Raw genomic sequence first — 56,511 nt, 5'->3', positions numbered from 1 at the left:
TAGCGCGGTTCCTCGCCGGGGCGGTAGGGGGACCGGGGCAGGGCGACCTCCAGGGTGATGTGCATCTTTCCGCCCTCGAAGACCTGCTCGGCCAGCGGCTCGGACTTCACCAGACCGCGCAGCAGGCAGGGGTACTCGGGCGCGTAGCGGGCGAGCAGGGCGAGGGTGGGGCGGGAGACACGAGCCAGGCCGATGAGGCGTTCGGAGTTCTCGTCGAGTACGTCCTCGGCGGTGCCCGCGAAGCGGGTGGTGCCGGTCAGCGCCGACGCCAGGGCGTCCTTCTTCTCGACCACCGTCCTGCTCGTGGTGATCGTGTTGCGGAGGGTCCGCATCAGGTCGGGGGCGGCATCGGCGTAGATCTCCGCGGTGTCGGCGAAGCGGGAGATGTCCTTCTTGATCGCGGGCATGTGCGGATTGATGCGGTGGAGATAGCGCTCCACGCGGACGAGGTTCCGGCCGATCTCCTCGCCCCGCCCGTCGAGCGCGGTGGCGAACGCCGACAGCGTGGCGTTGAGCTTGCCGGGCTGGACGGCGCGGAGCAGCGGCAGCAGATCGTCCATCAGCTTCTGCAGTTCGATGCCGGCGCGGGTCCGGTCCTGGGTGATGACGTCCCCTGCGCGGATGGGCCGTTCGGCGCTGTCCTCGGGGGCGACCAGGTCGACGTACTTCTCGCCGAACAGCGTCTTGGGCAGCAGCCGGGCGTGGACGTCGGCGGGGATGCGGTCCACGTGCTCGGGCTTGAGGTCGATCTCCAGCGTCGCCTTCTCGCCGTCGGCCGTCACGTCCCGGACCTCGCCGACGATCAGGCCGCGCAGCTTCACATCGGCCGGGGCCTCCAGCTGGTTTCCGGTGGTGTCCGCGTGGAGGGTGATGGGCACGGCGGAGGTGAAGGCCTTCTCGTAGACGGCGACGGTCAGGGCGAGCAGCAGCCCGATGACGGTGAGGAAGACGAGGCCGTAGAGGCGCAGGCGGGGCGCGGCCGGGGCGATGCGCACCGGCGCGGGTACCGGCGCCTGGGGGCGCGGGGTCGGGTTACGTGTCAGCGTCGGCATCGGCTATCCCGCGATCCGTACGGTCGTGGTGGCTCCCCAGATCGCCAGGCTGAGGAAGAAGTCGAGGATGTTGATGGCGACGATGGAGGTGCGCACGGCCCGGCCGACCGCGATGCCGACGCCGGCGGGACCGCCCTTGGCGTAGTAGCCGTAGTAGCAGTGGACGAGGATGATCACGACGGCGAAGACGATCACCTTGCCGAAGGACCACAACACGTCGACGGGCGGCAGATACTGCTGGAAGTAGTGGTCGTAGGTGCCGGGCGACTGCCCGTAGTAGCCGGTGGTGATGGTGCGGGCGGCGAAGTAGGAGGAGAGCAGCCCGACCACGTACAGCGGGATCACCGCGACGAACCCGGCGATCATCCTGGTGGTGACCAGAAAGGGCAGCGAGGGGACGCCCATCACCTCCAGCGCGTCGACCTCCTCGCTGATCCGCATCGCACCGAGCTGGGCGGTGAATCCGGCTCCGACCGTGGCGGAGAGGGCGAGGCCGGAGACGAGCGGCGCGATCTCGCGGGTGTTGAAGTAGGCGGACAGGAACGCCACGAAGTTGGACGTGCCGAGCTGGTTGAGCGCCGCGTACCCCTGGAGCCCCACTTCGGTGCCGGTGAAGAAGGACAGGAACGCGATCACGCCGACGGTGCCGCCGATGACCGCCAAGGCACCGCGGCCGAAGCTCACTTCGGCCAGCAGGCGCAGGACTTCCTTCTTGTAGCGGCGCATCGTACGGCCGGTCCAGGCGAGCGAACGGCCGTAGAAGGTGAGCTGGCCGCCGAGCTCCTCGAGGGAGCGGAGCGGAGGCCCGAGGAATCGTTCCGAGACCGGCATCGGCTAACCCCTCTGCGGAACGAGCTGGAAGTAGACCGCCGTCAGCACGAAGTTGGCGACGAACAGCAACATGAAGGTGATGACGACCGACTGGTTCACCGCATCACCGACCCCCTTGGGGCCCCCTTTGGCGTTCAGGCCCTTGTACGAGGCGACGACGGCGGCGATCGCCCCGAACACCAGCGCCTTCAGCTCGGCCCAGTAGAGATCGGGGAGTTGGGCGAGTGTGGTGAAGGAGGCCAGATAGGCGCCGGGAGTCCCGTTCTGCAGGACGACGTTGAAGAAGTAGCCGCCGGCGACGCCGACCACCGAGACCAGCCCGTTGAGCAGGACCGCGACGGCCATCGACGCGACCACGCGGGGGACGACCAGCCGGTGGATCGGATCGATGCCGAGCACTTCCATCGCATCGATCTCCTCGCGGATCTTCCGAGCCCCGAGGTCCGCGCAGATCGCGGAGCCTCCGGCCCCCGCGATGAGCAGAGCCGTCACGATCGGCGAGGCCTCGCGCAGCACGGCGAGGACCGAGGCCGCTCCGGCGAACGACTGGGCCCCCAACTGCTGCGTCAGGCTGCCGATCTGGAGCGCGATCACCGCGCCGAAGGGGATGGAGACCAGGGCGGTCGGCAGGATCGTGACACTGGCGATGAACCAGGACTGCTGGATGCACTCGCGGATCTGGAACGGCCGGCGCGGCAGAGTGCGCACGACATCCAGGGCGAGCGCGAACAGGCTGCCGGAGTGCCGGAGGGCGTTCGTGGGCGACAGGCTCATATGCGGTGCACCCCCGAGATCTCGACCGACTCCTCCTGCCGCAGTTTCCGGATCCGCTCCACCTGCCCCTCGTACTCCGCGATCTCGTCCCAGCGCTGCCGGCGGGTGATGCCGGGGCTGGGGAGCAGGCGGGGGACCGAGCCGGCGCCCGTGGCGCCCTTGCCGCCCTGCGGGCCGCGGTGGTTGCCCGCGTCGAGTTCGGCCAGTTCCTGCTCGACCTGGGCGGCGTCCTTCTCCTCGGCCATCCCGATCGGGCCCTGCATACGGCCGTTGAGGAACTGCCGGACGACGGGTTCCTCGCTGACGAGCAGGTCCTCCCGGGGCCCGAACATCACCAGTTCGCGACGGAAGAGCAGCCCGATGTTGTCCGGGACCTGCCGGGCGGAGGCGATGTCGTGGGTGACGATCAGGAAGGTCGCGTCGATCTGCGCGTTGAGATCGACGATGAGCTGGTTCAGATAGGCGACGCGTACGGGATCGAGGCCGGAGTCGGGCTCGTCGAAGAGGATGATCTCCGGATCGAGGACCAGGGCGCGGGCGAGACCGGCCCGCTTGCGCATACCGCCGGAGATCTCACCGGGCAGCTTCCCCTCGGCCCCGAGCAGGCCGACCATCTCCATCTTCTCGAGCACGATCTTCTTGATCTGGCTCTCGGACCTGCGGGTGTGCTCGCGCAGCGGGAAGGCGATGTTGTCGTAGAGATCCATCGACCCGAAGAGCGCGCCGTCCTGGAAGAGGACACCGAACAGCTTGCGCACCTCGTACAGGTCGTGCTCACGCAGCCGCGTGATGTCCTGTCCGGCGATACGGATCGAGCCCCGGTCCGGTTTGAGCAGGCCGACCAGGGTCTTGAGGAACACGGATTTGCCCGTGCCGGACGGACCGAGCAGGACCGAGATCTCCCCCGCCGGGAGAGTCAGGGACACATCCTGCCAAATGACCTGGTGACCGAAGGATTTGGTCAACCCTTCCACACAGATCTCGACGCCCATCCGGTCCGCCCTTCCGCCCAGGGAGCAGCACTGTCATCTGCTCTACGGCGGCGGGCGCCGCGTCCGTCGCGCGGATTCCGGATTTTTTTACCGGCGCGTCAAGCGGCCGTCATCAGGGCTGAACACCGGTGGGCAGCGGCTCGTCGGGGAGCGAGCCCGAGGGAGCCTCGGTGACGGCGCCGCCGAGTCCGGCCGGTGGCTCGGCGGAGGTGCCGGTGGAGGTGCCGGTGGAGGGCAGCACCGCTTCGCCCAGTTCGGACAGGTCCGTGAGGTCGGACGAGCCGGAAGGAGCCGGCGGGGCCGCCGGGGCCGCCGCGCCACCGGAGCCCGCCGGCACCCGGGGAACACCGGGCAGCTTCGGCAGGGACGGCACGGACGGGGCCGAGGGCACGGCCGCGATGACGGACGGGATGTGCAGATCCGACGGCACGGCGGGCACGGACGGTACGGCCAGCCCCGGAAGCATCACCGCTTCCGGAAGCATCGCCCCGATGTCCGCGGTGAGTCCGCCCAGACCCACGCCGGTGCCGTTCGCCGACGAAACGGCCGAGGCGCCGGAGGTGCCGGTCGAGCCGTCCCGGCCGGCATCGGCCGGCCGGTCGGCGGTTCCGGTGGACGGCCGCGACGGCCCGGACCCGTCCGGCATGAACGGCCGCTCGATCACGGCGAAGCCGAGGACGGCCAGGGTCGCGGCGGTGGACACCGCGGTCGCGGCCTGCACGGTCGAACCGGCCCGCGGCCGTCCCCGCCCGCACAGCCACAGCACGAGCGAGAGCGTCCCGGCGAGGGAGTTGCGCATGGTCCTGCGGGCCCGGGCGAGCAGCGACTCGACGGTGCGGTAACTCAGGCCCATCTTCCGGGCGACCTGGTCGACATCCAGGTCCTCCGACTTCAGCCACAGCGCCTCGGCCTGCCGGGCCGGCAGGTCGCCGCTCCGGCCGGCCACCCACATCGCCTCCGCGCGGTCGCAGACGACCTCCTCGACCGGGGCGGGCGGCGGGGCGGCGAGCGTCGAACGACTGCCCACCTGGGCTTCCCGGTTGATCTGCCGGTACCGGTCGACGCAGAGCCGCATCGTCACGGTCGTCAGCCAGGCGCCGATCCGCTCGTCGTCGACATGGGGGTTCTCCATCGCGCGCAGCATGGCCTCGTGCACCGCGTCCTCGGCGTCCTCGACGCTCATGGAACGGCGGCGCGCCACCTTCAGCAGCTCCTCGCGATGGCTCCACATGCGGGCCCAGCGCTCGTCCGAGCCGCCCTGAGAACCACGGGAGTGCGCGGGGTGAGTGTTCGCCGTCATCGGGATCCCTCGCACGTTCGAGATGGACCGCGGCCACCGGAAGGGCCGCCTCCGCTCAGGAGGGCGCCGAGATTACCCCCGGGTACCCCCTGGTGGGAATGGGTCCGACATCCCGCCCGACATTCCGCCCCCGGCACGGGTCGCCGCACGTGGGCGCCCCCGGCGGTGCTGGTACGCGGGGAGATCGGGTGCTCGTACGCGGTGAGATCCGGTGCCCGTACACGAGGAGATCCGGTGCCCGTACACGGGAAAGGCGGCCCTCCTACGAGCGGCGGCGCAGTGCTCGTACGCGGGGAAGTCCGGTGCTCGTACGTGGTGAAAGGCGGCCCCTCCTACGAGCGGCGACGCGGTGTGCGTTCACGCGGATCCGGTGCCCGTACCCGCGCCAGGTGGCAGCCGTCCATGACGGCGAGGCCGCAGCCGGTCGGCTGCGGCCTCGCCTTCTCACCCGCCGCGCAGTGTCGTCGCCGTCACTTGCTGCTGGCGGTGGAACTGCTGCTCAGCGACCCCGCGGGGCACGAGAGGCAGGAGATGGTGCTCGCACTGCCGAGGGTCGACCCGGCGGAGTGGGCTTCGGGCAGCACCTCGAGCTCCGGGAGCTCCTGTTCCAGCATCAGGTCCAGTTCCTGCATGGCCGTTCTCCTTCATGTTCCTGTGAGTTGAGGGTGGTGCATCCGCCGGTGCCGTCCCGGGGAGAGCGGTGACGAGCCTCCGGCGAGGCCCCGGGAAGGGGCCTGGTCAGGAGGGCGGTCAGCCCCCGGAGCTGACCGTGGACGCCGTGCCGTAGGTCATCACCGGGCATGACGCCGAGCCGATGCACGCGGCGCTGGCCAGGGTCGAGCCCGGGGAGTGGGCGTCGGGGAGCACCTCCAGCTCGGGCGTCTCCTGCTCCAGGTGGAGGTCCAGCTCGGTCATGGTCGTGTGGTTCCTTCCGTGAGGGAGGCCCGGCCCGCGGACGGGCCGGACGCGACGCGGCGGCGCCGCGCCGGTTGCGCACGCCGCCCACGGCGGATGCGCGGCGGCCCCGTTCAGGCCGTGCTGGCCGTGCCGGCCGTGCCGAAGCACCCGGCGGGGCAGGAGAACGAACCGGCCGTACTGATGGAGGCCGCGCAGTTCGCGGCGGAGGGCGTGTCCGGGAGCACCTCCAGTTCGGGTGCTTCCTGCTCCAGGTGGAGGTCCAGCTCGGTCATGGCGTGGTTCCTTTCGTGGGGTGGTCCGGCCCTGGTCGGCCGGCCGTGGACGGCGCGGCAAATCCGCGCCGGGTCTGGGGTCCGCCCTGTGACGGGCCCGCCCTATGACGGGGCCGCCCTGTGACGGGTGCGGTGGTGCCTGGGTCAGCCGTTGGTGCTGACGCACGCGGCGCACGCGAAGCACCCGGCGGGGGTCGAGATCGTGCTGCCGGTGGAGACGGAGGCGGCCGTGGACGCACCCGCGGAGGTGGTGTCGGGCAGCACTTCGAGCTCGGGCGGCTCCATTTCGAGGTGCAGGTCGAGGTCGGTCATCGGCTGATTCCTTCCGTGAGGGAGATCCGGCCCGCGAGGGCGCCGGGGGCGGTGCGGAGCATCCGCACCGGGTCGTGGGGGCCGCCGCGCAGCGGTGGAGGGGCGGGGGCCTGCGCGGCGGCCCTTCCGAGCACGGCTTCCTCCAGGGGCAGGAAGCCGAGCCGGTTCAGGGTCATGTGGACCTGCATCAGCAGCAGGCGGGACGCGACGGCGCCGGGGTCGGCGCGCATCGCGCGGCTCACGCCTTCGGCGAAGGTCCGGCCGAGTGCGGTCGCCGCAGAGGGGAGACCGGCGGCTCCGGGTACTGCCGTGCCCGCGTCCTCGCCGAGCCTGCGCCGCCACCGGGCCGCCGTCTTCTCGGCCTGCAGCATCAGGGCCGGGGCGCCGGCGAGCGGTCCCGTCCAGTGCTGCCAGTGCAGCCGCCAGAAGCGCTCGCGCTGCGCACTGCCCAGCTCGCCGAGGCAGCCGCGCATCACATCGACCGCGACGCGCGCCCGTGCCGCGCGGTCGCCACCCGTACGCGCCACCGCCTCCAGGGACACCTCGCTGCTCTGCTGGAACAGCTCCTCGGCGATGTCGACCGCGGCCGGTGCGCCGTAGTAGTCGTGCTCGCGCCCGTACAGCCCGAAGCTCAGGCGTCGCCGGCCGCCGGCGGGCATGACCGACTCGGCCATCGGGTGCAGCCGTTCGACCGTCTCCTGGGCCGGTGGCCTGCGGGCGTGCTCGACCCAGAGCCTGCGGCCGGCGGCGTAGCAGTCGTCGAGCGCACCGGGCGCGCCGCGGAAGCGCAGCCGCAGGTGCGGGCCGCTCAGGTCGGCGTAGCGGACGAAGAACCAGCGCCGGATGCCGAGGCGTCCGGCCTCGTGGAGCCAGCTCGGCACCAGCGTCGTCAGCAGCAGTTCGCCGTCGGCGTGGTTCGTGTGGTGGATCCGGGCGTAGAGCCATTCCTGGGCGGGCACTCACGGGCCTCCTGGGTCCTCGGTGATGCGGGCGAAGTGCAGGACGTGTTCGGTCGCGCGGGCCCCGTCGTCATGGGCGGAGGCGTCACCGGTGCCGCCTCCGTCACCGGCCCCGCCCCCGTCGCCGTGACCGCCGACGCCGGCGTGACCGCTGCGCACGGGCAGGCATTCGGAGAAGACCAGCCGGTGCGTTCCGGCACTCGTGGCCAGGTGGGCCAGGGCCTCCAGGCCGATCGGCGAGGCGAGGGCCAGCCACAGCGGCTTGCGGGTGCGGTCGTCCCGCTGCGGCACATCCGCCTCGGCCCGTACGTATGCCTCGGCGGGCAGTCCGCGCTCCCCGCGCCACCGGTCCATCCGTTCCAGGAAGTCGGCCAGGCCCTCGCCGGAGTCGCGGCGCGGCACCTTAGCCGCGTGCACCCGCCACCGTGCGCGGCGGACGACGACGCCCGCCACGGTGCGGCGCGGCAGGTGCCCGGTCCTCCCCGCCGCCGCGAGCCCACCGGGCACCGCGGCGTCCGCGAGGTCGACCGGCACCTGCCAGGGGTCGGCCAGCACGGTGAGGGCCCGCATCGGCCCGGCGATCAGGTGCTGGGGCACGGTGCCGAGGTAGACCGGGGCCACCACCGCCCCGTCGGGCGCGCGGAGTTCGAGCGCGCCCCGGCTCCGGTCGTGGACGAGCGTCAGCTCCTCGACGGCCGTGCCGGGTCCCCACTGCCGGGTGGCTGTGGGCCAGTGCAGCGCGGGCAGCAGCCCGGTGCTGTCGGCCTGGAGCGGGTTGGCGTCGCGCGCCGGGACGAACTCCAGCAGCCGGGCCTGCGGGTAGAGCGTCCGCAGCCATGCGCGCAGCCGATCGCCCAGCCCGCTCTCTCCGCTCTCGCCGTCCTCCCTGCCCTCTCCGCTCTCGCCGTCCTCCCCGCTCTCGCCCTCCCGGCCGTCGCCGTCGGCACCGCCGCCCCCGCCGGCATCGTCGAAGAGGCGGTGGAACCGGGCCAGCAGCCCGCCGGTTCCGGTGCTCAACTGGTTGGCCACCAGCACCGGTTCGCCCCCGGGCCCCCCGTCCGCAACGACCTGGCAGAGCACGGACACGGACGGACGGCAGCTCGACCTGCCGGGACGTACGGCGTCCCCGCTCGCCCCCGACCGCTCGAGTCCCAGCGTGTACGGCCACCCGGACCGCTCCAACTCGCCGCAGAATCCGTACACATCGGAGCAGACACCGCCCGCGCCGTAACGGGCGACGAAGGTCTCCACCATCGACCGGTAGACGGGCGAGACCTCCAGGCCGTCGCAGGCGAGTTCCGCGTACCGCCGCAGTGCCGCACGGTGCTCCGGAGCCGGGCCCGGGGTCTGCTCCGCGGCCGCCCGGTCCTCGTAGACGGCGGTCACCGCGGTGACCGGCCAGCCGTCGGCGGCGCCGAGTTCGCCCAGCGCCGACCGCAGTCCGGTGTCCACCACGGTCAGGGCGTGCGCCCGCTGTTCGGCGTCCGCCTCCGGCAGCGAGGCCAGGGCGGCGCCCACGCGGGCCAGCGACCGGCCCGCTCCGCGGGCGCGCTGGTCGGGGGAGGCCGCCAATCGGGCGGTGAGCCAGTCGAGCAACTCCTCCTGCGGGCACGGGTCGTCGATGCCGACGAGTCCGCTCTCCAGGTGGCGGGCGAGTCGCCGGGCGCTGATCCGGTCCGGCTCCACGAGGGCGGACGTGGGGTCGGCGCCCTCCCGGATCTCGATGGTCTCGCTGTCCGACCACCCGAACCCGTCGCCGGCGTGCTGCCGGGGCTCGCCGAGCCGGGCGACGGACGCGTCCTCGGGATCCCGGCGCAGGGAGGCGTTGACGCGCCAGTCGAGGTGTTCGCGGATTCCGGGACGGTGGCCCGCCGAGCGCAGCAGCACCTGGAGGATCAGCGGATGAAGGCTGACCCTCACCCGGCCGCGGTCCGCGGCGCGTTCGGCGGCCAGTTCGGTGAAGGAGGACAGCGGGCTGGTCTTGAGCGCGGCCCGCACCACGTAGCGGTACGCGGTGAGCCGTTCGCCGCGGCTCAGGCGTCCGGCCGCGGGGAGGCGGGAGCTGCGGTGGAACACCGGGGACACCAGAGCCAGTGCGTTCGCCAGCGCCGGAACACCGAGCAGTTCCCGCAGATGTGCCCGCTCGCGGTGCTCCGCCTCTGCCGCCGCCGCGCACAGATCCGCGCGCAGCGCCCGCAGTTCGGCCGCCCCGTGCGTCCAGCGGTCCAGCGGCCCGGTGTCCGTGCCGGACAGTTGGGAACGGACCGCGGCGGGCAGGTCCGTGCCGACGTCCAGCGGCCGTGCCGTGTGGGCGGCGCGGCGCCAGGCCAGGACCGCGCGCCGGGCTCCGGGGGACGGCATGTGCGGTACGGCGTCGTGCAGCAGATCGGTCACATCGGTGGCGAGCGCGGTCAGTTCGGCCGTCGCGGCGGCGATGCCGTCGAGCAGCCCGGCGACCTCGGGTGCGGTGAAGGGTTCGACGGCGGCGGCGGGGAGCCCGGCGACCCGGGTCATGGTCGGGCCCTCGGCGAGGACGCGCAGGGAGTGGGCGGTCAACGCGCTCACCCGGCCACGGTGGTGACGACGGCGCGCAGCATCAGAGCGGCGATCAGGGCGGCGTAGACGAGGCACACCAGGCCGAACACCACATAGCGCAGGCGGGCGACGCGGCCGCGGGTGGCCAGCCAGCTCGGCGCGGGCTGCCGCAGAACCAGGCACCGCAGGACGGTGAACGACCGTGCCCGCAGATTGATCGCCCCCAGGCCGGCCTCCAGCGCCTGGTAACCGTCCGTCGGCAGCAACGGGTTGAGGTTGGCGAGCAGGAACGCGATCTGCAGCAGCACCAGCACCCCCAGCGCCCGCCCCGCCTCGCCGCCCGCCTCCCGCGCCAGGAAGGCGCAGCCGCCGAGCCACAGCACATCGGAGGCGACACCGGCCAGGGCGATCGCGACCCGGGACCCCCGGCCGGGCAGGCGGTACGCGTCGGTGCGGTCCACATACGCGGCCGGCACCACGTAGAAGAGCAGGCCGACGCCGATCTCCCGGACCCGTATGCCGTGGTAGCGGCAGACGACGGCGTGGCAGAGCTCGTGAACGACCGTCTGCACCAGCAGAATTCCGGCCACCAGCGCCCAGCCCCAGGTCAGCCCGGTGGGGGCAAGGTGTTCCGCGGCGTGCGGCGCGGAGACCACCGACCAGGCCGCGACCAGCGCGAGCAGCGCGGCGGCCCCCCACAGCGCGGCGAAGACGGCCGGTGCCCGGCGCAACAGACCCGCGACCGGATCCAGCAGGACCGACACCCGCCCGGTGATCAGCGCCTTGCGCGGCATATGGCTGCGCCGGGCGAAACGCGCGGCGGCCGAACGGCGGCCGGGGGCGGGCGGAACGGTGAGCAGCCCCGCGGCACGCAGTTCGTCCAGGAAGTTCGTCAGGATCCGCTCGGAGGCAGGGTCGCGGAGGCTGTCGCGGCGGCTCTCACGCAGGGCCCGTACGGTGAACTCGCGGCCGGTCATCGATCCGTCGAGGGCGCGGAGGATCGCAGCGCCGCTCCGGGACAAGCGGGTGTAGTGACCGGTTTCGGCGTCGAAGGCGACGAGTTCGCGGTTGATCCCCTCGGTGATCTCCACGCCCGGCCGGATCGCCGGGGATTCGGTGTCCAGCCAGGACCGGTCCGTCGCCCCGGTCCCACGGGGCCGCCCCCTCTGGGCGGTTCCGCCGGTCACCGCCCCTCCCCCGTTCCGGGCGTGGGCCTCCCGGCCTCCGGATCGCCCAGGGCGAGGCCGAGCAACTGGGCCCGGCGGTAGCCGTCGATGCCCAGTTCCGTCCGGCCGGCGGAGCTGAGGATCCCGGCGAAGACGGTCCCCGCCGCGCCCTCGGACAGCCCCGCGAGCCATACGGCATGGGCGAACGCGGCGCCGCGGGACAGCAGCAGCCGGTGGCCGTGGGCGCCGTAGCGGTCCACGGCCTCGGCCAGATCCCCCAGCACCACGACCACCACGGGCGCCTCGGCGAACTCCAGTTGCAGCACCAGGTCGCGCAGGGGCGGCGGATCGTACGGCTGAGGCGCGAGCGTGCCGGTGGACGGGTCGTAGTGGTGATGGCCCGCCGGGACTCCGCGGACCCGCTGCGCCAGCACCGCCGCGACAGGGGAGGGCAGTTCGGGGAATGCCGGTGCCCACATCCGCCCGTCCTGCTCGACCGCGTAGCGCAGCGCCCGCAGCAACCGGTCGCCGTCGAAGGGACCGCGCCCCCACCGTCGTACGGCGGTACGCGACCGCAGTGCGCCGACCGGGTCCCCCGGCAGCGCGAGCGGAACGCCCGGCGGGGCGGCGTCATCGGTGCGTGATCCGTCGTGCCGCTCGTACGGGGCGGAGAGGAGGAGGTCCTCCGTCAGCCGGTTCAGGTCGATCAACGGCATGATCCGCTCCTATCGCTGGTGAGGTGGACGGCGGCGGTGAGGAGCGGAGGCCCGCCGGCCCCGAGCAGCCGCTCTCGGTACGGCTGCCAGGGCGCGGGGTCGAGCAGACGGCACGCGAGTCCCGTCTGCCGGGCGACGACGGCGAGTTGGGCCAGGGCGCAGCCGGTGTCGAGGGTGCCGACGCGATAGGAGAAGGCCCCGTACTTCCGGGCGACCCGGCCGGTCTCGGCCGCGTAGAGCAGATGGACCCTCGGTCCCTCCGCCTCGGCGCCCGCGTGCGCGACCGCTTCCGTCAGGTGGCCGGTGTGCGGGTGCATCGCGGTGAGCGCGTGGTCGGCCGCGTCGTAGTAGTAGACGCCGTCGGGTATCCCCGGGCAGTCCTGGATCAGCGGAAAGGCGTGCGGCGAGCCCAGGTTGCCGCCGGTGGGCGCCCAGCGGACCACCTTGCCCGGCTCGGCGTCCTCCCGGCGGTCCTGCCCGGTGCGCAGTCCAGCGGTGAACCGCAGGACGGCGGCGAGGAGTTCGGGCCAGGGTCGCGGCTCCGCTGCGGACTCCGCGTCGCGCAGGCCGGCGAGGGAGACATCGGGCAGCGGGATGCGCGGGTTGTTGGGGTACCGCAGCCGCTCGTACTGCAGGCCCACGTTCTCCGGGCGGAAGTGGTGCTGGTGCGCCTTGGGGTTGACCAGGTGACGGGGCGGGAACCCCACGGCGTACTCGTAGTGCAGCGGCGCGTCGTCGGGGAGCCCGACCGGCCCGGCCGCGGCCGAGGGATAGCAGGTGGGACAGTCCGTCTCGGGTGTCAGCTTGTACGTGGCCGTGGTGAACGCCGCGAGGTCGATGTCGAGTTGGCCCCCGAGGGAGGCGGCCGACTCGTTGCGCAGCAGCAGTGCGCGCAACTCCTCGGCGACCAGCCCGGCAGCGATGACCGAGCGCGGTGTGCGCGCCGACCCCGCGACCCAGTCCAGCGGATCGGGCAGAGGCCGGACAGCGGCGACCGCACAGGTCAGGCAGGCGGTCGCGGACGGATCCACGAACGGGCCCACCCGGACCCGCCCGGCGTGCTCGTCCGCGAGCAACACCCGTACTCCGCCCTGCGCGTACGCCTCCAGGACCTCGTCGGCGACGATCTCCGGCGCGGACAGATCGAGGACCACCACCGCCCCGGCCGGGGAGTCCCCGCCCCCCTCGAATGCGGCGACATCGGTGATGCCCAGGTCGGCCAGCGCCTCCCGCAGGGGCTCACGCCACCCCGTGCGCACGGCGAGACGGACGACGGCCTCGGCGGCGGCCCGCCGTACATGGCTGGAGTGCGGGAAGACACGGCTGCAGTCCAGCGTCCGGGACATCCAGACCGCGGCGGGCTCCGAGGGGCCGGGCCGGAGCGCGGGCTCGACGGCGGCGTCGGCGTCCTCCAGCAGACCGGCGAAGTACACGGCCGCCACGGCCTTGCGGACGACGGGCAGGCTCCATCCCGTCTCGCGCGCCAGCGCGACCAGGTCCCTGCTGCCGTCGAGCAGCGGGAACAGCTCCGTGTGCAGCGCTCCGGCCGAACTGCCGCGCAGATGCTGCCGTTCGGCCGCCCCGTCGATGATCACGCCTTCGTCGGTCCGCACGATGTGCAGGCCCCGGCAGAGCTGGGGGCGTACGGGCATCCGGAACTGGGGGTCGCCGAGGACGGCCCGGCTCACGGCTGCCGCGGGGAGTCCGCGCTGGGCGGGGGCGGGGTCCTTCGGGCCGGCGGAGGCTTGCTGGTCCGTGGGGGCCTGCTGGTCGGCGGGGGTCTGCTGGTCCGCGGGGGCGGGACGTTCTCGCCGCGCGGGACCGGGCCCGCGCCGCGAGGCCGACGTTCCGTGCTCGGCAGGGGCGTTGACGGCGTTCATCGGTTGCCTCCCCCGACCGGACCGGACAGCAGGTCCGCCGCCAGGTGCTCCCATCCGTCGTCGGGGTGGGGCGGTGTGCCGCAGTCGGCGCAGCCATGGACGCGTACGACCGTGTCCGCGACCAGGTTCCGGGTCAGCACGTCATAGAAGAGCACCAGCCCCGCCCGGTGTTCGAGCTCCGCGTCCCCCTGGTCGACCAGGTCGAGGGCCAGGCCCGCGGCGATCCTGGCCTGGGCGTCGGTGAACCCGGACACACCGTGGTCCGGATCGGCCGCCAGCGACGCGCGCAGGGCGGCGGCGCTCGTGGAGGCGCGGTCGTGCTGGGCGCGGCGCCTGACATAGCAGCCGTGGCAGGGCCCACGGCCCGGCACGATCAACGGGCCGACCCGGATGACCGGGTACTCGTGGACGATCGGCAGCCAGGGCGTACGGCATGCGCGGTGCAGGCGGGCCACCTCGTTCAGCAGCCCGGCCTCCAGGCGCCAGCCGGCGACCAGGCGCATCGGCGTGTGCGGCCAGGTGGCCGGCCGGAGATCGCCGTGGCCGGCGCGGCGGGTGGGGCAGCCGGTCATGTGCTCGACATGGCGGGCGACCCGCTCCCCGAACTCCCCGGTCCACAGCACATGCATCGGTGCGGTCGTGATGGGCATGGTGGCGGTGTCTCCTAGGCGAAGGGCTGGGGGTCGGGGTTGAGCTCCGGCTCCGGGTGGCCGACCAGGCCCATCGCGATGGGGGCCGCATAGAGGCGGGGGTGGTCGAGGTAGCGGTTGCGGTGCACGAAGGAGAGCGGCATCAGCTCCGGGACGATCACCCGTACCGAGCGGAAGCCGACGTCGCGCGCCTCCTCGGTGGTGAGCTCGACGGCGATGGCCTCGGCGCCGACCGCCGCCAACCGGTCGACCAGCCAGTCGAGTCGGCGGGCCGGGGTGCCCTGCGGAGCGGCCGGCAGATCCGAGAGGCGCCGGGTCGGGCGAGGGCGGCGCAGCAGGAAATCGAAGGCGTCCCGCTTCTCCGGGCGGCCCATGTACAGCGCGCCGTGCAGGACGCTGGTGAAGTCCCGCGGGTCGTCCGGTACGTCGTGCCGGCTCTGCAGCGCGATCCGCGACGAGGCCGCTTCCCGGTAGATCTTGCGCACCACCTCGACGGGGTCGGGGCCGCTGGCACACATCACGAGCTGGCCCAGGGACGCGTTGTGGTCGCTGAGCACCACCGCGTAGACCGTGGGGACACCGATGTCCGACGTCGCGTCGAAGAAGCGGTAGTCGACGAACCCGTCCCGCAGCCGGCTCTGCTCCTCACGCAGCGCGGGCTCGCCCCGGACGTCGATCTCCGGCAGTTCGAGGCGCTGCAGCCAGGTCAGGGCGATCGCATCGCGCTCGATGGCCTCACAGATGCCGCCCGCGGTGGCCAGGTGGACGTCGGAGTGGATGGCGCAGCCCGTGGAGATGGGGTTGGCGATCCGCTCGCCGATGGCCTGGTGATGGGTGAACAGCCAGACGTACGCGACCGGAACCCAGACCGGGCGGCTGCGGGTGAGGGACCAGCCGCGCACCCACCGCTGGGGCAGGGACTTGTCCGGTCGGATCAACCAGGCCTCGCCGTCGTCGAGTTCGGCGGGCGAGCAGCGGGGCAGGGCATCCAGATCGACGGCCTCGTCCCCGAGGTCGTCGGCGGTCGCCCAGCGCACGAGCTCCGGCTGGTAGAAGGAGTTGGTGTAGCGCTCCAGGGCTTCGGCGAGGCTGATCAGCCTGGCGCGCTCGGGGTCCGTGCCGCCGCCCGCCCCGTCCAGCCCGTCGGGCTGGGTGGGGCGGTCCGCCCACAGCAGGGTGGGGTCACCGATGGCGGAGACGTAGACCGCGTACTCGGGCTCGCCGGGCAGCGGGGACAGGCGGTGCACGCCCTTGACGGGGCGAACGGCCGGGCCCACCAGCCGTTCCAGCCGGCGCAGCGCGCCGAGGCCGCCGTCCACCGGGGACGGGGGGACCTCGACGCGCCCGCCTATGACCGGAGTTGTTCCGGTCGTACCTGTTTCCACCATTGGCCTGCTCCTGACCGGGCTGCTGCGATGTGCGTCACAGAGAACGGGATGGGGAGCGGGCCGTCATCACACGTCACGGGTGAACTTGCTCCGAACGGAGCGCGGTGCCACGGGTGATGAGCACGGGAAAAAGGTGATACCGGACGGTTCGGTAAGTTCGCGGTTCCGGCGCCGGCGTGTCGGGCGGACGGGTGCGCCGGGCGCTTCGGGCGGCTCGTCGGGCGCGCACGACGGGCGCGCACGACGGGCTGCGGCCCTCCCGCCGGCCCGGCCACGGACCCGCTGCGAGGCGCCCGGCGGGACACGGGCAGACGCCCTGCCCGCCGGGCCCGGCCGATCGTCAGACGAGACCCATACGGCGGGCGGCCTCGACGGCGTCCCTGCGTCGGCCGACCCGCAACTTGCGGTAGATGCCCTTCACTTGCGTCTTCACGGTGTTGGGGGAGACGCGGCGCTGAGCCGCTATCTCGTCCAGGGTGAGCCGGCTGGGCAGCAGCCGCAGGACCTCCGACTCGCTGGCCGTGAGCTGTTGTCCGTACTCGGTCGTCACCGCCGGAACCTGCGGGGCCGGTTCGGGACGGGCAGGCGGGGCGATGCGCGTGCCGGAACCCGAGGCGTCACCGTACGGGGTGACGTCACCCGCTCTGTCCTCACCCGCTCCGCTCTCACCCGTTCCGTCCCCGACCACTGCCCCGCCGACCACTGCCCCGCCGGCCGCGGTCCTCCCGGCCATCGCCCTGCCGGCCTCCATGTCACCGGTGTCCCGCTCCGCGGCGTCCTGCCGGAGTGCCGGGCGGGAGGGCGACGGCAGCGCTTCGACGGCGGTCCGCGACGGCGGGGTGTCGACGGCCGACGTCGGAAGCGTGGCGCCGACGACCGCCGGACCGGCCGCGGCGGCAAGCCGGCTGGCCTGCTCGGGCATGCCGTGCGCGGAGTACCACTCCCAGGCCGTCCGCTGCACCGCCGCCACTTCGGCGGCCCCGTGCCGTTCCATCAGTTCGCGGAAGAGGACCTGCCGGATGAGCGGATGGTGCCGGTAGGTCCACTCGTCCTGCCGGATCAGCAGATCGTGCTCGGCGGACAGGGAGCGCAGCAACCGGCTGGCGTCGGCCCGCCCCGTGATGGCCTTCACCAGGGAGGAGTGCAGCCGGTGCACCACGCTGGTGCGCAGCAGCAGTTCCTGGTCCTCGGGGGCCATCGGCTCCACCAACTCCCGCAGCAGGAAGTCCGAGCAGAGCCGGATCACCTGGGACCAGCCCTCCAGGCACGTCTGGTACTCCCCGTCCTGGGTGCGGGTGACGGCGGCGAGCTTCAGGGCCAGCGCCCACCCACCGGACGTACGCAGGAGTTTGGCCGACTTGTCGGGACTCAGGCGGGCGCCCGCCCGGGCGAACAGCTCGTCGACCTCCTCCTGGGTGAAGGCGAGGTCGGGCCCCCGGACCTCGGCCAGCTCCCCGGCCGCCCGCAACTTGTGCAGGGGCAGGTCGGGTTCGCGGCGGGAGGCCAGCAACACCCGCAGGCCCTCGGGCGCATGCCGGATCAACTGCAGGACGGCGACGCGCGCCGGACCCGGCCGCAGCTCGTGGAAGTCGTCGAGGACCAGCACGATCGGGGTGCTCAGCGATGCGCTGATGGCGTTGACCAGGGCCGGGATGGTGCGTTCGCGCGCGTAGACCATGGCGGGGTCGTCGGCGCCCCAGTAGTCGAGGACCGAGGTGCCGGCCTGCCAGAGCGCCGCCACGAGGTGGGTGAACAACCGGTCCTGGTCGTTGTCCTCCTCGTCCAGGGCCAGCCACGCGAGCGGCCCCGGAAGGCGGTCGGAGGAGTGGACCCAGGAGGCCAGCAGGGCGCTCTTACCGGTACCGGGCGGGCCCACGATCATCGTGAGGCGCCGCCGTACGCCCTCGTCGAGCAGCTTGAACAGCCGGATCCGCTGGACCAGCGGGCCCGTTCGGGGAGGTACCAGCCTGGTGGATATCACCAGGTCGGCGGTCTCCTCGAACGCGCCGCCCTCCATGAAGTGACCCGAGGCCATCCATTGCTTCCCTTCGGCTCCCGCGGAACGCCTCGTGTGCACGACACTTCCGCTACAGCGCTATGACCCTCCCCGACGCGGGTGGGTTGCCTGCACGCGGAGGGTGAGGACGACCCGTACGGACCGGGCCCTGCCGCACGACTCACCACCCGCGGAAGGTGCTCTGCGCACCCCCGAGATGACCGCCACTATGCCTACGGGAGAGCGCCCGCGAACGGCAAATCGCCAGGGTTGCGGAGCGCTCCCGAACGCTTACGCAGCGAGGCCCCCCGCCAACGCGGCTGGGGGCCTTGCCTGTTGGGTCCTTTTGCGTCTTCCCTGATCAGAGACCCCGGCATCGCGCAAGAACGGATCCGGCCACACTCGCGTCGGACCGGGCCCGGAGGTCCGTGCCACGCGACATGTCTGGATGTCTCCCGGCCGCGGGCCATGATCGCGGAAAGCTCGGTGAGGAGGGACGGAACCCGTCACTCTTCGACGGGGGTGAGGACGACGAAGTCCGCACCGCTGGGGTCGACACAGACCGCGAGGCGTCCGACACCCTCCGCGTCCTCCGGCCCCATCTGCAGACTGCCACCGTGCTCGGTGACCCTGGCGACCGTGGCGTCGCAGTCGGCGACCTCGAACACCGGGTGCCAGTACGGGCGCCCGCCGGTCAGACCGAGGGCGTCCGACGGCATCTCGATCATGCCGCCCTGCATACGCTCCTCGCCGCCCTCGGCCGGGCTGATGAGGGAGTACGTCTCACTGCCTCCTGGCAACGGGATGTCCTGGTTGTGCCAGCCGAAGAGGTCGGCGTAGAACCGCTTTGCGGCCGGCATATCGGTGGTGTAGAGCTCGGTCCAGGACAGGCTGCCCGGCTCGTTCACCACATCGAGGCCCTGGCTCTTGCCCGGCTGCCAGACGGCGAACTGCCCGCCCTGCGGGTCGGAGAACTGGGCCATCCGCCCCTCGCCCTCGGCATCGAGCGGGGCGACCCGCACGGTGCCTCCCGAACGCTCCACGGCCTGGGTCGTGGCATCGGCGTCGAGGGTGCTGAAGTAGATCATCCAGGCGGAGCGCGCCCCGTCCTCGGTCAGCGGCCCCACGGCGCCGGCGATCCTCTCGCCCACCTTGAAGACGCCGTAGCCCGCCTCGTCCCCGAGGGGCTGGAAGTCCCAGCCGAACACCGAGCCGTAGAAGTCGGCCGCGGCACGGGTGTCGGGGGCGCCGAGATCCAGCCAGCACGGAGATCCGACGACGTAGTCAGTGCTGATCATGGCGATATCCCTTCGCAGATCCCTGTGACTTCAGCCTGACACCAGGCACGGACACTCGCCCGTCGGCAGCGGAACCGGGAACACCGGGCCCACCGTGGAGCGCTCATGGCGCGATCGGGGAGCCGTACGCGCGCCCTCTCCATGCCACCGCCTTCGCCCCCGGAGCCGGACCGCCCCTCGCGCAGCGCAGGGGCCCGACCGGGGCACACTCGCCGTCGCGCCGTCGCGCCCACAGCCGTATCGAGGTGTATCGCTGCGACAGTGATGAGCCATGCGCGCCGCCTACATCGAAACGCTCGGCCCTCCCGAGGTGATCCGGTACGGGGAACTCCCCGCACCGCGCCCGGGGCCGACGGACGTCCTGGTCGACGTCCTGGCCACCCCCGTCAATCCCGTTGACACCCTGATCCGTTCCGGAGCCTTCGCGACCCCGACGCCCTTCCCGTTCGTCGTCGGCCGCGACGCCGCGGGGACCGTCGCGGCGGCCGGCGAGGGCGCGCCGGGCTTCGCCCCCGGGGACCGGGTGTGGTGCAACAGCCTCGGCCACGAGGGCCGCCAGGGCGCGGCTGCCGAGCAGGTGGCAGTGGCGGCCGACAGGCTCTACCACCTGCCCGACGGGGTGGACCCCGAGACCGCCGCCGCGCTGGCGCACCCCGGGGTCACCGCATATCTGGCACTGTTCACGCACGGGCGCCTCGGCCCGGGAGAGACGGTGCTCGTCGGCGGGGCGGCGGGGAACGTCGGCGGCGCGGCGGTCGCCCTGGCGGCCCGGGCGGGCGCGCGGGTCCTCGCCACGGCCAGGCGGGATGACGCGGACCACTGCCGGTCCCTCGGTGCGGACACGGTCCTCGACTACCGCGACCCCGAACTGCCGCGCCGTATCGGCGAAGCCGCGCCGGAGGGCGTCGACGTCTTCCTCGACACCTCCGGCGTGAACGACCTGCCGGAGGCCGTCGGCCTGCTTGCGCACCGTGGCCGGATCGTGCTGATGTCGGGCTTCGGTTCGCGCCCCGCGCTCCCGGCGGGCGCGCTCTACTCCGCCGACCGATCGGTCATCGGCTTCGCGATCTCGAATGCCACGACGGCCGAACTGGCCGAGGCCGCCGTGGTGATGAACGTCCTTCTCGCCGAGGGCCGCCTCCGCCCGCGCGCCGTCGAAACCGCCCCGCTGAGCGACGCGGCGGAGGCGCACCGGCGGATGGAGGAGGGGCTGCTGCGCGGCAAGCGGCTGGTTCTGCGCCCGTGAACCCAGCCTGCCGCAAGTCGTAGGGAGAGGGTGCACCGGCGGGCGGGGACCGGGGACGAGGCGGGCCGAATCGCCTTGTGAGGGCGGCCACAGTCACCGCTCCGGCCAGGCACTTCACCGCCGCGCCGGCGGTGAACGGAGCCACGGCCCGCTGTTCTGCGGGGCGGTCCCGGGAGGGCCGGGAGGATGGAGAGAGCGGGCGCGACCACCGGCGTTCCCGCGGTGCCGCGTGCTCCCAGCGCCGTGAGCTCGTGCAGCGCAGCAGGGCACACCCATGAGTTGCGTGCACGCACACACAAGGCTAATGTGTGTGTGCACACGCACTAGCCAGAAAGGCACCCATGCCCTCCCAGGTCGTTCTCATCACCGGCACCTCCTCCGGCATCGGACTCGCCGCCGCCATCGCCTCGGCCCAGGCAGGCTGGACCACGGTCGCCACCCTCCGCGACACCAACCGGGCGGACGCCCTCCGCAAGGCCGCCGAGAGCGCCGGAGTCGAACTCGACATACGGCAGCTGGACGTCACCGACCCCGACTCCGTCCACGCCGCCATCGACGGCGTCATCGCCGACCACGGCCGCCTCGACGCCCTGGTCAACAACGCCGGAGCCGGACACATCGGCACGATCGAGAACGACACCGTCGAGGACGTACGCCGCGTCATGGAGGTCAACTTCTTCGGCGTCGTCGAGGCGTCGAAGGCCGCCCTCCCCCACCTGCGCGCCACCGGGGGCCGGCTGATCACCGTCACCTCCGTCGGGGGTGCTGTCGGGCAGCCGTTCAACGAGGCGTACTGCGCGGCCAAGTTCGCCGTCGAGGGCTTCATGGAGAGCCTCGCGCCCGTCGCCGCCAAGCTCGGCGTCACCGTCAGCCTCGTCGAACCGGGCGCCGTGGACACCGAGTTCGTCACCAACATCGGCATCGACCCCGCGGCCGCCATCGCCGCCGCCGGACCGTATGCGGACACCCTGCGGAGCTACGTCACCCACATCCTGGGTGTGACGGCCGACACGGGGCAGACCCCGGCGCAGGCCGCGGCTCCCATCGTCGAGGCGCTGACCGCGGGCCGGCCCGCGTTCCGTGTCCAGACCTCCGACTGGGCCCGCGAGTTCACCAGCGCCAAGCTCGCCGACCTCGACGGCTCCAGGACGCTCGGCATGACCGGCGCCTGGCTCGGCTGACCACTCCCCGTACCGCCCCCTGCACCCTCCACCACCCCCGCCGACACAGCGCCGTGCGGCAACCTCTCGCTCCTGATCGACGCGATCGGAAAGGTCCCGCCATGTCACCCCGTCACTCTGTCCTCATCACCGGCGCGAGCAGCGGTTTCGGCCACCTGGCCGCCCTGACCCTGGCGGAGCGCGGCCACCGCGTGTACGCCTCCATGCGCGACCTCGCCGGACGGAACGCCGACGCCTCGGCCCGGCTGCTGGAGCAGGCCTCCCAGAAGGGCTGGGATCTGCACACCGTCGAACTCGACGTCACCGACGACGCGTCGATCGCCGCGGCCGTCGAACGCGTCCTGGACCTGGGCGACCTGGACGTCGTCATCAACAACGCCGGCGCCGCCAGCTCCGGCCTGCTCGAGTCCTTCACGGCCGAACAGGTCGAATCCGTCTTCCGCATCAACGCCCTGGGGGCGATCCGCGTCAACCGCGCCGTCCTGCCTCATCTGCGCAGCCGGGGCGAGGGGCTGCTGGTGCACGTCACCAGCGGCTCGGGCCGGATGGTCCTGCCGTACTTCGGCCCGTACACGGCGGCGAAGTTCGCGCTGGAGGCCATCGCCGAGACCTACCGCTACGAACTGCGGCCCCTCGGCATCGACTCCGTCATCGTCGAACCGGCCGCCTACGCCACCGAACTGGGAGCCAACGCGCTGCGAGCCGAGGACGCCTCGTACGTGGCCGAGTACGGGGAGACCGGCACACGGCTGCAGTCCATCCTCACCGCCCTCAGCGGCACCCCGGAATCCGTCGGCGGCCCCGGCCCCCAGGAGGTCGTGGACGCGATCGTCACCCTGGTGGAGACGGAGCAGGGCCACCGCCCGCTGCGCACGGCTGTGGGAGCCACGGTGGAGCCGCTGCTGAACCACATCAACCAGGCCGCCGCCGACAAACAGCGCGACGCCCTGACGCTGATGGGCCTCGCGGACCTGACCGGCTGAGCCCCCGGCCCCGCCCACGGACGGGCTCCCGCCGCACGCGCGGCGGGAGCCCACCGCGTCGTCACCCCGGCGCTTCCCCTACCGCGCACGTCACATGAGGTCGACGCACCGCAGCTCGTGGTCGGAGCGGCGGTGGTCCGGGGAGAGGACGTGAACCAGCTCGTACGAAGCGCATTCGTGGTCGAGGATGCGCGTATCGATCAGAAGACGGTTGATCGTGTGCCCGTCGCGTTCCATGAGCTTCCTCATGAACTTCTCGGGCGCCGACCGCAACTCGCTCTGCTCTTCCCGGGTCAGATCGATGCGGTAGATCTCGACGGCCGAGGCATCGATCTCCGTCGGGCGGTGAACGGTAGCCATGACGTCAGCCTTTCGGTGAGCGGTCACTTCCAGTGTGCGCCTCTCCGGGGCCTCCGCAACCGCGCTCCGACCTGCCGCCTGGGCGGGTCGGAACGCGGTTTGCGGGAACGCAGGGGACCGGCCGGACTCCCTGCCGGGCCGGGTGACTTGTGGTCGGCAGACGGTAACGGCATTCGTTCCATGCGGAGTTGACGCCAGCTCATGCCGGAGGACCGACGGAACCCGACGGCCGTCCCACGCGCGAGCGAACGCAACCGGGACCGCCCGCTCCCCACAGGACGACCTGCGTCGCCTCTCACGCAATCGATGTGCCGTTCACCCTCTTCGCGGGAGCCCTTCGATGACTGCTCCACTCCACTGCGCGGGAGTCCGACCACGGGGATCTTCGCGTTCCGTTCCTCCCGTACGGCCGTCCGCCGGGGTGTGAGCCGGACTAGTCGGCGGTGTTCTTCTCGGCCCAGCCGATGGCGTGGTCGAGAACGCCTTCCCAGCCGGGCTCGCCCACGGTGAAGTGGGAACGGCCCGCGTACTCCTTGAGCTCGACCGTGCCGCTCCTGTAGCGGCGGTGGTTCTCGCGGACGACGGAGGCGGGCACGGTGCGGTCGGTGCTGCCGGCGATGAACAGCAGCGGGGCGCGGTCGGGCTTGCGGTAGTCGACCTTGCCGACTGCGCCCGGGGTGTAGTTGGCCAGGGCCAACTGGAAGAGCGGGCGCGCCGGGGCGGGGACGTGGTAGGTCTGCCAGGCGACCAGGGCGTCCTTCTCGTCGAGCGCGTTGGCGAAGCCGTAGTGGAACTGCTCGGCGGTGAGCGGGATGCCCTTCTTGAGGTTGAAGGGATTGCCGATCGCGGGCCGACCCGCCTTGATCTGGGCCGGGGTCAGACCCCACACACCCTTGGTCTGTCCGGGGTGGACGGCAACGCCGGCAGCGCCGATGCCACGGTCGAGCAGGAGCTGGGTGACCGTACCGCCGAGCGAGTGCCCCATGATCACCGGGTTCGAGTCCAGCGACTCGATGAACTGCGCGTGGTGGTCGGTGATCTCCTCGATGCCGAGGCCGCCCACGAGACTCGGGTCCTTGCGCAGCTTTTCGATGCTGTGGTTCATGCGCGGCCAGGTGGGGGTGTGGACCTGGTAGCCGCGGGCTTCCAGGCGGTCGGCCCAGTTGCGCCAGCTGAGCGGAGTCATCCACAGGCCGTGGATCAGAACGACTATGCCGGGCTTCACGCCGATGACCTCCGTGAGAATGACCGTTCTTTCTGCGCACCGTAACAGAAGACCGACCGGTCTGTATCGTTGGAGGCATGTCGGAGCAGAACAGGCCCTCCCCCACTACCGGTTCGGCCCCCCGCGAGCGCCTTCTCCTCACCGCGGGACAGCTCTTTTACACGGAGGGCATTCGCGCCATCGGGATGGACCGCCTCCTCTCCGAGGCGAACGTGGCACGGGCCACCTTCTACCGGCACTTCGCAAGCAAGGACGAGCTGGCCGCCACCTACATCCAGGGCCAGGACCTCGAGATCCGGACCCGCTTCCGGTCCGCGCAGGAACTGACCGATGAGCCGACCGGTCTGCTGCGCGCGGTGGTGATCGGCATCTCCGAGACGGTCTGCGGCCCCGGCTTCCGTGGCTGTCCCTTCATCAACGCCGCGGTCGAGTACCCGGCCGACGGCAGCCCGATCCACCAGGCCGTCGACGCCCACCGCACCTGGTTCCACGCCACCTTGCTCGACCTGTTCATCGCGGCCGGACACCCGGAACCGGAGAAGGCCGCCCGCCGCCTGGTCCTCCTGCGCGACGGCGCCATGATCGGCGGCTACCTCGGCACCCCCGACGAATCCATCACCTCGCTGCGCGCCGGACTCGACGAACTCCTCGCCCCCTGCGAAGCCGAAAAGAACCGTTGACCCGGCCACGCAACGGCGGCCGTGCGCCTCGGGTGAGCTCGAAGCAAGTGCTTCTTGCGCGCCGGGGCGGGGCCTGATCCGGCAGAACCTCCGGTCCGCCGTCCTACCGCTGCCCGAGTGCCCGTGGGCGTCCCTCGATGCGGCTGCTCGCGTTGCGCCCGCGCCGTGCTCCCCGGACGGGGACTGGTTGTTCTGCTAGTCCTCCGGAGGCCGGGCCGCTCTGCTCCGCGCACGCCCCTAGCATCTCCCCGAGGCTGCCGCGGGGAACGGCCTCGGGCCGTTGCACGATGCGTGCGCAAGCGCGATCGCTCCTGAGCCGCATGATGTCCAGCCGGGTCGGCGCCGGGGACGATGCCGATCGCCACACGGCGTACCGCTCTGCGTCAGGCCTCGGTTCGCAGCTCCGATCACCCGGGTGTTGGTGCCGAAGGGGGCCCTTGATGATCCGAATCGACCACGCTCGTGTCTTCGACGGTGAGCGCGTGCTGGACGGGGTCTCCGTGCTCGTGGACGACGGGCTCATCTCCGCGGTGACCCCCACGGAGGAGCTGAACGCCACCGCGGGCGTCCCCGAGGCGGCGGAGGTGATCGACGGCAGTGGCCACACCCTGCTCCCCGGGCTGATCGACGCGCACACCCATGTCGTCGGCACCCTGTACAACCTCCGGCTCGCCCTGGCGTTCGGGGTCACCACCGAGCTCGACATGTTCAGCTTCCCGGCCGAGCTGACCGGCTGGCTCTGCGATGCGGCGGCGAAGGCCGACGATGTCGCGGACATGCGCAGCTCCGGCACGGTGGCCTGCCCGGCCGGAGGCCACCCGGCGGCATCGATGCCCTACCTCCCTTCCCTCGCCGGGCCGCAGGACGCGGGGGAGTTCGTCCTGGCACGTCAGAAGGAAGGCGCGCACTACATCAAGTTGATGTTCGACGACGGACGGCATCACGGCGCCGATCTCCCGGCGTTGGACGAGCCGACCTCGACGGCGGTGGCCCGGGCGGCGCGGTCGGCCGGTCTGCTGACGGTCGCGCATGTCGCCGATGCCGAGACCGTACGCCGTGCGCTGGCTGCCGGCGTCGACGCACTCACCCACGTACCGCTGAAGGAGCCGATACCCGGGGATTCGGTGAGCCGGGCCGTCGCGGAGGGCCGCTTCGTCATCCCCACCCTGGCGATGATGGAGATGTCCAGCGGTGCGCACGGAGGACGCGAAATGGCTGCCGATGACCGCATCGCGGCCTACCTGCCCGCCGACGCCGTCGCCGCGATCAGGGAAGGCGTCGAAGGCCTCTCCGTGACCGTCCCGTCCCCCGGCCTGGACTTCGGCCACGCCCTCGACAACACGCGTCGCCTCCACGAGGCCGGCGTGCCCCTGCTCGCGGGGACCGACGCCAACAGCGCCCCGGGACGGGCATGTCCGGTCGTCCACGGTGCGGCACTCCACCGCGAACTCGAACTGCTGGTGGCGGCCGGGCTTCACCCTGCGGAGGCTCTTCGTGCCGCAACCGCGTCACCCGCCCGGTTCTTCCGTCTGCCCGACCGCGGTCGGATCGCCCCCGGGCTCCGCGCCGACCTGTTGCTGGTCGAGGGCGACCCGACGGTGGACATCACCGCAACCCGTGCCATCCGGAGGATCTGGCGCCGAGGTGTCCCCTTCGACCGCGAGGCGTTCCGGAGAACGGGCCTCGGGGTGCAAGACACGAGCGACACGGACACCGACACCGACACCGGCACCGACACCGGCGGCCAGGACGCCGGCACCACGACCGGCAGCACGCTGACGGCCGTGGGCTCCACCGCCCTGGCCGTGGCCGCGGCGCGCGCGGCGGAGAGCACGCGACCGGACCGGCTGTTCAACGACCAGATCGCGGTCCAGGTCGCCGCGGCCGCGGGCGCCGCGCTGGCGGCCTGGACGGACTCCCGGGGAGAGCTGGTGCGGTCGGCGATGGGCGATTACTTCGCCATCCGTACCCGGTACTTCGACACCTGTCTGCTGGAGGCGGTCGCATCGGGGTGCCGCCAGGTCGTCGTGCTCGCGGCCGGCCTGGACGCCAGGGCCTTCCGCCTGAACTGGCCCGCGCCGATCCGGTTGTTCGAACTCGACCGGCCCGACGTCCTCGCCTTCAAGGAGAGGATCATCACGGGTCGGGAGCCGACGCCCGGTTGCGAACGGACCACGGTCGTCGGCGACTTGCGCGACGACTGGCCCAGCGCGTTGCGTACGCACGGCTTCGACCCGGACGAGCCGACCGCATGGCTGCTCGAAGGCATCATGGTCTACCTGACGGAGCAGGAGGGCGACCACGTGCTCTCCCGCATCGGCGAGCTCAGTGCACCGTCCAGCCGACTCGCCCTGGAGTACGGCAGCCTGGCGCTGTTCCACTCGGAGCACACGAGAGCCGCGCTGGCCCGCACCGATCAGGTCGACACCCTGCAGATGCTCGCCTCGCTGTGGCGCAATGAGAGAACCGCCGATCCCCTCGACTGGCTGGCCGGACACGGGTGGTCCGCCGCGGGCCACGAGGTCGCCGACGTCGCGAACCAGTGCGGCCGACCCGTGCCGCCCGCATTCGACCCCGCCACCCCGGGCACGGCGCGAATCGGCCTGATCAGCGGCGTCCGCGGTGTCGGTACACCGGACTCCCACGCAGCCCGGCCCGCTCCCTGACCTGCCTGCGCCGGTACGGGCGTTACGCCAGTCGGGCACGCACAGGACGGGAGGTCCGGCACTGGCGTTACGCCAGTCGGGCACGCACAGGACGGGAGGTCCGGCACTGGCGTTACGTCAGTCGGGCACGCACAGGGCGAACCCTCCGCGTACGTGCGGCCGGTCCGGAGCCGGGGCGGGCGATCACCACCGCGCCTGCGGTCACAATCGCGCCTCCAGAGCATCGGCAGCCCGCGAGGCACCGCCGGCCCGTTCCATCAACTCGGGCATACGCCCCACCCGTTGGCGAAGCCCCTCGTCCGCGGCCGTTCGATCCACGGCGTTCAGCAGCGTTTCCTCCGTGACCTCCGCAGGGTCCAGCAGCGTGCCGAGTCCCAGCTTCACCGCCCGGTTGGAGAGGACCCAGGTCTCCGGCACCTGCGGTACGAGTACCGGCGGCGTGCCCGTGTAGTACGAATCCATCAGGCTGCCCAGCCCGGCGGCCGTGACGAAGACGTCGGCCTGCCGCAGCGCAGCCAGTTGAGGAATCCATGTGTGCGCCTCGACGTTCGGCGGCAGCGGGCCCAGCTCCTGGGGTTCCGTGCCGTTGCCGACGGTGATGACCGCGTGCCAAGGCCGGCCGTCGAAGGCGCGGACGCAGGTGCGGAAGAAGTCCGGCTGATGGTTGTACAGGGTGCCCATCGAGATCAATACGAGCGGCAGCCCGTCCCCCGGTGCCTCCCATTCGCCTCTCGTGTAGTCCGCGGGGTGGCAGGGGCCGACGAAGGTCGTCTTCTCGTCGAAGGTGTCCCCGAAAGGCTGGAACTCCCGGGGGGCATAGACCAGATTCCTGTCGGCGCGCCAGTCCACCAGGTACTCCGGTGTGGCGTTCAGGCCCAGGTCGGCGGCGAACTGCCGTGCTCGGTCGAGGAGTTCGATGACGGCCGGGTGGTCGTACGGCACCCCGGACATCTCCGCGACCGCGGCCACCTCCGAGTAGTGGTCGTTGGATGCCATGGAGGGGGTGGACTGCACTGCGGGGCGGTCCCAGGTCTGTTCCAGGGCTCTCCCCGCGGGGGCCACGATCATGTCGTACAGGATGAGGTCGGGTATGTCGTCGGCGAAGAGCTGCCGCGCCAGCGTCGCCAGCTTCGCGCTCTCCTGGAAGAACAGCACGGCCGACCAGGCCAGCATGTCCGGGGAGAGCGTCCTGTAGCGCCCGGGGGACAGCACCTCCGTCAGCAGCGTCTCGTACGTCAGCGCGGTGGCGCCCGTCTTCCGCACCGCGGGGGCGAATCCCTCCGAGGTCAGAAAGCTGACGCGGTGTCCTCTCCGGACGAGTTCCTCGGTGACCGCCAGCACGGGGCGCATGTGCCCCTGCGCCGGGATGTTGAGGATGGCGATGTGGCTGGGCATGTGGCCCCCCTGCTTTCTGACATGACTCGGAAACTCTCCGACGTGGTGGCTCGGAACCGGTCGTTCGCCGGCTCGGTGCGCACCCGGGTCTCGGGGACGGCTGTCGCGTGCGCCCCGTCGATGGAGAGCGGGGCGAACGGGCTTGGGACGGCGGGCGAACGGCGCGGAGCGGCCCGCCCGGTCGGCGGCGCTCACCGCCGGTCCCCGGCCCGGACCGGGACACTGACGTGGCCGCGGATATTGCGGGTGCGGCGGAGCCGCGGCTCCCCGGCGGGTTCGAGCCGGGGCATCCGGGAGAACAGATGGCGCAGAGCCAGTTCGGCCTCCAGCCGTGCGAGGCCGGCCCCCAGGCAATAGTGGCCACCGGCCGAAAAGGCCAGGTGGTCCCGCTTGTTGGGCCGCCGCAGGTCGAAGCGGTGCGGCTCGGGGAAGACCGCCGGGTCCCGGTTGGCACCGCCCACCGCGATCGCCAGCATCGCGTCGGCCGGCAGATCGACTCCGCCGAGGGTGACCGGCTCCCGCGCGATGCGCAGCAGTACCTGCACGGGCGGTTCGATGCGCAGCGTCTCCTCGACCACCTCACCGACGTCCCCGAAGTCGTCCAGCAGCATGGCTCTCAGGTCGGGGCTGCGCATCAACTCGACCGCCGCGCTCGCGATCACGTTGACCGTGGTCTCGAAACCGGCGATCAGCAGCGTGCCGGTGAGCGCGAGGAGCGTGCGGTCGTCCAGGGACTCACCGTCCCGTTCGGCCGCTGCCAGCCGGCTGAGAAGGTCGTCCCCGGGCTCCCGGCGCCGCTTCTCCAGGAGGGCGCCGAGAAAGTCGGTCATCTCGGCCAGGACGCCGCGCACGGCCCGCCGTTCGCCGAAGGTGCGGATGCCGTCCAGTGTGTCCGCCAGGACGGTCCCCCAGCGGACGAACGTCGTGTGGTCGGCGTGGGGGATGCCGAACAACTCGCACATCACCTGGATGGGAACCCGCCGTGCGAAGTCGCCCACCAGGTCGAAGCGTTCGCAGCGCTCGGCCTCGTCCAGAATGCGGGCCACCACGCCCTCGATCGCGGGGGCCAGCTCCCGCACCGCGTACGGGGCGAACAGAGGACTCGCCATGCGCCGAAGCCTGGTGTGCTCGGGCGGGTTGAGCACCAGCAAGGACTCTTCGAGAGGGTGGACCAGCCGCCCCTCGTCCCCCGATACGACCTGCCAGTCAATGCCGCCGCGCTGCGTGGCGGGCCCCACGCCGAACCGGGGGTCGCACAGCGCCGCCCGGCTGACGGCGTGGTCCGCGGTGAGATACAGCCCCAGAGGATGCCGGCTGACCTCGCCCCGCGCTCGGATGCGCTCGTACTCCGGGTAGGGATTCGGCACCGCACGGCGCCCCAGCACGCGCATGAGCGGGTCACCCATCAGCGCCATGGTCCGCACCACGGTGCGGGTCCTGACGGTGCCGACACCCGCCCGAAGCTCCCTAGCGACGTGCTCGGTACTGATTCGCACAAGCCTCTCCCCGCACTGCGGTGCCGCTCGTGAACGGCCTTCCCTTCGCGGAAGGGAGGCGGGTTCCGGAAGCGGAGGGCAGGATCGCTGCCGGGACCCCGCGGCTCCTTGCCGGAACGTTACGAGGAGCCGGACACCGGGGTCGATAGCCGCTCGACCGATCGCCGATAAGACTGAATATCTCCCTAAGAGCGACGAGGCCGTGCCCCGCCACGGGCACCGATTCCGCCTCGGCCGCCACCGCCGCCGTAGGCCTGATGCCGCCCTCGTCTCGACGCGACCGCATGCCCCCGCGCCCCGGGAGCCGGGGGACTCTCCCAGGCGCCGCCGGGCGGTGCCTTCGTCCGGGCCGTCACCGCCACGGCAGTCGGACGGTGAACACGGAGCCGCGGCCGGCCGTGCTGATCACCGAGACCGTCCCGTCGTGCGCCTCGGTCAGTTTGCGGGTGATGGCCAGCCCGAGGCCGCTGCCGCCGGTCTGCCGGTTGCGGGACTTGTCCGCACGCCAGAACCGGTCGAAGACATGAGGCAGATCCTCCGGGTCGATACCGCTCCCGGAGTCGGCGACCTCCACGACCAGATCGTCGCCCTCCACGCGGGATCGCAGGATGACGCGTCCCCCGTTCGGTGTGTGCCTGATCGCGTTGGAGACGAGGTTGCCGATCACCTGGCGCAGTCGCACCGGGTCGGCGTGCACCTCGAGCTCTTCGGCGGCCTCGATGGACAGCCCGACGCCCGCCGGACCGGCGGCCCCTTGGTGCGCCACGGCCACCTGCTCCAGTACCTGACGGACCGGCAGCGTTTCACGGTGCAGTACGAGACTTCCGGCCTCGGCCGCGGCGAGGTCGCGCAGGTCGTCGATGATGTGCTGGAGCAGCAACGCCTCGTCCAGGAGAAGGGCGAGCAACTGCTGATCGGCCGGCGTCAGACCGTCCTGGGCCGCCTCCACCCAGCTGCGGATGTTGGTGAGCGGGGTACGCAGCTCGTGCGCCACGTCGCTGACCATGGCCCTGCGCTGCCGCTCAAGGGACTCCCTGCGCTCGGCGAGGTCGTTGAAGGCCGCGGCGACATGGCCGATCTCGTCCTTGGTCAGCACCGGGACCCGTACCGCCTCGTCGGCCGGGCGTTGGGCCGCCGCGATCAGGGCGCGCAGCGGGCGGACCAGCCGGACACCCAGCAGGATGGTCACGGCGCAGGTGACGGTGAGGACGATGCCCGCGGCGCCCGTGATCCGCGCGGTGTTCGCCGCCGAGAGGTCGATCGCCGTGGTGTCCGGATGTCCGCGATCGGAGACGAACAGCAGAACCGGGGGCGAGACATAGGGCCGCAGCTGCTGTCGGCGGCCGTCGTTCACGCACTCCTGCGCGGCACGGTCCGAGTTCTCCGGGGCGCCGTCCCCACGAAAGCGCCAGGAGAAGTCGGCGAACACCTCGACAGGTGGTCTGGCCTGCTGCTTCAGGCACTCCGAAGCCAGTTCGGCAACCTGGGAGAGCGCCGGTCTCTCCGACCGCAGGGGCTCCTTGAGCAGGTCGAGACCGCAATCGTCGACCACGTTCACGCGGCCCTCGTCCTCGGGCCGGGGGGTGGGGACCCTTCCCGAGCCCAGGTCGCCGGGCCCGGTGACCTGCACCGTGGCACGCCCGCTGGGCAGGCGTACGACCTTGGTGGCGACACGTCGGTCGGCGAGGCAGTCGCTGGTCCTGCGCGCCAACGCCCGCACCAGATCCCGGTCCTTGCCCTCCAGGAGGAACGGGCCCACCGCGCGCGGGTCGATCGGGCCGATGTTCTCGTCGGACAGGACCGGGTCCAGTCGCAGCGGGTCGACAGAGGCGACCGGCCTGTCCGGGAGGCGAGCGGTCGATTCCGAACTCGCGATACGGGTGCGGGCGGAGGTGGTGATGGTGATCGCCCTGCCGGTGCGCGCCGCGAGTTCACGGACCGGTTCCTGCACCCCGCCCCAGTCGGCGTGCGTGGCCGCGTAGCCGATCAGGGCGTCGTAGATGCGGGCGTCGGCCTTCGACGACTGGCCCTGTTCGGTGTTGATCGCCCGTGTCGTGGTGGTGACGGCGAGCCAGGTGGTCGCGGCCACCGAGCAGACCGCGACCAGCAGGGACGCGGCGAGCAGCCGGGCGAAGAGGCTGGTGCGCAGCGGAACCCCGAAGCGGCGCACGTCAGTTGCCCGCGGCGTCGAGTCCCGGAGTCAGCTTGTAGCCGACCCCGTAGACGGTGATCAGATGAGTGGGGCGGCGCGGGTCGAGTTCCAGCTTCTTCCGCAGGTTCATGACGTACATGTCGACGGTGCGGTCGGTCGAGGAGACGTCCCAGCCCCGGGTGCGCTCCAGGAGCTGCTTGCGGGTGAACACCCGGCCGGGTTCGGCCGCCATGGCCGACAGGACGGTGAACTCGCCACGGGTGCAGGTGACCAGCTGCCCGGATGCCCCCCGCACCTCGTGCCGGAGCGGGTCGACAGATATCGCGCCCACCCTCAGGACTCCGTCGTCCGGTGGCGCGATGCGTTCGACCCGTCGCAGCAGGGTCCGGATCCTGGCCATCAACTCGCGTGGGCTGTAGGGCTTGGTCATGTAGTCGTCGGCACCGAGGTCGAGACCGAGCAGCAGGTCGTCCTCGCTGGAGCTGGCGGTCAGCATCAGGACCGGCACGGCCGACTCCTGACGCAGGATCCGGCACACGTCGAGGCCGTCGACCTTCGGCATCATCACGTCGAGTACGAGCAGGTCCGGCCGGAGCCGCCGGACGGCGTCGATCGCCGAGCGCCCGTCGTGCACGACCACCGCGCTGTGACCCTCCGACTCCAGGTACATCCGCAGTACCTGTGCCTGTCTGACGTCGTCTTCGGCGACCAGGATCTGTGCGCTCATGGCGGCGACTATAAGCCGGGGTTCCGGGCGAGCCCGCCGTCCTGACAATCCCGATACATCGTGCTGATCGCGCTCTGATCCCGGTCCGGCATCGTCGAGGCCGTACCCGAAGTCGGGCCCCCTGGCTCGCCCGTGACCGCCTCCGACCGCAGGATGCGTCCGCGTTCACGGCGGTCTGCCCGCGCCACTCTGGGAGTCGTCTGCATGATCCGCGTCATAGCTCGAGCCACCGCGCCGGCCGTGTGCAGCCCCGTCAGGGGCCGCGTACGCGCCACGGACGACGGCCGCCGTTCCTGCGGCGCGGCAGGAGCGGCCCTTCGCCTGCCCTCCGCGGGGTTCTCGCGGTGAGCCGCACGGGACGGGAGCCCGGCATCGGGACGGACGAGGATCGCTCCGTCACCACCACCGCCGGTGCGCCAAAGGGGCGCCGTATCCGGATCGTTGGTGCCGTGCTCGCCATCTCGCTGGCCGGGGCCGGAATCGCTGTGGGGGTGCCGTGGGGTGAGGGCGGTCGCACGGCGCCGTCCAAGGCGGAGCCGAGGGCCAAGACGGTCAAGGTCGTGCGGACGGATCTGTCCGACAGCCGGTCCATCGAGGGCACGCTCGGCTACGGCAAGCCGCAGACCGTCAAGGGCGCCGGGGACGGCATCGTGACGTGGCTGGCCTCCGACGGGACCACCGTGTCCCGGGGCAAGGCGCTGTACCGCGTCGACGACCGCGAGGTGCCGGTCTTCTACGGAACGGTGCCGCTCTACAGGCGTATCGCGGGCCGTAACACGGTCGGGCGGGACGTCAAGGTGATCGTCGACAACCTGCGGGCCCTGGGGTACGACATCGGGGCCCAGCCCTCGCCGGGACAGGTCGTCACGGTGACCGCAGCGGCGGACGGCACGGAACCGGCGGGCAGTGAGAAGGACAAGGATGCGGAGCCGGCGGAGTCGGCATCGCCCGGGACCGCAACCACCCCCAACCGGGGCGCACCCAGCGGCGGAAGCCCGGACCCCCAGGCTTCAGGGACCGGACCCGACAGTGCCCCGGCCGCGGCGGGGACCGGCACTCCGGCACGAAAAGCCGCTGCAGCCGAGCAGGTGAAGGTCAAGTCCGATGACGGTGTCCTCACTCCCGCTCTCGTGAGCGCGATCAAACGCTGGCAGAACGGCCGCGGAGTGCCGGCCACCGGTGTGATCGAGCCCGGTGACGTGGCGGTACTCAGCGGCGCGGTCCGGGTGGACAGTGCCAGTGCCCAAGTGGGCGATCCCGCCTCCGAACCGCTGTTGCGGGTGACGTCGACCGCCAAGGCCGTGACCGTACCGGTGGAAGCCTCCCAGCGGGGCTCCGTCAGACGTGGCGATCCGGTGACCGTACGACTTCCGGACGGCACCCCGGTCGCCGGCAAGGTGGCCGGCATCGGCACCGATGCCGAGGAGCAGGAGGACGGGGGTGCCGGAGAGGCGAAGGTGACCATCACTGTCTCGTTCACGGACCCGGACAAGGTGAGGAAGCTCGACTCGGCGCCGGTGCAGGTGGAGTTCGTCTCCGAGACCCGGGACGGGGTGCTCGCGGTTCCGGTCACCGCGCTGCTCGCGCTCCACGAGGGCGGCTACGGGCTGCGGATCGCCGGAGGACGGGTGGTCGCGGTGGAGACCGGCCTGATCGCCAAGGGGATGGCCGAGGTCACCGGGGACGGGATCGCCGAAGGTACCCGGGTGGTGACGTCATCGTGACGGCCGCAGGCACCTCGGTTCTGTCGGTCCGCGACGCCGTGGTCGAGTACCCCGGCGGGATCAGGGCTCTGGACGGAGTCTCCCTGGACATACGCGACGGCGAACTCCTGGCCATCGTCGGCCCGTCCGGTTCGGGCAAGTCCACTCTGCTGAACATCATGGGCACCCTCGACCGGCCGTCCAGCGGCACCGTCATGATCGCCGGTGAGGACGTCACCACCCTGCCGGACCGGCAGTTGTCCGCGCTGCGGGGACGCTGGCTCGGCTTCGTCTTCCAGCAGTTCCACCTGTCCGAGGGGCTGACCGCCACCGAGAACGTGGCCACCGGTCTGCTCTACGCCGGGGTGCCGAGGAAGCAGCGCCGGCCGCTGGCACTCGCCGCGCTGGAGAGGGTCGGCCTGGCACACCGGGCCGGTCACCGGTCGCACCAGCTCTCCGGCGGAGAACGGCAGCGGGTGGCCATCGCGCGGGCTCTCGTCCACGAACCCACGCTCGTCCTCGCGGACGAACCGACCGGCGCTCTGGACACCGCGAACGGACGTGCCGTGCTGGAACTGCTCACGCAGCTCAACGAGGAGGGGACCACGATCGCGCTCATCACCCACGACCGGGACATCGCCGCGCGACTGCCGCGGCGGGTGGAGATCCAGGACGGCCGCATCCTCACCGACACCGGCGTCGACAGGGATGCCGCCACCGGCAGGGACGCCGTCGACAGCGGCTCGACGACCGACAGGGACTCGACGACCGACAGGCATGCCACCGCCGGGATCGCGCCGTGAAGCCGCCCCCGTGGCGCCGTTTCACCCGGTACGCGTCGGCAGGCACGCGGCACCCGTCCGCGACCACCCCGAGGCACCGGCCCGTCCGGCTCTCGCCGAACGATCTGCTGCGCCTCGGACTGATCGGCATCCGCACCCGGCGGATGCGGGCGGCGTTGTCCGCGCTCGGGATCTCCATCGGCATCGCCACGATGATCGTGGTCACCGGCATCCCGGCCTCCAGCCAGAAGGCCCTGAACGCGGAGCTGACCGCGCTGGGCACCGACCGGCTGCAGGCGGTCGCGGACGCCACAGCCTCGGGAGGCGAGCCGGTCTCGTTCCCGCCCGAGTCGGTCGCGATGGTCGAACGCATCGGACCCGTGAACGCCGTGACCGCGGTGGCCAACACCCATGCCATGGTGCGGCGTTCCGACCGGCAGGATCGCCTCGACGCCTCCGGACTGACGGTACTGGCCGCCCAGCCGAACCTGCTGGACGTGATCAACGCACAGGTCCGCTCCGGCCGTTACCTCTCCAAGGCCACCGGACGGTTTCCCACCGTCGTTCTCGGCACAGTTGCGGCGGCCCGTCTGGGCTTCCCCGATCTGCGCCCCGGTGACCCGCCGCCGCTCGTGCTGATCAACGACCGGTGGTTCAGCGTCATCGGGATCCTGCGCGCCGTGCCGCTGGCCCCGGACATCGACCGCGCCGTCCTGGTCGGCTGGAAGGCCGCGCACAGCGCGCTCGGCTTCGACCGCCGGCCGACGCAGCTGTTCCTACGGGCGGACGAGTCGGCGATCGAGGATGTGCACGCGGTACTCCCCGCCACGATCAGCCCGCGGTCCCCGAGCGAGGTGCGGGTCAGCCGACCGTCGGATGCCCTGGCCGCGAAACGCTCCACCGAGGCGACCTTCTCGGGGCTGTTCATCGGCCTGGCCGGTGTCGCGCTGCTGGTCGGCGGCATCGGCGTCGCCAACACCATGGTCATCTCCGTGCTGGAACGCCGCCGCGAGATCGGACTGCGCCGCGCGCTGGGCGCCAACCGGGGGCAGATCCGGGGGCAGTTCCTCACCGAATCGATCGCGCTCTCCGGCCTCGGCGGACTGGCCGGAATCGTACTCGGCGTGCTCGGCACCACGGGTTACGCGGCATACAAGGACTGGCCGCCGGTCATCCCGTTTCCCGCGGTGACCAGTGGGCTCTTCGGCGCGGTGCTCGTCGGCGTCGTCGCCGGCGTGTACCCCGCGATCCGTGCCTCCCGGCTGTCCCCGACCACGGCGCTGGCCTCAGCCTGACGCGATCCGACGGGCGAGGGGCTCCGTCAGGCGCATCCGGCACCACCGGTGCCCCACACCAGACCCTGACCGGACTCCACACCATGAGAGAGGTTCACACCATGCGTTCTGTTGATGCATTCCGTTCGCCCAGCGCCAGGCGCCTGCTCACGACAGTCGGCACGCTCACCGCGGCGCTCCTTCTCGGGGCGTGCGGAGGAGGGTCCGATGCGGCAAAGGACGAAGGGAACACGGGCGTCGCAAGCGTGACGGGCCCCAAGAAGGGCGAGAAGGGCGCCGAGGACAAGAAGGAGTCGTCATCGGCGGCGAAGGTCGAGCGGCCCCTCCTCAGGCCGGACTCCTCCGATGAGGAGCAGAGCAGGCTCTGGGACGTGTACTACGACTGCCTGGACAAGCAGGGAGTCAAGATGAGCAAGAACGAGGACGGTTCCTACAAGGGCATCAACGACGCCGACACGGACCCGAAGTTCCCGGCGGGCCAGAAGAAGTGCGGGCAGAAGGAACCCGAGATGCTGTCGTGGCGGTCCGCCAGGGAAGATCCGGATTTCCGGAACAAGGCGGATAAGTGGCTGAAGTGCCTGAGCTCCCACGGCATCGAGGCGACGGTCGGAGACGACGGAATGCTCGCCCTGGAGAACGGATTGCCGCCCGCGGGCAAGGACAAGTGGCTCGGGAAGTGCGAGGCCGAAGCGTTCATGGTGAAGTAGCCGGCGCACCGCACCATCGAACGGCCCGGCCCGGCTCGGCAGCGGGAGCGATCCCGCACGAGGGCTGTACGCCTGAGCGTTCACACGGCCGCCCCGGTGAACGTCCCGGGGGCGGCCCCGGCAGTGCCCGCCGGGCCCTTTTGCCACAGCGATTAAGCGGAGGCGACGCGATCGTCTCGTCTCCCCAAGGGCTCTCGGGCGATGCCGGGAGACCAGGTCCCCGGTCGCAACCGGACGCCGCCACAGCCGGACCGGCGGACGGGCGGACGGCGGACGGGCGGCGGACGGGCTGTTCGTGCCGAGCGCGTGGTGTCCACCGCGCCTGCTGTGCGGCGGCCTGTCGCTCGGCAGTGCGGTCAGCGGGCGCGGGCCGTCGGGTGTCGGGCTCGGGCACCGGGCACCGTCATGTCGCCGATGTGAAGCGCGACTTGACCCCGTCCACCCGTCCGGCCGGAGCCAACGACCGCCGCCCGTACGACGGAAGCAGCCCCCGGGCGGGCGCGTCCGGAACGAGCTGTGCGTGGACATGGCGACCACCTCGGAGATCCTTCGGCGCGCCGGATCAGTCGGACCCGTCGATACGCCCAGAGCAGGTCTCATCTCCCGAAAAGCAGCCATGCGCCGCCGCACCGGCGACACCCTCGCGCCCCGAGCCGAACCATCAAGAAAGACCACAGACAGCACCGAGGCTCGCTCCCAGCGCCCTCGCCGCGTTCGCCGAACCCAGAGCCCTGAACGCAAAAGCCCAGCTCAGACACTGTCCGAGCTGGGCTTCGGTGGAGCCGCCTAGGGGAGTCGAACCCCTGACCTACGCATTACGAGTTGTCCGATCTTCGTCCACGACTATCCGGGCGTGTCCACTTCCGGTCTTCTTGCGCTGGTCAAGCGGCTAGACGGACGGTGCTGGACGCTGCCGCACGCCCCCGTAACGAAGGGACATCGAGACCACAACTGAGACCCTGATGCGCTGTCGAGGCCAATCGCCCCCCGCCGTCATATCTGCCCCCTGGTCCGCCTCTGGGCGGGAACCAACCTCAGCAATATCTCGATTAGCTCGCTATTTTTGTCGCTCCAATATTTAAGGTCCGATAGCAGCGTTCGGTACCTGCTAAAGTCAACTCCAGGGTTTTGGCCGACAATCCCGCCTGTTTTGAAGATGCCCAGGTGCGCCGCCTGCGCCTGACGCATGAAGGAGTGGATTCGCTCCCTCATGGGATCGTCAGGCGTTGGGTATGTTGCCGGTATGGCTAGATCAAATGTGGCAAAACCCTTCCCAGTACGCGCCCCTTCGAGAACTAGCGGGACATACACGCATCCAGCACTTGTCGCGGCGCAGGGCATCCATTACCTTGAGGTGCTCAGGACGAAATTCGGTGCAGATCCAAACAGCATGACTGGCATTTACCTCAGCCGCGCAGCTGATCAGTCGACCCAAATGATCAGCATCCGACTTTTCGAGCTGATTCTCGATCACCACGAATCGATCAATGGATCCGACTTGCGTTTTCGCAAGAATGTCTATTCTGTAGCCGCCAAGTTTCTGCTCCGTACCAACCAAGGTCAGCGGATTATCGATTCGAGCGGCGCGCTGTACGTCCCGCAAAGCCTCGGCGATGTAAGGCGTCAGGTCCGCAGCTTCGTGCGGAAAGTACTCACGGAAATTGGTGACCTCTCTGAGCCACGCCTCTCGCTCCTCGACTACGCCTTCTGGTTCTTCGGCATCAACGATCTCCAGTCCAGTGCACTCTTCGGAGCTAGCCGCATGCAGTAGGTCATTCGCTTCGAATTCGGCGTACGCGGAGGCAAACGCCTGCCCCAGGCTGGCCCAGTCCAGGGCGGGGGTTGAGTCAGTCATCACGGTGGGAACCGTACTCGCCACCACTGACAAAGCTGCTGGTCAGCGACATGTGGGACGCTCCTCGACTCTTCGAGGGCGAAGCCCGCACAAGTCGACTCGTGAAGCCCTCAACACAGAGCCGCTCGTACGCCACGGTGTCGCCCTCCGACACGTCCGGCCAGAGCTTGCGAGCGGTGGCGTCGGCACGGCCGCTCCTCGTACGGCTTGCTGGCAAGGAGCACCGCTTGACCTCTGCTCCCTGGGAGTTGAGCAAGTCGCGGGTGGAGGTGACGTTCTGCCCGGTGTTCGTGCGCGCGGTTCATCAAGTCAACAACAGGCTGCTTCCGGACGTTGTCCACATACCTCGCCCCTGCCCCTGGGAGTTGGGCAGACTGGCAGACACGAAGGCCACGCCTTGCGCATCATCTACCGCTGAAGTGAGGGAACTTGTGATCGTTCGGCTGCACCTGGATAAGGATGACGAGCTGGCCCAGCACCTTGCGAACAAGCTGAACACCCCACTCGACTGGCCGGATACCGGCGAGCTGGACACCGAGCATGTGGCAAAGGTCGCTGCCGCGACGGCGTGCGATGTCGCCTACGACCAGGCAGCAAATGGCCACCTGGTTGACCTGTTCGCGGCGCTACCTCTTCCCGGTACCACAGAGGGACGAGAGTTCTGGGCGTCGCTGGAGCGGGCGGGAGGTGATGCCGCCTTGAACATCGTTCCAGGCAACGCCGGGGGCCCGTTCTTCGACCGCCTACTCGACGGCAACGAAACGGGCATTGCCGGGCGCATGCTCAGCTTCCTCGAAAAACTCAGTGATGATGAGCACGACGCCGTTGCCGACGTAATCGGGGGCGTACTGGGCCTCTTGGGCGGTGCCAGGTACCTCGGAAAGCTGTGGCTGCGTGACGCCGAGACCTCCGCCTGGCACGTTCTGCTCGCGAGGCGCCGGATGCGCGATACGACTGAAGACCGTGAGCGATTCCTTCAGGCTTGGCGAAACGCATAGTGCTCGTGGGCACCAAAAGCGGCCCGCCGGAGATCCGGCGGTCCGCTGCCCTGCGGGCCTCTAGCTCTAGAAGGGGCGAGAGTCAGTGAATCGGGCTTCCCTCATCTGTTGGCAGCATCGCGACGGTGCTGGTAAGCGGCGCCCAGCGGGCGTGGCTGCGGAGAGGGGGGATGCTCTTCTCGGACAGGCAACTCATCGAATTCCAGTCCGAGAGCGTCGGCGACAGCCAAGTGAAGCTCAAGAAGGGCGTCATTCAGCCTCTGCAACCGACCATTTCGCTCCTCTCTCGACTCTGAATAGTCCGGCCATTCCATATCGACGGTTTTACTCGCCAATTGAACGAACCAGTCATAAATGAACTCAGTCAGGAACTCAATTATGTCATCGCCAACGGACTGTAGGTCGCTAACCGCTGCATGTGTTAGGCCCGCTTCACGCTCACATTCACGCCGAGCCTGCAGAATGTAGTCAGGACTGGGAGCAGAAGCCAGCACCTGAGCGCCTGCAAGGTTCGCGATGGACTTAGTCCATCGATCCAGAGCTCCCTGCAACCTCCGGTACGCACTGATAATTTTTGCTCTCGCGCCTCCCGAGCCGAGTTCAGCCTTGTACTGAAGCATTGATAGGCGGTCGATCTCCCCCTTGTCGAAACGCGTATGACAGTTGGGGCAGAGGGCGATCATGTTGTCGAAATCGTGTGCCCTGGTTTTGACCCAGGGGGTAATGTGGGCGAGTTCGAGGGTGGTGGCACGACAGGTCGAGATAGCGCACCTGTGTCCGGCCTCGACCAGCAAGTCGCGGGCTAACTGGCGTGGCACTGCGGGGCGGTTGTCCGGCATGGCGGGATCGTAGACGGCAGCACTGACGACAGGCCACGACGCAGGAACGAATGCATGCCGGTAGGAGGTCGGGCAGCGTGTGTGAGCTGGGCGTCGCTCACTCGCCGCTCACTCGGAGACCCTTCTGAGATTGCGGTGGCACTGGGAGCGCCTGCTGCCTCAGGGGAGCGTCCGGGTGCATGGCCACGTGGGCGGAGCGCTGCGCCATCCAGCCTGAGAGCCGGTGCGAAGGTGCCTCCGTGCGAACGTGATGGAAACCCTCGCGTAGGTAGTAGTCCTGGAGGGGGACGTTGGCTCGCCAGCAATCGAGCCGGACCCAAGGCTTTCCCTGTGAGCGAGCAACGGAGCCGACCCAGTCGAGAATGCGCCCCCCGAGCTGCTTGCCGGCGGCTTGTCGCGCGGTGATGAGCTTCGCAACGTAGACGGCCGCTTCGGGCTCGTCTTCCTCGCTCCAGAAGTCCAGGTCCGGGGGAGCGAGGGTCACGGTGGCAAGGATGTCGGCGTCACTCTCAACCACCCACGTCCGGTGGTGCTGGATGTCCACCCTCCATTTCGCAAGGGCCCGATCACGGAACCCTGGGGTTCGCCACTGATCGATACCGGCTGCAGCGAGCCAAGACTCGGCTTCGGTCCTCAGACCCATCAGGGCCTCACTGTCGTTTGGCGTGGCGCGCCGGATCTCGTGATCGTTCATCAGACGTCCAATTCGTAGACGAGGGTGTTCAGGTGCCCCGGCGCCACGGTCACCATGACTCGGATCGGCGCGCCGTCTTCGCCGTACCCCACCCGGGCGTGACGCGTGACGGGAGTTCCAACCCCCTCGGGAAGTTGAAGACGGGCGGCTTCCTCCGGCGTGGCCGGCGGCCAGGAACGGATCTCGTCTCGGAGTCGCTTTTGCGGGCGCCCGATGAAGGCGAGGATGCCACCGGGTCGGGTTACGTCCTCTTCGACCATGAGGTCCGTGTCCAAGGCCACGGCAGTGGGGAACCAGGAGTCGGCGAGCTGGAACGGGGTCCCGTCGACGCGACGGACGCGGCGGCGGGCAACAACGAACGTGCCCGGCTCGATGTCCAGCCATGCCGCAACATCTTCGGGGGCGGGCTCGACACTGACTTGAGGGGTGTCCTGAGTGGCCTCGCGGCCCTGTTCAGAGGCGGCGGCCTTCCAGTCGTCGCGGCCTGCGGCGCTGTCGTCGCGCCGGTCTCCCCGCTCGAACTGGTGGAGGCGCCACTCAAGAGGACGCACATCGCGGACGAAGACCCCCTTCCCTTGGCGGCCTTCGACCTGTCCGCTCGCCTTGAGTAGCGAGATCACGCGGTAGATCGATTTGTCCCCGACGCCGAACTCCTTCACCAAATCGCTCGTGCTTGGGAGTTGCTGGCCGGGCTTGAGATCGCCCTTGGCGATGCGATCGAGCAGGACGTCTGCGATGTCCCGGACCCCCGGGGCTGCCTTGGATGCCATGCCCAGCAGGTTACCCAACTTCAGGTCGGAAGTTTCAATCTCACCGATCCACATCGGGTCGGAAGTTGTCGCAGGTCAAGTGACGATTCGTCAACATGCAGTCCTGGCCTGCCGAGTGAGCCACATCTGACTTCGTGTCGGAAGTAGTTGACGGACCCTCATGAGTGGCTCTACCTTCTTGCCCATCGGAACTTCCGACACGAAGTTTTGAGACGCCTGGAGGGCTCGTTGAAGCGTGCTCGAAGGAAGCGCCTGCTGGTTGAGAACTGAACAGCGTGACGAGGCTGCCGCCTCCTCCGATAAGGCGGCCAGCGCGGCTAGGTCCGCGCGTTCAACCCCTCCGCCGCGTACTGCGGCGGCCGGTTGCCTCCGCTGCTCGTCTCGTACGAGCGGCGCTGAGGGGAGCCGGAAGTTCCGACTTCAACGGCGCGCGGCCCCGGTGCTGGAACACCGGGGCCGCTGTTCGGGCCGTTCCTGGCTGAGAGGAACCAGACCCAATGAATCTCATCGTTACTGTTCAGGACGCTGTTACCGCGTTCGAGCCGTGGATGGAACCCACGGATGCGGAGCTGGATGCGATCGAGCAGGAGCTGCCGCTGATCCTGGCGGACGTCGACCTGGTCGACGCGCAGATCATCGCCCTTGACCGCACCCCGAACGAGCTGGACGCCCGGCGCATCCGCCGGGCCCGGAACCGGGTGCTGACTGCCCGTCGGGAGTTGGCCAACCGCACCGGCGGGACGAGCCTGCCCGGGGGTGCCGCGTGAACGCCACCGACCAGAACCTGACCGCCGCACATGCTGAGGTGAAGTCGGAGATCGCGCGGACCGATGCCAAGACGGCGCTGTTACTGGCGTTTGTCGGCGCGGTTCTCGCCGGAGCCTGGACGGTCGCCCGGGACCTGCCGATGAACCTTCCCGCCTACCTCTGCGGCGGGGCCGGTCTCGCGGGTCTGGTCGCGGCGGCCGGCCTGCTGCTGCGGTCCGTGCGGCCGAACCTGGGCGGCCGGCACGGCTTCCCGCTGTGGGCCACCCTCGCCGCGGAGCAGATCAAGGATGCCGTCGCCCGAGACCTGGCCGCCGACATCGCCGGGCTTTCCCGAATCGCGGTCGCGAAGTTCACGTGTCTGCGGCGCGCGGTGGACCTGACCTGTGCGGGTGGCGTGCTGCTCATCCTGGCCGCTCTGTTCACGGTTGGGGGTGGCTCTTGAACAGTGTTCAGATCCGTTCAGCGGAGCGGGCGTTGTCGGTGGGGACGTGGTTGATCGTCGCCGGGGCGATGCTCTACTCGATCCTGACCGTCACCCCTCTCGCTGCCCGGCACACCCCTGATGGCTGGTGGTGGACTGCCCCGATCCTGCCTCTGGTAGTGGACGCCGCGGTCGTCATCGTCGTCCGCCTCGACTCGGTGCTGGCTCGGCTGGGTGGGCACGGTGGCCGGTGGCCGATCGCGCTGCGGTGGATGACCGGCGGCATGACCCTGGCCCTCAACGTCGCGGACTCCGCGCTGAAGAAAGACCTGGTCGGGGTGGCGGTCCACTCGGTGGCCCCGCTGCTGCTGATCGTCACCGCAGAGACCGGCCTGGCCTACCGACGCGCCATTACCGCCGCCCAGTCCGCCCTGGAAGCCCAGCAGCGGGCCGACCAACAGGCCCGGGAACAGGCCGCCCAGGAGCGGGCCGAGGCGGCGGAGCGGCGGGCGCGTGAGGAGCGCGAGCACGCGGCGATGGTGGCCCGTGAGCAGCGTGAACACGAGGCCATGCTCGCCCGCGAACAGACCGAGCGGGAGGACCGCGCACGGCGCGAAGAGCGGGAAGCCCGCGAGCGCGCCGAGGCGGTGGAACGGGAGACCCGTGAACGCCGTGAACGCGAGCGTGAACGCCGTGAACACGAAGCCCGCCAGCGTGAACACCAGGCCCGGGAACGCGCTGCGGCAGAGCGTCGTGAGCGGGAGCAAGCGATCGAGCGTGAACGTCGTGAACGGGCGGAGCGCATCGAGCGTGAACGCGCAGAGCTGATGCAGCGCGGCCCCGCTGAGGACAGGTTGGGCGAGGGCGAAGCCCGCCGGATCGTGGCCGCGGCGTTCGCCACGGGCCTTCCGGTGCGTAAGGCCGTGGAGCTGTGTGGCTGGTCGTTGGGGTGGGTGAACGCCCGCTACGGCGAACACCGCGACGCCGCCACAGTCGAGCGTGCCGACCAGGCCACTGCGGGGCACTGATGGGCACCCTGCCCGTCTACCCCTGGCGCCTGGCCCCGGACGGCTATGCCACGCGCCGCCAACTGCGTGCCCGCGGGCTTCGGCCCGGGGGCCAGGAGGTAGCCGCGGAGCTGCGGCGCCCGCGGCGGCGCTGTGGCCCGCTGGTCGCCTACCTCTACCTCATCGAGCGGGCCAAGCCCGTCCGTCCGATGACACCGGGCCGGTGGGCGGCCCTGGCCAAGGCCAACGCCGCCCGGCGCCTGTGCCCGGAGTGCCGGCGCGATGCCGGATACGTCATCCCCACCTCGCTCGGCATGTGTACGACCTGCGCTTTCCCCGACACCACCTTGGAAGGACCGGCATGGAACAGCTCCCTGCCCACCGCCCGATGACCGTCGTGCAACTCCCCGACGGGACACACGCCTACGCCGACCCGGCGGCCCTGCCCGCGCAGCAGACCGGACCGCAGGTCGTCCACATCCACCAGGCGCCGCCGGACCGCACCGTGCAGCGCATCGCGCTCGGCTCGGGTGTGGGCGCCGGGGCGGTGGCGGCCGGGGTCTACTTCGGCCCGCTGCTGGTCGGCGTCCTCACCGCCATTGCCGCCAACCTCGCCCTGCTCGCCTTCCTAGCCGTCGTCATGGCCTGGGGCGTGGTCACCGTCGTCCGCTCGGTGAGCGGCAGCGACGGCAGAGCCGCCGCCAAGCGGCTGCGCCGCGGACGGTGACACCCCCTCAAAACGCGCCATGTCTACGGCTCTTCACCCTCCGAAGCGGGCCGGAAGTCGTAGACGGCCCGTGGGGCGCCTGACCCCCCTCTCGCGGGGTGGAAGACCCCCGGGGCCGCGAACGGCCGCCCATGGCGTCGCGGAGACGCCGTGTGGCGGTGTTTTCCGCTGCTCTTCGCGCGCGGGCGCGTAGGGCCCCTCTCCCAGGAACGGCGCAACTCTGCAAGTCCGCAGGTCAGAAGCGGTTGCAGGGGTTCAACCGGCGTGGTCGACGCAACCGACCACGCCAACCACCTCAAATCGGGCGGGCCGGTGACGCCACGCAACGGCGCACCGGCCCTCATCCACGGTCTTGGAGGACCCTTTCGTGGACTGGAAGCAAGCATGGTCGACCACGACCACGACCACCAACACGACGTTGAACGCGCTCGCGCCGATGTGCGCGCCGTTCGCGGCCCGCTGGGACAGGGATGCAGAGCGGCGGGCGCAGTTTCGGACTCCGGAGAACCTGAAGGCGCTCATGGCGGCGCAGCGGGAGCACAACTCCTCCCGCTCCACCGCCGTCATGGCCCGCAACCAGCGTTCCGCGGCGCGCAAGGCGTCCAACAACCCGCTGTCCGGGACGCGTCGAGCCGCGCGTACCGCGCACAAGGCCGCGCGGCAGCATCACAGCCAGGCGCGGTCCGTGCTGAAGGCGGCGCGGAACAACTACCCCGCCACCCTGACCGCCCGCGCGGTCCAGGCGCACGCCGCGCACACCGTGCCCAGCAGCCTGGCCACATGGCTGATGTCGGAGGCCGCGCACACGCTCACACTGTGGCCCGCGTCCATCTCCGCCGGGCTGATCGGTCTGAACATGGCGGGTCTGTGGCTGGGGCGCCGTAAGCCCTCGGTGCAGCTCGATGACGAGATGACCGCGGAAGAGCGGCGCCTGGCGTCCCGGCTGGACCCGTCGTTCTGGATCCACAATGCCGACGCACGCGGACTGTCGGGCACCGTGCCTACGCCGGCGAAGCTCACCCCGGCCGGGCTGGTCTCGCACGTGCGCCTGGACGGACGGTGGACGCCGAAGACCTTCCGTGCGAAGTCGGATGAGATCCGGGCTCTGTTGGGGGCGCGGACCGACTTGCGCATGGAGATCACCTCCGGCAGCCACGGCGACCGCGCCACGCTCACCCTGCGGACCCGCAGCGCGGCCGACGGCATCGACCTGTCCGGATGGGAGCCCGGGGCGCCCTGGGGCATCGACACCGTCACCGGCGAGCCCGTCATGGTCCCGCTGGGGCGACGCATGCTGGTCGCCGGCACCTCCGGTTCGGGCAAGTCCTGGTCGACCAGGGCCCTGCTCGCGGAAGGCTCCCAGGCCGAGGATCACCGCCTGGTCGTCATCGACCCCAAGCGGGTGGAGGCGATGAACTGGCAGCACCGGGCCCGCACCGCGGTCACCCCGGATGAGGTGCTGGACGTCAGTGACGACCTGGTCGCCGAGATGCACGAGCGACTGGAGCTCATCCCCCGGGGGCGGGACGTGATCGAGATCAGCCCCGAACGCCCCCGCATCACCGTCTTCGTGGACGAGGGTGCGGAGGTCATCTCCATGGCCCGCACCAAGACCGGCAAGTCCAGCGGCGATGAGGACGCCGACGGATATGGCCGGATCATGGAGAACTTCCGGACCCTGGCCCGCATGGCGCGCGCTGCCGAGATCATCCTCATCTGGGCGACGCAGAAGCCGACCATGGACCGTAACGGCGGTATCGACCCGCAGATCAGCGCGCAGATCACCTACCGGGCCGCACTCGCCCTGTCCACCTCGGGTGAGTCCCGCGTGGTCTTCGGAGAGGACGCCACCGAGAAGGGCTGGCACGCGCACGAACTGCCCATGCCCGGCGTGGCGATGCTGCGCTCGGGGCCGAAGGCCAAGCCTCACGCGATCAGTACCCGTGCGTTCGCCCCGGCGGACGTGATCGCTCTCCCTGAGCGGCCCACATGGCACCGCGAACCCCTGAAGCCGAGCGGAAGCACTCTCCGCCTGGTCAAGGAGCAGACCACCCCGACGGCGGCCACGGCGCACGCGCCCGCGACGGTCGGGGCGGAGACCAATCGTGACCGGGTCCTGCGGGCCGTCCACGACGGTGCCCGGACCCTGCGGGACATCACCGACCGGACCGGAATCAACAAGGGCACCGTCTCCCGCGAGATCAAGACCCTCACGGCTACGGGATCACTTCGCAAGACCGACGACGGCATGCTCCAGCCCGGCCAGGAAGCAGCCTGAGCACGCCCGACTGACCGCATCGACCAACGACAGCGGCGGCCCCCTCTCACGCCAATGAACCGGGGCCGCCGCCAATCCACCTGCCCTTGAACAGACCTGTGGAGGTCTCCAGCATGACCCAACCCACCGACATCCGACGAGACGACGAGCGGCCCTTACTCCTGGATCTGTTCTCCTGCGCCGGCGGCGCCGCCACCGGCTACGCCCGCGCCGGATTCACCGTGCACGGCTGCGACACCGCCGACCGACCCAACTACCCCTTCACCTACCACCAGGGCGACGCTCTGGAGTACCTGGCCCACCTGATCACCACCGGGGAGATCGAACGGTTCGCGCTCGTCCACGCCTCTCCGCCCTGCCAGGCCGGATGCGCGCTGACCGTGGGCACCAACCGCTCCCAGGGATGGGGCGGGGCCCATATCGACCTGGTGGCACCCACCCGGGACCTGCTCGACAAGAGCGGCCTGCCGTATGTCATCGAGCAGCCCAACGGACAAGCGGAGATCCGCAAAGACCTGACCCTGTGCGGCGAGATGTACGGGCTCGGGGTCATCCGGCACCGCAACTTCGAGTTGGGCCGTTGGAGCATCGAGCAGCCCGCCCATGTCCCGCACCGAGGGCGGGTGCGCGGCTGGAGGCACGGCCGCTTCTACGACGGCCCGTACGTGGCCGCCTACGGCAACGGCGGCGGCAAACCGTCCATCCCCGAACTGCAAGCCGCACTCGGCATCACCTGGACCGACGTGCGCGAGGAACTGACCGAAGCCATCCCGCCCGCTTACAGCGAGCACATCGGCCGCGCCTTCCTCGCGCCCCGCGCAGTGGGGGTGGCCGCATGAACGAGCACCTGTGCACCGCGCTCGAACTGGCCGCCTCACAGATCCCGGTCCTACCTCTGCGAGCGGGAAAGGTCCCGTTCGGCAACTGCCGCAGGTGCGCGGACAACACGTGCGGCGGCCGGCCCAACATGAAGAACCCCGGCCCCTGTGCCTGCCCTGGCCCCTGCCACGCATGGGCCGCCGCAACCACGGACCCCGACGTCATTGGGTCCGGCATCTGGCGCCGCGCATGGGTGCGGGCGGCTGCGGTCGCCTACCACCCGGGCGGGGCAAGGCTGACGGTCGTGGACCTGGACAACGCCGACGCAGTGGCGTGGGCACGCAAGTCCCTGCCGGCCACGCAGACCGTGCCCACCGCCCGTGGTGAGCACTGGCTGTACTTCGGTGCGATGCAGTCCGCCAACGCGGTCCGGCCCGGCGTGGACCTCAAGTCACACATGTCCTACGCCCGCTGGCTCGGCCCGGGTACCGGCCGCATGGTCGAACTGCCGTCGGCCGTGCGCGCCCTCGCGGTGAGGGAAGAAACCACCCCCGCCCAGGGGGAGGTGGTCTCTTCCGTTCCCGAGCGTGCCAGGTGGGATCGGACGGTGGCCACGGGGTGCCGCCACACCGAGCGTTACGTCCGTACCGGCCTGGAGCGTGGCCGTGCGCTGGTCCGGATGCGGACCGAATCCGGCGCAGGCTCGCAGGCGTTCGGCGTGGCCCGGTTCCTCTCTGCCCAGCACGCCGCCTGCCCCGGACCTTGCGGTCTCGCCCTCCTCGGGGAGGAGATCGTGGCCGCAGCCGTTTCGGTCGGCGTTCCCGAGACGTACGCGCGGCGTGCGGTCGCCAACGGCCTCAACACGGCCTCGGGGAGGGCGGCATGACCACACGCCCCCACGACGCCATCCACGCCCGGACACGGGCCACGGTGGGCGCCCGGAAGGACGTCGCCGAAGGCGTCCTTTCAGCTCTTCGCTCTGACCCACAGCGCGGGGACGGCCGTTACCCCGTCGCCTGGCTGCACATCGTCGCCCCGCGCGGCGCCGTACCCACCGCCACCTCCACGTGCGCGTGCGGCCGGCACCGCAGCGCCATCGGGCAGCGCCGCGTCCTGGCGCTGATCGAGGCCCACACCAACCACCGCGACACCTGCCCCCTGCGCACTCCTCAGGAAGGAAGGGCCGCCGCATGACCACTCCCGACACGAGCGCAAGCCTGTGGGACGGGTTCGACCAGATCGAGCCCGAGCAGATCACCGGCCCCACCTGGGACGAACCCATCCCACTCCGGGCCCGCCCCACCCTTCCTCCATTCCCTGTCGAAGCCCTACCTGGCTGGCTGGCCGACATGGTCCGCGGCGTGGCTGAGGAGACGCAGACCCCGGCCGACCTTGCCGGATGCCTCGCGCTCGCGGCGATCGCCACGGCGGCCGGCGGGCGGGTGAAGGTGTGCGTGCGGGGGCACTGGCGCGAGCCGGTGAACATCTACACCGCCGTTGCCCTGGACCCCGGCAACCGCAAGTCCGCTGTGTTCGACCTGATGGTGCGCCCCCTGCTCGCCGCAGAGAAGGCCCTGATCGAGCTGTCCGGCCCCGTTCGGGCGGAGGCCGAGACCACGCAGCGTCTGGCCAAGGCCGCAGCGGACAAGGCCGCCGCCAAGGCCGCGAACGCCGAACCCGACCAGCGCGATCTACTGCACGCCGACGCCGTCTCCCTCGCGCAGGCGGCAGAGGCCATGACGGTGCCTGCTGTGCCGCAGCTCGTGGCCGACGATGTGACCCCGGAGAACCTGGGCACGCTGCTGGACGAACAGGGCGGACGGATCTCCTGCCTGAGTGCCGAGGGTGAGCTGTTCGACATCATCGCCGGGCGCTACACCGGCAAGCCGAACATGGGCATGTTCCTCAAGGGCCACGCGGGCGACTTGATCCGCGTCAACCGGCAGGGTCGCGCGGCACAGCACGTCGATGCCCCGGCCGTCACCATCGGCCTGGCCGTACAACCCGAAGTCCTGGACGCTCTCAACCGCATCGACGGAGCCGACGGGCGCGGCCTGCTCGCCCGGTTCCTGTACTCCAGGCCCGTCTCCCTTGTAGGCCGCCGCAACCTCACCCCCGACCTGTTGGACGAGCAAGTGGCCGCCACCTACGCCAAGCACGTGGGCGGACTCACGCTCGCTCTCGCCGACTGGACCGACCCGGCACTGCTCCAGCTCACCCCGGAAGCCGACGCGGTGCTGCTCGCCTTCCAGCGGGTCACTGAATCCCGGCTCGGACCGGACGGCTCCCTCGCGCCGGTTGTGAAGTGGGCGTCCAAGCGGGACGGGGCCGTGGCCCGGATCGCCGGACTGCTGCACCTGGCCGCGCATCCCGAGGACGGATGGCACAAGCCAATTGAGGCCGTCACCATGGCCGCCGCCACCGAGCTGGGCGACTACTTCACCGCCCACGCCCTGGACGTGTTCACCGTCCTGAGCGCCGACCCCGCCCATGACGCAGGGCTGAACGTCCTGGCCACGCTCGTCGGCAACCGGCCCGAGCAGTTCACCAAACGGGAGCTGTTCCGGATGCTGCGCCGGGCTGACTTCCCCGCGATCGGCGACCTGGACCCCGCCCTGAATCTGCTCGAAGAACACGGCTGGGTCCGCCAACTCCCCGCACCCCCGCGCACCGGACGTGGCGGCCGGCCACCCTCCCCACGCTACGAGACCCATCCCCGCATCACGCGGGCGCTCTGACAGAACCCGCACGCCGCTGACACAACCGACAGAACCCCCAGCGCGAGCCGCTGGCCTGCACAGACACCCGTGATCATGGTTTTGACAGAACCGAATTAAAACTCGACAGAACCTCCCGCCCGGCCGTCGAGCCCAGCTGACAGAACCCCTACGCCGGAGGTTCTGTCAGCAATAAATTCAGTTCTGTCAAAGAACACGACCACTGCGAAAGTGCAGGTCAGCGGCTCCTGGGCGGGGTTCTGTCAGTTCTGTCAGCGGTTCCCCCTTCCCGCCGAGGAGGCACCCCGGATGAGCACCGCGATCGCCACCCCCGTCGACCGACTTCTGTACAAGCCCGACGAGGCTGCCGAAGCGCTTGCCATTGGCCGCTCCACCGTCTACGAGCTGATGGCCGAAGGCGTCCTGAAGTACATCAAGTTGGGCCGCACGCGTCGCATCCGGCGAGCGGACCTTGAGGCGTACGTGGAGAGTCTCGCCCCGCTGCCCAACTGACCAGAGCCCGCCCCGAGGCGCCCTGAGCACTCCGCTCGGGGCGCCTCTCGCATGGAGGAGCACATGAGCCCCCGCAAGCCCAATATGGAGTCGTCCATCTACTTCGGCGCCGACGGCTGGTGGCACGGCAGAGTCACCATGGGCGTGAAGAGTGATGGCAGCCCCGACCGCCGACATCGGCGTGCCAAGACCGAGACCGAAATCAAGCGCAAGGTCAGGGTGTTGGAGCGCCAGCGAGAGCAGGGCCGAGCCCCCGCCGCAGGGCGTAAGCCGACCGTCGAGCAGTGGATGGAGACCTACCTCACCGACATCGCGAGTCTGAAGCTCAAGCCACGCTCCTTGGATGACTACTGGTCCAAGACCCGCAACGACATCGTCCCCGGCGTCGGCAAGCACCGCATCGACAAGCTGCAGCCGGAGCACCTTGAGCGGATGTACCGGGCGCTACTCGATGCCGGGCGCGCACCGTCCCACGTGGTGAAGGTTCACCGCATCCTGTCGCGGGCCCTGAAAATTGCCCACCGTCGCCGCATCGTCGGCGAGAACGTCGCCACGCTCGTGGACCCGCCGAGCATCGACGAGACCGAGGCGAACCCCTTCACGAAGGAAGAGGCCAAGGCGTTCCTCGAAGCGGCAGCGAAGCGGCCAACCTCCATGCGGTGGATCGTGGGCGTCGGTATGGGGTTCCGCCAGGGCGAGACGCTCGGTCTGCGGTGGCCGTACGTGGACCTGGACACCGAGTTGTTCCGCCCGGAGTGGCAGCTCCAGAGGCTCACGTGGCGCCATGGCTGTGACGATCCTCGGGCCTGCGGCGCCCGCCTCCACCGATTCGAGCCGTGCCCGCCTGACTGCACCACGCATCGGAACTACAAGCGGGGCTGCCCGGAGCCCTGCCCCAAGACGTGCGCCAGGCACGCGAGTGCCTGCCCGCAGCGCAAAGAAGGCGGACTCACCTTCACCCGGCCCAAGACCAAGAAGAGCCGGAACGCCGTCCCGATCCCGCCCGTCTTCATCCCGTTCTTGCGCGCCCACAGGGCACAGCAAGCAGAGATGCGCGCCGCCGCCGAAGAGCTGTGGGAAGAACACCAGGTGGTGTTCTCACGGCCGGACGGGCGCCCCCTCGACCCAAGGCAGGACTACGAGGAGTTCAAGGAGCTGCTCGCCGAGGCCGGAATCGACGACCGCCGCCTGTACGACGGGAGCCGTCACACGGCCGGCACGATCCTGAACGAGTTGGGCGTCGACATGCCCACGATCATGGAGATCCTGCGGCACACACAGATCAGCCAGACGAGGCGGTATGTGAAGGGCAGGTCACACCTGTCGAAGGACGCGATGCGGCGCATGGGCGAGTTCTTCGTCCCCGCTCCCCCGACCCCCAATCCGGGCCCGGATTCCGGCCCCACTGAGACCAGAACTGAGACCCCCGACTCCCGCTCGGCTCGCTCCCGCCGCCGTCGCCGCATCCGCTGAACGACAAAACCCCAGGTCGGATCGGATCCGACCTGGGGTTTCAGGTGAGCCGCCTAGGGGAGTCGAACCCCTGACCTACGCATTACGAGTGCGTCGCTCTGGCCGACTGAGCTAAGGCGGCGAGCTGCGGATGCGCCCGGTCCCGTCGTGCGTGACCTGGTGCCGCAACGGCGCCAAGTCTACACATTCAGCCGGGGTGCCTCGTACCCCGACCGGGCGACGAGGGCCACCCCCGGGAAGGCATGGGCGCAATGCCCTAAATGCCGCCCTCCCGGAACGTCCACCCACCCGGCGCCGGACCTCCGGATGGATCGCACCGCCGCCCCCTCCGCACGCTAGGTACAGCGCGTGCCGTCCTTCGGAGCCTTGCCCTCCAGCAGGTAGGTGTTGATCGTCGAGTCGACGCAGTCGCTGCCGCGCCCGTACGCGGTGTGCCCGTCGCCCTCGTACGTCAGGAGCGTGCCCGAGCCGAGCTGGCCCGCCAGGGCCTGGGCCCAGCGGTACGGGGTCGCAGGGTCGCGGGTCGTGCCGACCACGACGATCGGGGGTGCGCCCTTCGCCTCGATGCGGCTCGGGCGGCCGGTCGCCTCCACCGGCCAGTACGTGCAGTTCATCGCCGCCCACGCCAGGCCCGTACCGAAGACCGGAGACGCCTTGCGGAAGGACGCCAGCGCCTTGCGCACGTCGTTCGGGCCGTTGAAAGCGGCAGGGAGGTCAAGGCAGTTGACGGCCGGGTTGGCGAACATCAGGTTCTCGTAGGAGCCGTCGGCGTCGCGCTCGTAGTAGAGGTCGGCGAGGCGCATCAGCCCGGACCCGTCACCGTCCATCGCCGACTGCAGGGCGCTGCGCAGCTCCGTCCAGGCGCCCTCGTCGTACATCGCCGCGATCACGGCCGTCGTCGCCAGGGACTCGCCCAGCTTGCGGTCCTCGCCGGAGGGGACCGGGTCCTTGTCGAGCTTGGTGAAGAACGCCTGCAGACGTCGGCCCGCGTCCTTCGCCGTGCCCTTGCCGAGCGGGCAGTCCTCGCGCCGTACGCAGTCCTCCGCGAAGGCGGTGAAGGCGGTCTCGAAGCCCGCCGTCTGGTCCCGGTTCATGGTCAGGGCGGGGAGGGAGGGGTCCATCGCACCGTCCAGGACGAGGCGTCCGGCGCGCGACGGGTAGAGACCCGCGTAGGTGGCGCCGAGGAACGTGCCGTACGAGGCGCCGACGTACGTCAGCTTCTTGTCGCCCAGGGCACCGCGCAGCACATCCATGTCCCGGGCCGCCTCGACGGTCGAGACATGGCCGAGGACCTTGCCCGAGCGGTCCTGGCAGCCCGTCGCGAAGTCCTTGAAGGTGGAGACGAGTTCGTCGACCTCTTTCCGGTCGTCGGGCGTCTGGTCGATCTGGGTGAAGGTGTCCATCTGCGAGTCGGACAGGCAGGTGACGGGTGCGCTGCGGGCCACGCCGCGCGGGTCGACGGCCACCATGTCGTAGCGCGCCCGCACCGGTTCCGGATAGCCGATGCCGGCGTAGCTCTGCAGATAGCCGATCGCAGAGCCGCCCGGTCCGCCCGGGTTCACCAGCAGGGAGCCGAGTCGCTTGCCGGGGCCGGTCGCCGTTCTGCGCGAGACGGCGAGCTTGACGTCGCGGCCGTCCGCCGGGTTCGCGTAATCCATCGGCACCTTGAGGGTGGCGCACTCGAACCCCTCGATGCCGCACTCGCGCCAGCTCAGCTTCTGGTCGTAGTACGGCCGCAGTCCGGCGGGCACGGCGGCGGGCAGCGGCTGCAGCACCTGGACGGCGTCGGCCTTCTTCTGCGGCTGCCGGTTCACCGCATTCGGCGAGGCGGAGGAGTCCGACGACGAACTCCCGGAGGAACAGCCGGACATCAGAAGGCCCGCGACCGCCAGGACGGTCCAGGAGGTGCGGAACAGACGACTGGGTTCCATGCGGCGATCCCTCGTTCAGTTCTTCGCGTGGGGTGTTCGGAGCGTATCCGTCCGGACACCGTCCATGCGTGGTCCGCCGTCCTCGTACGGGTGAGAGCGTGTCCGGGACGGCAGCGCGCGCTCCCGTACGCGCCCGCGGCCCGTGCCCGTCATCCTTCGCGCAGGGCCATCGTCATGGCCTCTACCGCCAGCAGCGGCGCGACATTGCTGTCCAGGGCCTCGCGGCAGGCGAGCACCGCGTCGATGCGGCGAAGGCTGCGCTCCGCGGTGGAGGACCGCGCGACGCGCTGAAGGTCGTCGCGGACATCGGTGTTGGCGATCGCCACGGTGGAGCCGAGCTGCATTGCGAGGACATCGCGGTAGAAACCGGTGAGATCGGTGAGCGCCAGGTCGAGGCTGTCGCGCTGGGTACGGGTCGCACGCCGCTTCTGCCGGTCCTGCAGCTCCTTCATCGCGCCCGCGGTGCCGCGCGGGAGGCGCCCGCCCGTGCCGGATGCGGCGCCCAGCGCGGCCCGCAGCTCCTCGGTCTCCTTCACGTCGACCTCCTCCGCCATCTGCTTGGCGTCCTCGGCGGCGGCGTCGACCAGCTCCTGGGCGGCCTTGAGGCAGGCGCCGACGTCGTCGACGCGCAGCGGCAGGCGGAGCACGGCGGCGCGGCGGCTGCGGGCCCGCTCGTCCGTGGCGAGCCGGCGGGCCCGGCCGATGTGGCCCTGTGTGGCGCCCGCGGCGGTCGCGGCGAGGCCGGGTTCGATGCCGTCGCGCCGCACCAGCACATCGGCGACGGCCTCCACCGACGGCGTACGGAGCGTGAGGTGGCGGCAGCGGGAGCGGATCGTCGGCAGCACGTCCTCGATGGAGGGCGCACAGAGAAGCCAGACCGTACGGGGTGCGGGCTCCTCCACGGCCTTCAGCAGCACATTGGCCGCGCCTTCGGTGAGGCGGTCGGAGTCCTCGAGGACGATCACCTGCCAGCGGCCGTTCGCGGGCGAGAGCTGGGCGCGGCGGACGAGCTCGCGGGTCTCCTTCACACCGATCGACAGCACGTCGGTCCTGACCACCTCGAC

At 70.8% G+C, this 56,511-nt stretch carries 52 protein-coding genes and 1 tRNA gene (2 of these 53 cut by a window edge); 22 read left to right on the top strand and 31 right to left on the bottom strand.

Annotated elements, in window-relative coordinates; translation table 11 throughout:
* The 18 genes from ACGFNH_RS25805 to ACGFNH_RS25720 all read right to left on the bottom strand — a co-directional run.
* Positions 1-1,052, bottom strand: the 5' portion of a protein-coding gene (locus ACGFNH_RS25805) for an MCE family protein (protein WP_393657514.1). It extends 265 nt beyond the left edge of the window; 1,052 of the gene's 1,317 nt are visible here — the first part of the coding sequence; it begins with the start codon at positions 1,050-1,052; its stop codon lies off the left edge, out of view.
* Positions 1,053-1,055: 3 nt separating this feature from the next.
* A complete protein-coding gene (locus tag ACGFNH_RS25800; RefSeq protein WP_393657512.1) occupies positions 1,056-1,883 on the bottom strand; it encodes an MlaE family ABC transporter permease in 828 nt (275 codons plus the stop codon).
* Positions 1,884-1,886: 3 nt separating this feature from the next.
* A complete protein-coding gene (locus tag ACGFNH_RS25795; RefSeq protein WP_393657510.1) occupies positions 1,887-2,657 on the bottom strand; it encodes an MlaE family ABC transporter permease in 771 nt (256 codons plus the stop codon).
* Positions 2,654-3,649: an ABC transporter ATP-binding protein gene (locus ACGFNH_RS25790; protein WP_393657508.1), complete on the bottom strand. Its 996-nt coding sequence runs from the start codon at positions 3,647-3,649 to the stop codon at positions 2,654-2,656. The genes ACGFNH_RS25795 and ACGFNH_RS25790 overlap by 4 nt, the downstream gene beginning before the upstream one ends.
* A gap of 112 nt (positions 3,650-3,761) precedes the next feature.
* A complete protein-coding gene (locus tag ACGFNH_RS25785; protein WP_393657506.1) occupies positions 3,762-4,949 on the bottom strand; it encodes an RNA polymerase sigma factor in 1,188 nt (395 codons plus the stop codon).
* 470 nt (positions 4,950-5,419) lie between these two features.
* Positions 5,420-5,581, bottom strand: coding sequence for a thiocillin family RiPP (locus ACGFNH_RS25780; RefSeq protein WP_393657504.1), 162 nt, complete (start codon positions 5,579-5,581; stop codon positions 5,420-5,422).
* A 118-nt stretch (positions 5,582-5,699) separates the two neighbouring features.
* Complete coding sequence (locus tag ACGFNH_RS25775) at positions 5,700-5,864, bottom strand: thiocillin family RiPP (RefSeq protein ID WP_393657502.1); 165 nt, start codon at positions 5,862-5,864, stop codon at positions 5,700-5,702.
* A 113-nt stretch (positions 5,865-5,977) separates the two neighbouring features.
* Positions 5,978-6,139, bottom strand: a complete 162-nt coding sequence (locus ACGFNH_RS25770; RefSeq protein WP_393657500.1) for a thiocillin family RiPP — start codon at positions 6,137-6,139, stop codon at positions 5,978-5,980.
* 144 nt (positions 6,140-6,283) lie between these two features.
* Positions 6,284-6,451: a thiocillin family RiPP gene (locus ACGFNH_RS25765; protein WP_393657498.1), complete on the bottom strand. Its 168-nt coding sequence runs from the start codon at positions 6,449-6,451 to the stop codon at positions 6,284-6,286.
* Complete coding sequence (locus tag ACGFNH_RS25760) at positions 6,448-7,410, bottom strand: thiopeptide-type bacteriocin biosynthesis protein (RefSeq protein ID WP_393657496.1); 963 nt, start codon at positions 7,408-7,410, stop codon at positions 6,448-6,450. Before ACGFNH_RS25760 ends, ACGFNH_RS25765 begins: the two co-directional genes overlap by 4 nt.
* On the bottom strand, positions 7,411-9,975 hold the full coding sequence (locus ACGFNH_RS25755) for a hypothetical protein (RefSeq protein WP_393657494.1): 2,565 nt from the start codon (positions 9,973-9,975) through the stop codon (positions 7,411-7,413).
* Positions 9,972-11,132, bottom strand: coding sequence for a PqqD family peptide modification chaperone (locus ACGFNH_RS25750; protein ID WP_393657492.1), 1,161 nt, complete (start codon positions 11,130-11,132; stop codon positions 9,972-9,974). The genes ACGFNH_RS25755 and ACGFNH_RS25750 overlap by 4 nt, the downstream gene beginning before the upstream one ends.
* Positions 11,129-11,827, bottom strand: coding sequence for a hypothetical protein (locus ACGFNH_RS25745; protein ID WP_393657490.1), 699 nt, complete (start codon positions 11,825-11,827; stop codon positions 11,129-11,131). The genes ACGFNH_RS25750 and ACGFNH_RS25745 overlap by 4 nt, the downstream gene beginning before the upstream one ends.
* Positions 11,818-13,707 (bottom strand): hypothetical protein, encoded by a 1,890-nt coding sequence (locus tag ACGFNH_RS25740; protein ID WP_393657488.1) that lies wholly within the window; start codon positions 13,705-13,707, stop codon positions 11,818-11,820. Before ACGFNH_RS25740 ends, ACGFNH_RS25745 begins: the two co-directional genes overlap by 10 nt.
* Positions 13,704-14,357, bottom strand: a complete 654-nt coding sequence (locus tag ACGFNH_RS25735) for a TOMM precursor leader peptide-binding protein (protein ID WP_393657487.1) — start codon at positions 14,355-14,357, stop codon at positions 13,704-13,706. Before ACGFNH_RS25735 ends, ACGFNH_RS25740 begins: the two co-directional genes overlap by 4 nt.
* A 14-nt stretch (positions 14,358-14,371) precedes the next feature.
* On the bottom strand, positions 14,372-15,745 hold the full coding sequence (locus tag ACGFNH_RS25730; protein ID WP_393657485.1) for a YcaO-like family protein: 1,374 nt from the start codon (positions 15,743-15,745) through the stop codon (positions 14,372-14,374).
* Between the two features lie 340 nt (positions 15,746-16,085).
* Entirely contained in the window at positions 16,086-17,780 is a 1,695-nt protein-coding gene (locus ACGFNH_RS25725) for an AAA family ATPase (RefSeq protein ID WP_393657483.1), read from the bottom strand.
* Positions 17,781-18,247: 467 nt separating this feature from the next.
* Complete coding sequence (locus ACGFNH_RS25720; RefSeq protein ID WP_393657481.1) at positions 18,248-19,039, bottom strand: VOC family protein; 792 nt, start codon at positions 19,037-19,039, stop codon at positions 18,248-18,250.
* 271 nt (positions 19,040-19,310) lie between these two features.
* On the opposite strand from ACGFNH_RS25720, the gene ACGFNH_RS25715 reads away from it, so the two are divergent.
* The 3 genes from ACGFNH_RS25715 to ACGFNH_RS25705 all read left to right on the top strand — a co-directional run bounded on the left by ACGFNH_RS25715 (position 19,311) and on the right by ACGFNH_RS25705 (position 22,449).
* Entirely contained in the window at positions 19,311-20,285 is a 975-nt protein-coding gene (locus ACGFNH_RS25715; RefSeq protein ID WP_393657479.1) for an NADPH:quinone reductase, read from the top strand.
* A gap of 341 nt (positions 20,286-20,626) precedes the next feature.
* Complete coding sequence (locus ACGFNH_RS25710; RefSeq protein WP_393657477.1) at positions 20,627-21,466, top strand: SDR family NAD(P)-dependent oxidoreductase; 840 nt, start codon at positions 20,627-20,629, stop codon at positions 21,464-21,466.
* A 101-nt stretch (positions 21,467-21,567) separates the two neighbouring features.
* Entirely contained in the window at positions 21,568-22,449 is an 882-nt protein-coding gene (locus ACGFNH_RS25705; RefSeq protein ID WP_393657475.1) for an SDR family oxidoreductase, read from the top strand.
* 90 nt (positions 22,450-22,539) lie between these two features.
* Here the strand turns inward: ACGFNH_RS25705 and ACGFNH_RS25700 are convergent, their stop codons facing one another.
* Both ACGFNH_RS25700 and ACGFNH_RS25695 read right to left on the bottom strand, forming a co-directional pair.
* Positions 22,540-22,809: a hypothetical protein gene (locus tag ACGFNH_RS25700; RefSeq protein ID WP_393657473.1), complete on the bottom strand. Its 270-nt coding sequence runs from the start codon at positions 22,807-22,809 to the stop codon at positions 22,540-22,542.
* A 433-nt stretch (positions 22,810-23,242) separates the two neighbouring features.
* A complete protein-coding gene (locus tag ACGFNH_RS25695) occupies positions 23,243-24,034 on the bottom strand; it encodes an alpha/beta hydrolase (RefSeq protein WP_393657471.1) in 792 nt (263 codons plus the stop codon).
* Between the two features lie 77 nt (positions 24,035-24,111).
* Here ACGFNH_RS25695 and ACGFNH_RS25690 point away from each other — a divergent pair, with 77 nt between their 5' ends.
* Both ACGFNH_RS25690 and ACGFNH_RS25685 read left to right on the top strand, forming a co-directional pair.
* On the top strand, positions 24,112-24,714 hold the full coding sequence (locus ACGFNH_RS25690; protein ID WP_393657469.1) for a TetR/AcrR family transcriptional regulator: 603 nt from the start codon (positions 24,112-24,114) through the stop codon (positions 24,712-24,714).
* Positions 24,715-25,154: 440 nt separating this feature from the next.
* Positions 25,155-27,380 (top strand): SAM-dependent methyltransferase, encoded by a 2,226-nt coding sequence (locus tag ACGFNH_RS25685; RefSeq protein ID WP_393657467.1) that lies wholly within the window; start codon positions 25,155-25,157, stop codon positions 27,378-27,380.
* A 201-nt stretch (positions 27,381-27,581) separates the two neighbouring features.
* Here ACGFNH_RS25685 and ACGFNH_RS25680 read toward each other — a convergent pair whose 3' ends face one another.
* The 4 genes from ACGFNH_RS25680 to ACGFNH_RS25665 form a co-directional block, all read right to left on the bottom strand.
* Positions 27,582-28,775 carry a macrolide family glycosyltransferase gene (locus ACGFNH_RS25680; RefSeq protein WP_393657465.1) on the bottom strand — a complete coding sequence of 398 codons (1,194 nt, stop codon included), beginning with the start codon at positions 28,773-28,775 and terminating at the stop codon, positions 27,582-27,584.
* A gap of 191 nt (positions 28,776-28,966) precedes the next feature.
* Positions 28,967-30,181 carry a cytochrome P450 gene (locus ACGFNH_RS25675; protein ID WP_393657463.1) on the bottom strand — a complete coding sequence of 405 codons (1,215 nt, stop codon included), beginning with the start codon at positions 30,179-30,181 and terminating at the stop codon, positions 28,967-28,969.
* A 442-nt stretch (positions 30,182-30,623) separates the two neighbouring features.
* Positions 30,624-32,441 carry a sensor histidine kinase gene (locus ACGFNH_RS25670; RefSeq protein WP_393657461.1) on the bottom strand — a complete coding sequence of 606 codons (1,818 nt, stop codon included), beginning with the start codon at positions 32,439-32,441 and terminating at the stop codon, positions 30,624-30,626.
* Between the two features lies 1 nt (position 32,442).
* Positions 32,443-33,150, bottom strand: coding sequence for a response regulator transcription factor (locus ACGFNH_RS25665; protein WP_393657459.1), 708 nt, complete (start codon positions 33,148-33,150; stop codon positions 32,443-32,445).
* Positions 33,151-33,494: 344 nt separating this feature from the next.
* On the opposite strand from ACGFNH_RS25665, the gene ACGFNH_RS25660 reads away from it, so the two are divergent.
* From ACGFNH_RS25660 to ACGFNH_RS25645, 4 genes are all read left to right on the top strand, one after another.
* On the top strand, positions 33,495-34,874 hold the full coding sequence (locus ACGFNH_RS25660) for a peptidoglycan-binding protein (RefSeq protein ID WP_393657457.1): 1,380 nt from the start codon (positions 33,495-33,497) through the stop codon (positions 34,872-34,874).
* Positions 34,871-35,656 (top strand): ABC transporter ATP-binding protein, encoded by a 786-nt coding sequence (locus ACGFNH_RS25655; RefSeq protein ID WP_393657455.1) that lies wholly within the window; start codon positions 34,871-34,873, stop codon positions 35,654-35,656. Before ACGFNH_RS25660 ends, ACGFNH_RS25655 begins: the two co-directional genes overlap by 4 nt.
* Positions 35,653-36,930, top strand: coding sequence for an ABC transporter permease (locus tag ACGFNH_RS25650; protein ID WP_393657453.1), 1,278 nt, complete (start codon positions 35,653-35,655; stop codon positions 36,928-36,930). Before ACGFNH_RS25655 ends, ACGFNH_RS25650 begins: the two co-directional genes overlap by 4 nt.
* A 245-nt stretch (positions 36,931-37,175) precedes the next feature.
* Complete coding sequence (locus ACGFNH_RS25645; protein WP_393657451.1) at positions 37,176-37,637, top strand: hypothetical protein; 462 nt, start codon at positions 37,176-37,178, stop codon at positions 37,635-37,637.
* Between the two features lie 1,252 nt (positions 37,638-38,889).
* Here the strand turns inward: ACGFNH_RS25645 and ACGFNH_RS25640 are convergent.
* The gene (locus ACGFNH_RS25640; protein ID WP_393657449.1) at positions 38,890-39,495 is read right to left on the bottom strand and encodes a hypothetical protein; all 606 of its coding nucleotides are present in this window, start codon (positions 39,493-39,495) and stop codon (positions 38,890-38,892) included.
* Positions 39,496-39,719: 224 nt separating this feature from the next.
* Between ACGFNH_RS25640 and ACGFNH_RS25635 the strand changes: the two genes are divergently transcribed.
* On the top strand, positions 39,720-40,490 hold the full coding sequence (locus tag ACGFNH_RS25635) for a hypothetical protein (protein WP_393657447.1): 771 nt from the start codon (positions 39,720-39,722) through the stop codon (positions 40,488-40,490).
* Between the two features lie 101 nt (positions 40,491-40,591).
* Here ACGFNH_RS25635 and ACGFNH_RS25630 read toward each other — a convergent pair whose 3' ends face one another.
* From ACGFNH_RS25630 to ACGFNH_RS25620, 3 genes are all read right to left on the bottom strand, one after another.
* The gene (locus tag ACGFNH_RS25630) at positions 40,592-41,329 is read right to left on the bottom strand and encodes an HNH endonuclease (protein ID WP_393657445.1); all 738 of its coding nucleotides are present in this window, start codon (positions 41,327-41,329) and stop codon (positions 40,592-40,594) included.
* A gap of 97 nt (positions 41,330-41,426) precedes the next feature.
* On the bottom strand, positions 41,427-42,023 hold the full coding sequence (locus tag ACGFNH_RS25625) for a GNAT family N-acetyltransferase (RefSeq protein ID WP_393657443.1): 597 nt from the start codon (positions 42,021-42,023) through the stop codon (positions 41,427-41,429).
* The gene (locus ACGFNH_RS25620; protein WP_393657441.1) at positions 42,023-42,847 is read right to left on the bottom strand and encodes a GntR family transcriptional regulator; all 825 of its coding nucleotides are present in this window, start codon (positions 42,845-42,847) and stop codon (positions 42,023-42,025) included. Before ACGFNH_RS25620 ends, ACGFNH_RS25625 begins: the two co-directional genes overlap by 1 nt.
* 443 nt (positions 42,848-43,290) lie before the next feature.
* Here ACGFNH_RS25620 and ACGFNH_RS25615 point away from each other — a divergent pair, with 443 nt between their 5' ends.
* The 12 genes from ACGFNH_RS25615 to ACGFNH_RS25560 all read left to right on the top strand — a co-directional run bounded on the left by ACGFNH_RS25615 (position 43,291) and on the right by ACGFNH_RS25560 (position 53,516).
* A complete protein-coding gene (locus ACGFNH_RS25615) occupies positions 43,291-43,560 on the top strand; it encodes a DUF6284 family protein (protein ID WP_393657439.1) in 270 nt (89 codons plus the stop codon).
* On the top strand, positions 43,557-44,003 hold the full coding sequence (locus ACGFNH_RS25610) for a Pycsar system effector family protein (RefSeq protein WP_393657437.1): 447 nt from the start codon (positions 43,557-43,559) through the stop codon (positions 44,001-44,003). The genes ACGFNH_RS25615 and ACGFNH_RS25610 overlap by 4 nt, the downstream gene beginning before the upstream one ends.
* Entirely contained in the window at positions 44,000-45,010 is a 1,011-nt protein-coding gene (locus ACGFNH_RS25605) for a DUF2637 domain-containing protein (protein WP_393657435.1), read from the top strand. Before ACGFNH_RS25610 ends, ACGFNH_RS25605 begins: the two co-directional genes overlap by 4 nt.
* Positions 45,010-45,381 (top strand): RRQRL motif-containing zinc-binding protein, encoded by a 372-nt coding sequence (locus ACGFNH_RS25600; RefSeq protein WP_393657433.1) that lies wholly within the window; start codon positions 45,010-45,012, stop codon positions 45,379-45,381. Before ACGFNH_RS25605 ends, ACGFNH_RS25600 begins: the two co-directional genes overlap by 1 nt.
* Positions 45,351-45,716 (top strand): DUF6251 family protein, encoded by a 366-nt coding sequence (locus ACGFNH_RS25595; protein ID WP_393657431.1) that lies wholly within the window; start codon positions 45,351-45,353, stop codon positions 45,714-45,716. The genes ACGFNH_RS25600 and ACGFNH_RS25595 overlap by 31 nt, the downstream gene beginning before the upstream one ends.
* Before the next feature lie 367 nt (positions 45,717-46,083).
* Positions 46,084-47,994, top strand: a complete 1,911-nt coding sequence (locus ACGFNH_RS25590; RefSeq protein ID WP_393657429.1) for an FtsK/SpoIIIE domain-containing protein — start codon at positions 46,084-46,086, stop codon at positions 47,992-47,994.
* Positions 47,995-48,107: 113 nt separating this feature from the next.
* Positions 48,108-48,833 carry a DNA methylase gene (locus tag ACGFNH_RS25585; RefSeq protein ID WP_393657427.1) on the top strand — a complete coding sequence of 242 codons (726 nt, stop codon included), beginning with the start codon at positions 48,108-48,110 and terminating at the stop codon, positions 48,831-48,833.
* The gene (locus ACGFNH_RS25580; protein ID WP_393657425.1) at positions 48,830-49,699 is read left to right on the top strand and encodes a bifunctional DNA primase/polymerase; all 870 of its coding nucleotides are present in this window, start codon (positions 48,830-48,832) and stop codon (positions 49,697-49,699) included. The genes ACGFNH_RS25585 and ACGFNH_RS25580 overlap by 4 nt, the downstream gene beginning before the upstream one ends.
* Positions 49,696-50,007: a hypothetical protein gene (locus ACGFNH_RS25575; RefSeq protein WP_393657424.1), complete on the top strand. Its 312-nt coding sequence runs from the start codon at positions 49,696-49,698 to the stop codon at positions 50,005-50,007. The genes ACGFNH_RS25580 and ACGFNH_RS25575 overlap by 4 nt, the downstream gene beginning before the upstream one ends.
* Positions 50,004-51,551 carry a YfjI family protein gene (locus ACGFNH_RS25570; RefSeq protein WP_393657422.1) on the top strand — a complete coding sequence of 516 codons (1,548 nt, stop codon included), beginning with the start codon at positions 50,004-50,006 and terminating at the stop codon, positions 51,549-51,551. Before ACGFNH_RS25575 ends, ACGFNH_RS25570 begins: the two co-directional genes overlap by 4 nt.
* A gap of 288 nt (positions 51,552-51,839) precedes the next feature.
* On the top strand, positions 51,840-52,043 hold the full coding sequence (locus ACGFNH_RS25565) for a helix-turn-helix domain-containing protein (protein WP_393657420.1): 204 nt from the start codon (positions 51,840-51,842) through the stop codon (positions 52,041-52,043).
* Between the two features lie 63 nt (positions 52,044-52,106).
* Positions 52,107-53,516: a tyrosine-type recombinase/integrase gene (locus ACGFNH_RS25560; protein ID WP_393657418.1), complete on the top strand. Its 1,410-nt coding sequence runs from the start codon at positions 52,107-52,109 to the stop codon at positions 53,514-53,516.
* 47 nt (positions 53,517-53,563) lie between these two features.
* Here ACGFNH_RS25560 and ACGFNH_RS25555 read toward each other — a convergent pair.
* From ACGFNH_RS25555 to ACGFNH_RS25545, 3 genes are all read right to left on the bottom strand, one after another.
* Positions 53,564-53,637, bottom strand: a tRNA-Thr gene (locus tag ACGFNH_RS25555).
* 214 nt (positions 53,638-53,851) lie between these two features.
* Positions 53,852-55,447, bottom strand: a complete 1,596-nt coding sequence (locus ACGFNH_RS25550; RefSeq protein WP_393657416.1) for an alpha/beta hydrolase — start codon at positions 55,445-55,447, stop codon at positions 53,852-53,854.
* Between the two features lie 149 nt (positions 55,448-55,596).
* A protein-coding gene (locus ACGFNH_RS25545; protein WP_393657414.1) for a DNA polymerase III subunit delta' crosses the window boundary here: on the bottom strand, positions 55,597-56,511 show its 3' portion. Its footprint extends 345 nt past the window's final position; the window shows 915 of its 1,260 coding nt (coding positions 346-1,260); its start codon lies off the right edge, out of view; the stop codon is at positions 55,597-55,599.

The organism is Streptomyces sp. NPDC048639 (assembly GCF_043199075.1).
Classification (GTDB): Bacteria; Actinomycetota; Actinomycetes; order Streptomycetales; family Streptomycetaceae; genus Streptomyces.
This window is presented reverse-complemented; position numbering and strand designations above follow the sequence as displayed.

Excerpts from the sequence above, each read along its gene's own strand:
- ACGFNH_RS25800 (WP_393657512.1), bottom strand. The coding sequence starts at position 1,883 with ATGCCGGTCTCGGAACGATTCCTCGGGCCTCCGCTCCGCTCCCTCGAG.
- ACGFNH_RS25795 (WP_393657510.1), bottom strand. The coding sequence starts at position 2,657 with ATGAGCCTGTCGCCCACGAACGCCCTCCGGCACTCCGGCAGCCTGTTC.
- ACGFNH_RS25790 (WP_393657508.1), bottom strand. The coding sequence starts at position 3,649 with ATGGGCGTCGAGATCTGTGTGGAAGGGTTGACCAAATCCTTCGGTCAC.
- ACGFNH_RS25785 (WP_393657506.1), bottom strand. The coding sequence starts at position 4,949 with ATGACGGCGAACACTCACCCCGCGCACTCCCGTGGTTCTCAGGGCGGC.
- ACGFNH_RS25780 (WP_393657504.1), bottom strand. The coding sequence starts at position 5,581 with ATGCAGGAACTGGACCTGATGCTGGAACAGGAGCTCCCGGAGCTCGAG.
- ACGFNH_RS25775 (WP_393657502.1), bottom strand. The coding sequence starts at position 5,864 with ATGACCGAGCTGGACCTCCACCTGGAGCAGGAGACGCCCGAGCTGGAG.
- ACGFNH_RS25770 (WP_393657500.1), bottom strand. The coding sequence starts at position 6,139 with ATGACCGAGCTGGACCTCCACCTGGAGCAGGAAGCACCCGAACTGGAG.
- ACGFNH_RS25765 (WP_393657498.1), bottom strand. The coding sequence starts at position 6,451 with ATGACCGACCTCGACCTGCACCTCGAAATGGAGCCGCCCGAGCTCGAA.
- ACGFNH_RS25745 (WP_393657490.1), bottom strand. The coding sequence starts at position 11,827 with ATGCCGTTGATCGACCTGAACCGGCTGACGGAGGACCTCCTCCTCTCC.
- ACGFNH_RS25740 (WP_393657488.1), bottom strand. The coding sequence starts at position 13,707 with ATGAACGCCGTCAACGCCCCTGCCGAGCACGGAACGTCGGCCTCGCGG.
- ACGFNH_RS25735 (WP_393657487.1), bottom strand. The coding sequence starts at position 14,357 with ATGCCCATCACGACCGCACCGATGCATGTGCTGTGGACCGGGGAGTTC.
- ACGFNH_RS25730 (WP_393657485.1), bottom strand. The coding sequence starts at position 15,745 with ATGGTGGAAACAGGTACGACCGGAACAACTCCGGTCATAGGCGGGCGC.
- ACGFNH_RS25725 (WP_393657483.1), bottom strand. The coding sequence starts at position 17,780 with ATGGCCTCGGGTCACTTCATGGAGGGCGGCGCGTTCGAGGAGACCGCC.
- ACGFNH_RS25720 (WP_393657481.1), bottom strand. The coding sequence starts at position 19,039 with ATGATCAGCACTGACTACGTCGTCGGATCTCCGTGCTGGCTGGATCTC.
- ACGFNH_RS25715 (WP_393657479.1), top strand. The coding sequence starts at position 19,311 with ATGCGCGCCGCCTACATCGAAACGCTCGGCCCTCCCGAGGTGATCCGG.
- ACGFNH_RS25710 (WP_393657477.1), top strand. The coding sequence starts at position 20,627 with ATGCCCTCCCAGGTCGTTCTCATCACCGGCACCTCCTCCGGCATCGGA.
- ACGFNH_RS25705 (WP_393657475.1), top strand. The coding sequence starts at position 21,568 with ATGTCACCCCGTCACTCTGTCCTCATCACCGGCGCGAGCAGCGGTTTC.
- ACGFNH_RS25700 (WP_393657473.1), bottom strand. The coding sequence starts at position 22,809 with ATGGCTACCGTTCACCGCCCGACGGAGATCGATGCCTCGGCCGTCGAG.
- ACGFNH_RS25690 (WP_393657469.1), top strand. The coding sequence starts at position 24,112 with ATGTCGGAGCAGAACAGGCCCTCCCCCACTACCGGTTCGGCCCCCCGC.
- ACGFNH_RS25685 (WP_393657467.1), top strand. The coding sequence starts at position 25,155 with ATGATCCGAATCGACCACGCTCGTGTCTTCGACGGTGAGCGCGTGCTG.
- ACGFNH_RS25680 (WP_393657465.1), bottom strand. The coding sequence starts at position 28,775 with ATGCCCAGCCACATCGCCATCCTCAACATCCCGGCGCAGGGGCACATG.
- ACGFNH_RS25675 (WP_393657463.1), bottom strand. The coding sequence starts at position 30,181 with ATGGGTGACCCGCTCATGCGCGTGCTGGGGCGCCGTGCGGTGCCGAAT.
- ACGFNH_RS25665 (WP_393657459.1), bottom strand. The coding sequence starts at position 33,150 with ATGAGCGCACAGATCCTGGTCGCCGAAGACGACGTCAGACAGGCACAG.
- ACGFNH_RS25630 (WP_393657445.1), bottom strand. The coding sequence starts at position 41,329 with ATGCCGGACAACCGCCCCGCAGTGCCACGCCAGTTAGCCCGCGACTTG.
- ACGFNH_RS25625 (WP_393657443.1), bottom strand. The coding sequence starts at position 42,023 with ATGAACGATCACGAGATCCGGCGCGCCACGCCAAACGACAGTGAGGCC.
- ACGFNH_RS25620 (WP_393657441.1), bottom strand. The coding sequence starts at position 42,847 with ATGTGGATCGGTGAGATTGAAACTTCCGACCTGAAGTTGGGTAACCTG.
- ACGFNH_RS25615 (WP_393657439.1), top strand. The coding sequence starts at position 43,291 with ATGAATCTCATCGTTACTGTTCAGGACGCTGTTACCGCGTTCGAGCCG.
- ACGFNH_RS25600 (WP_393657433.1), top strand. The coding sequence starts at position 45,010 with ATGGGCACCCTGCCCGTCTACCCCTGGCGCCTGGCCCCGGACGGCTAT.
- ACGFNH_RS25595 (WP_393657431.1), top strand. The coding sequence starts at position 45,351 with ATGGAACAGCTCCCTGCCCACCGCCCGATGACCGTCGTGCAACTCCCC.
- ACGFNH_RS25585 (WP_393657427.1), top strand. The coding sequence starts at position 48,108 with ATGACCCAACCCACCGACATCCGACGAGACGACGAGCGGCCCTTACTC.
- ACGFNH_RS25580 (WP_393657425.1), top strand. The coding sequence starts at position 48,830 with ATGAACGAGCACCTGTGCACCGCGCTCGAACTGGCCGCCTCACAGATC.
- ACGFNH_RS25575 (WP_393657424.1), top strand. The coding sequence starts at position 49,696 with ATGACCACACGCCCCCACGACGCCATCCACGCCCGGACACGGGCCACG.
- ACGFNH_RS25570 (WP_393657422.1), top strand. The coding sequence starts at position 50,004 with ATGACCACTCCCGACACGAGCGCAAGCCTGTGGGACGGGTTCGACCAG.
- ACGFNH_RS25565 (WP_393657420.1), top strand. The coding sequence starts at position 51,840 with ATGAGCACCGCGATCGCCACCCCCGTCGACCGACTTCTGTACAAGCCC.
- ACGFNH_RS25560 (WP_393657418.1), top strand. The coding sequence starts at position 52,107 with ATGAGCCCCCGCAAGCCCAATATGGAGTCGTCCATCTACTTCGGCGCC.
- ACGFNH_RS25550 (WP_393657416.1), bottom strand. The coding sequence starts at position 55,447 with ATGGAACCCAGTCGTCTGTTCCGCACCTCCTGGACCGTCCTGGCGGTC.